This window comes from Arthrobacter sp. TMT4-20, from assembly GCF_054510775.1.
On record NZ_JBTNDW010000002.1, the window covers coordinates 115,344 to 172,322 of the forward strand.

The window sequence follows — 56,979 nt, forward strand, 5'->3', positions numbered from 1 at the left end:
GATGGCGCTGACGTAGTTGGTGGCCCGCGCCTCGGCATTGGCGGCAAGGCCGTCGCGGAGCACATCGAGGGTCATCCGCTCGGGGTTGTGCACCGACGCATCGAAGTAGGTGGCCGTGTAGCGCACATCAGGCCGCAGGTCCGGCAGCTGGGCGAGCGACGCCTTGCGACCGGCGAAGCGGTGACGCGGTACGGCGCCGCCATCCCTGGAGAACCAGTCATACATGGTCAGGCCCGCCTTGATCAGGAAGGCACCCCGCTCGCGGGGCTGGCCGTGCTGACGGTGGGTCAGGAACCGCAGCGGAGCCGCGAGAATTCCGGAGAAGGTACTGAAAATTGGGATAGTGGTCTGAAGGGGCTTGACGTAGTGCGGCGCTGTCTTCAGCAGGGCGTTGCGCTCGACCACTGACTCGCGGACCAACCGAAACTCGCCGTTCTCGAGGTACCGGATACCGCCGTGGATCATGTGCGAGGAAGCACCGGAGGCGCCCTGGCAGTAGTCACCGCGTTCCACCAGTGTCACGTCGACACCCTGCAGCGCCAGGTCCCTGAAGGTTCCTACGCCGTTAATGCCGCCACCAATAATCAGCACCGACGCGCGCGGCGTTTCCTTCAACCGTTGCACCCCCGGCCGTTCAGCGGGCGTGCTTGTGGCACCATTCGCACTGGCGGACTCAGCCAAAACATTCTCCTCAACAGTTTGCAAGCTGCATCGGATCCGCAGCCGTCCCACCTATTCTTGAAATGCTGGGAATAATAGTCAATGGTGTTGCACATACGTGCAGAAGTGACGGAGGATTTGGCTATGAACGTTCGACCAAAGGCTGAAAGATCGGACCCCGCTGCACAATCTTCCGCTGAGGACTTCAAGCGGTCCCGGAGCGGTGACGCCCTGCGGGCCGCACAGATGTACTACCTGCAGGACCTCACGATGAACGCCATCGCGCGGGAATTGCGGACCTCACGATCTACCGTGTCACGGCTCCTGTCGATGGCCCGGGACACCGGGCTCGTGCAGATCCAGGTCAACAATCCGTTGCAGCGGGCACCGTCGCTGGAACAGCAGATCCGGCGACAGTTCGGGGTGGAAGCCCATGTGGTACCGGTGACCGACATCGTGAGCGACTCCGATGTCCTCGACCGGGTAGCCATCCAGGCGGCCCGGACCATCGGTCCGCTGGTCGATTCGAACGCCATTATCGGCGTCGCCTGGGGTTCGACCCTCAGCGCTGTCAGCCATCATCTGACCCGCAAGGTCACCCACGACAGCACCATTGTGCAGTTGAACGGCGCCGGCAACACGCAGACCACCGGCATCACCTACGCCAGCGAAATCCTTCGCCGGTTCGGGCAGGCCTATGGCGCCCGGGTGGAGCAGTTCCCCGTGCCGGCCTTCTTCGACCACGCCGAAACCAAAACCGCAATGTGGGCCGAACGGAGCGTGATGAGAATCCTGGACCTCCAGAGACGCATGACGATGGCCATTTTCGGCGTCGGGTCCATCGACGCCAATATCCCCAGTCATGTCTACTCGGGCGGCTACCTCGACGACGACGACCTCCGGGCGTTGGACGAGCACCAGGTGGTTGGCGATGTCGCAACCATGTTTTTCCGCGCCGACGGCACCCACAGCGACCTGCTCCTCAACCAACGGAGCACCGGACCCGAACTGGATCTGCTCCGGCAGGTGCGCCGGCGGATCTGCGTCGTGTCGGGCGAGACAAAGATCAACGGGTTGCGCGGCGCGCTGGCGGCCGGGCTCGCCACCGACCTCATCCTCGATGAAGGGTCGGCGCGGCGGCTGGTGCACGGCGGGTCCCGCTGACCCAATCGCCCTTCGGTATTGTCAAGGTATGCACAAGGCACCGAAAATCGCGCTCAATAACGGGGTACAAATCGACCAGGTCGGGTACGGCGTCTACAAGGTGCCGCCCGAGACGACCCACGACCTCTGCGCCCAGGCCCTCGAAATTGGGTATCGCACCATCGATACCGCCGCCATGTACGGCAACGAGGCGGGGGTCGGCGGTGCCATCAACGACGCCGTCGGTGCTGGGTGGCTGGAGCGCAACGACGTCTTTGTCACCACCAAGCTGTGGAACGACGACCATGGCTACGACTCAACCCTCCGCGCCTTCGACGCCTCCCAGCAGGCACTCGGTCTGGACTCCATTGACCTGTACCTGATTCATTGGCCTTGCCCGGCCCGGGATCAATACGTCGATACCTTTCGCGCCCTGGAGCAGCTGTACCACGATGGCCGGGTGCGGGCGGTGGGTGTCTCCAACTTCCAGCTTCCCCATTTGGAGCGTCTGCTCGGCGAAACGTCGGTGGTCCCGGCCGTCAACCAGATTGAACTGCACCCCTACCTCCAGCAGGAGGAACTGCGGCAGTTCCATGACGCCCACGGCATCCGCACCCAGGCGTGGAGTCCGCTGGGCCGCGGTGCGATCCTGGCCGACCCGGTGATCGGGGCGATTGCCGCGGAGCTGGACCGGACCCCGGCGCAGGTTGTCCTCCGCTGGCATGTGCAGTCCGGCCACCTGGTCATCCCCAAGGCCAGCAGCCCCGACCGGATCGCCAGCAACCTCGATGTCTTCGGCTTCGATCTGAGCCCCGCACAGCTCGCGGCCATTGAGGGTCTTGAGCGGAACACCCGCTTTGGTTCGCACCCAGACCAGGTGAACTAGCATTGGTTCCCGCCACCATCACCGTGACGCGCCAGGCCACTGAGACAACCCATTCCTACCTAGGCGCAACGCAGCGGTACTGGGATTTCGCCCCGACGCCCGGTGCTCCCGCGAACGTGCCCACCCTCTTCATGGTGCACGGGTTCAGGGGCGATCACCACGGCCTGCTCCGCATCGTCGAAGCGCTGCCGTCTCACCGGATTGTGGTGCCCGACCTCCCCGGTTTTGGCCAGTCCGAGGCGCTCGACGGCGTGCACGACGTCGACGCCTACGCCGATTTCGTGGGCTTCAGCTTCACCGCATTGGCGTTGGGACCCGCCACGGTGCTGCTCGGTCATTCATTCGGATCCATCGTCGCGGCGCGGTGGGCGGCCGCCCATCCGTCGGCGATCGCGGCCCTGGTGCTGATCAATCCGATCTGCGAACCCGCGCTGGAAGGTGCCAACCGGCTCGCTTCCAAACTGGCGGCCATGTACTACCGGGTGGGGGCGGCCTTGCCCGAGAAGCTGGGGCTCGCGCTGCTCGGTAATCCGGGGATTGTCCTCGGCATGAGTTCGATGATGGCGAAGACCAAGGACCGGGCGCTGCGCAGGTACATCCACGGACAACATCTGAGCTACTTCAGCACCTACGCCAGCCGCCGGGTGCTGCTGGAGGCGTTTCAGGCCTCCATTACCGGGACGGTCAGGGATGTGGCAACGCGACTGGCCATGCCGGTCCTCCTGATTGCCGCAGAAAAGGATGACCTGGGCTCGGTGGCCGGTCAACGTGACCTCGCTGGCCTGATCGCGGATGCCCGGCTTGAGATCATTCCCGAGGTGGGTCATCTGGTGCATTACGAGACCCCGGACGAAGCGGCTCGGCTGATCGAGGACTTCCTGGCGGGACGACCCGAATGAGGATCCTGTTCGACGCCCGGTTTACCCGGCTGGACCATCACGACGGCATCAGCCGCTACGGGGCCAGCCTGATTGCGGCGGTTGCGGAACGGGCAGACGTGGCGATGCTCATTTCCGACCACCGGCAGCTCGGCCTCCTGCCCGACGTACCCCACGTGCTGATCACCTCTCCCCTGTCCCCCCGGGAACTATTCGTGGCAAGCCAGATCAACGGGCTGCGCCCCGACGTCGTCGTCTGCCCCATGCAGACCATGGGCAGCTGGGGCCGGAAGTACCCGCTCGTGCTCACCCTGCATGATCTGATCTACTACCAGAATCCCCAACCGCCCGGTTCCCTGCCCTTGCCGGTCCGGACCCTCTGGCGGCTGTACCACCTCGCCTACTGGCCGCAACGGGTGTTGCTGAACCGGGCCGACGTCGTCGCCACCATCTCCGAGACCACCCGGGGGCAAATGAGTGAGCACCGGCTGACCCGCCGTCCGGTCCGGATCGTCGGCAACGCACCCCAGCCGGACACCGTGGTGCGCCCCGAGGGAGTTGCACCCGGGCGGGACCTGCTCTACATGGGCTCCTTCATGCCGTACAAGAATGTCGAAACGATCCTGGCCGGAATGCGGGGACTTGATGGGTACACGCTGCATCTGCTCAGCCGTATCACCGATGCCCGGCGGAGGGAACTGGAACTGCTGATCCCGCCCGGCCAACAGGTGATCTTCCACAATGGGGTCAGTGACGAGCGGTACCAGGAGCTGCTGCGTTCGGGGGCGGCGCTCGTGACCCTGTCCCGAGCCGAGGGATACGGGCTGCCGGTCATTGAGGCAATGGCCGCCGGCACCCCGGTGATCGCCGCGGACACCGCGATCTTCAGGGAGGTGGGCGGGGCTGCGGCCCTCTATGTTGACCCCGATGATCCGACACAGTTCACGGCGGCAGTCAAGACCCTGGCCGAACCTGACCAGTGGCATGCCGCCTCCCGGGCCGGCAGGATGCAGGCCGGAACGTATTCCTGGGACCGGTCGGCCGAGCAGTTGCTTGAGGCTGCCGCTATTGCAACGGTCGAGCATGCCGGCAAGCCGCCCTGGCGCCGGTAGTCAGCACGCAGGTGGGCGCCGTCGGGTGGGCGCCGGTAGATGGGCACACGAATGAGCACACGGATGGGCGCCGGCAGATGAGGGTCCTCCGGTGCGCTAGATCAAATCGGCAGCGTCGCAGCGGACATGGACCGGCTCTGACGTTCCCCTGGCTGACAGGGCTGCCTTGCGGGCTTTCAGCCAGGCGGTCGCTGCGGGTGCGCTGCGGTAGCTGAAAAACAGCAGGAGCCGGTGCTGGTCCGCGCTGGAGGTCTGGGTGTCGGATTTGTCGGCTCGTGGGCCTGGTGCCGAAGGACGTCCTCCCGCGGTGCGACCGGGCTGCCCGCCGACAGGCATCGGGCCAACGGTGCGAAGGAAGAGCCGGGAATCGAGGTCTGCGGTGAAGACTGCCAGCGCTTCCCGCGATCCCGTCAGCGCCGCGAACCGGACGGCCGGCGGCAGTCCGAGTTCGCTGCGGGTGGCAAGTTCACGGCCAGCAGCGCCCTGCGGATCCCAGCGCACCAGATGACCCACCGCCGTCGAATCGTCGGCCGTGATGACCACCAGTCCGCCGTCGGCGGCGGGGCGGGCCAGCAGCGAAGCAGTGAACCAGCGCCGCAGGGTGTCCTCCCCCGCCCGGAGCGACTCGCGGGAGAGCATCGCCGAACCGTCAAGCAGAATCACCGCCGCGTAACCGGTGGGGGCCAGTGGCTCTGCGCCGGGGGTGGCGACCACCACCGAGGGCCGGTCGGGCACGGTGTCCAGAATGTGCTCGCCGGCGGAAGAGTAGACCGTCGCCCCGGGGAAGGCCCGCCCCAGTTCCTCTGCGGTCCGGGTTGCCCCGGCAACCGTGGCGCGCAACCGCTGGCCCCCGCAGTTGGCACAACTCCACCGCAGGTCCGGCCTGCCACACCAGCGGCATCCCGGTGCGCCGCCGCGCCCGGTCTGGGCGAGCGGACCGGTGCACGCGGTGCACCGCGCAGGCTCGCGGCACTCCTCACAGGCCAGCGCCGGCGAAAATCCAGTGCGTGCCACCTGCAGCAGCACCGGGCCGTGCGCCAGCCCCTCGGACGCAGCCTTCCACGCGGCATGCGGGATGCGGGCCCTGGCAGCGAGCGGATCGCGGGCAAGTTGAAACTCGTCCCCCGTATGGATGACCCGCGGGGTGCTTCGACGAACCTCGGAACGGTCGGCGACAATTGCCTGCGCCCAGCCGGTGGATACCAACCGGTGCGCCTCGGTGCTTTGGGCTCCGGAGGCGAGCAGCGCAGCGCAACCCTCCTGCTCGGCGCGAAGCAGTAGCACCTCCCGGACATGTTGGTAGGGAGCGCGCTGCTCCTGATGCAGGTCGTCGCCGTCGTCCCACAGGCACACCAGTCCCAGGTCCTGGACCGGCGCGTAGGCGGCAGACCGGGTGCCGACGGCCACCCGCACCTGCCCGCTCAGCAGCCTGAGAAAGTTCCGGTACCGGGGCGTTGGCCCGTCCTCGGCGGTCAGTCGCGCAATGTTTCCGGCGCCCAGTCGCTGGTCCAATGCCGCTTCGACCCGTGCCAGGTCCCGCTGGTCAGGGACGACGACGACGGCCCCGCGTCCCGTGTGCCACACAGCAGCTACCGCCTCGGCGATTTCCGCTGGCCAGTCGCTTGCCCCGTAGCCGCCCAGGCTGGTCAGCACGGCACGGGGACTGTGCCCGGCAGCGAGGTGCCGCAAAAAGGTGGCACCGTTGGCGTAGCGGGTGAGGAGCGCAGCCCCGGCGCCCGCACCTGTTTCGGGTTGACCCGCAGCTGTTTCGGGTTGACCTGCTGCGGGCTCGGAAGTGCCCACCACCCCGGCAGCAGCCTCCTCACCTGTCACCGCGAAGGCAGCGTCAACGCGCGCCATCCGGGGCGGGATGGCGACCTTCAGAACTTCGCTGACGGTTCCCGCGTACCGGGCGGCGACTGCCCTGCTGAGGGCCAGTACTTCGGGCGTGAGAACCGGCTGCTCGGAGATCACTTTCGCCAGCGGCAGCAACCGCTTGGCGCTTTCGGTGGTGGCAGTGCGTGCGACGATAAACCCGGTGAATTCCCGCCCGCTGAAGCGCACCTTGACCCGCACCCCGGGTTGGGCTGCGTCGGCGAGCTCCGCGGGAACGGCGTAGTCGAAGACCCGGTCGAGGTGGGTCAGGGGCGAATCAAGGATGACCTGGGCGACCGGCAGGGTTCCTGCGGGGACGGTGGCACCGACTGCCCGTGGGGCTGTCGGGAAGCCCTGGAGGAGCGACAGCTGGACAGCCCCGCCGGCCCCGCCGCTGGGGGACGCAGCGGGCACGGTCCGGTGCGGGGGCTGAGAAGTGACGCCGCCGTCGGAGCCGTCCCCGTGTCCGCTCCCGGCCGGATCCGTCCTAGGCGTTGAAATAGCTCCGCAGCTTGTCCACCCGGTCGGTGAGTTCCCAGTTGAAGCCGACGTCTTCGCGGCCGAAATGGCCGTGAGCGGCGGTCTTCTGATAGATCGGGCGCAGCAGGTCAAGGGCGTTGATAATGCCCAGCGGGCGAAGGTCGAACACCTCGCGGATGGCCTTGCCAATAGCGGCCGGGTCGACCGTTTCAGTGCCAAAGGTTTCAACGTAGATTCCCACTGGCTGGGCCATCCCGATCGCGTAGGCGATCTGGATTTCGGCGCGACGGGCCAGGCCTGCCGCCACCACGTTCTTCGCTACCCAGCGCATCGCGTAGGCCGCCGAACGGTCGACCTTTGAGGGGTCCTTGCCGCTGAACGCGCCGCCACCGTGCCGGGCCATGCCGCCATAGGTGTCAACGATGATTTTGCGTCCGGTCAGTCCGGCGTCGCCCACCGGGCCGCCGATCACGAAATCACCACCCGGGTTGAGGATGTGCCGCACGTTGCTGATATCCAGCTCGGACGCCGCCAACACCGGATCGATCACGTGGGTGGCGAGGTCGGCCCGCAGCTGGTCCAGGTTCACGCCCTGGGCATGCTGGGAAGAAACGACGACGGAGTCGACCGATACCGGGATGTCGCCGTCGTAGCCGATGGTGACCTGGGTCTTGCCGTCGGGACGAAGGTAATCGAGGGTGCCATCCTTCCGGACGGTCGTCAGACGTTCGGACAGCCGGTGCGCCAACCAGATGGGCGTCGGCATGAGCACTGCCGTCTCGTCGCTGGCGTAACCGAACATGATGCCCTGGTCGCCGGCGCCCTGCGCGTCGTACGGGTCGAGCCCGGTACCCTGGCGGGTCTCTAGGGAGTTGAACACTCCGTTCGCGATATCTGGTGACTGCTGCCCGATGGACACCGACACGCCGCACCGTGCCCCGTCGAAGCCATTGGCCGAGGAGTCGTACCCGATACCGAGGAGGGTCTGCCGGACCAGTTCCGGGATTTCCACGTAGGCCTCGGTGGTGACTTCGCCGGCCACATGCACCAGTCCGGTAGTGACGAGGGTTTCCACGGCAACCCGGGATTTGGGATCCTTCTCGAGCATGGCATCGAGGATGGCGTCACTGATCTGGTCACAGATCTTGTCCGGATGGCCCTCGGTGACTGATTCCGAGGTAAACAGGCGCAGGTCGCTGCGAACGGGATTGGCTGAATTCACTTGATCACTCTACTTGGTTCGACCGACAGGACGGCGGTTGGGTGACGGACTGTGTGCGGTGCCGGGTGGCGTGCGGGCGGCTAGCCCCGGCCCGCAAGGGCTGCTGCTAACCGGGCCACCACGGCAGTGGCTACCTCGGCTTTGGTTCCGATGACCTCAACAGGTTCGGTGCCACCAGCAGCAAGGATGGTTGCTGCTGTGTCATCCAGTCCGAACACCCTGCCGTCGCCCACCTGGTTGAGCACCAGATAGTCGCAGCCTTTGCGTGCGAGTTTCTCCCGAGCGTGGCTCAGGGGATCAGCGGTCGGGTCCCCGGTCTCGGCGGCGAACCCGACGATCACGGGTCCGGCGCCCGCCGCGGTTCGCTGCTCTACGGCTTCCCTGAGGATGTCGGGGTTGCGGACCAGGGTGATGACGGGGTCGACGCCGTCGGCACGTTTCTTGATTTTGGTGAGAATTTGTTCGGCGGGGCGGAAATCCGCCACGGCTGCTGCCATGATCAGCGCATCGGCCTGCTTGGCGGCGCGCAGGGTCGCGGTCCGAAGTTCCTCGGCGGTTTCGACCTGGACCAGTTCGACGCCGTCTGGCGCCGGGACTTCGACGTGGGCGAGGATCAGTTCAACAGTTGCCCCCGCGGCGAGAGCCGCCGCGGCCAGCGCCATCCCCTGTTTGCCTGAGGACCGGTTACCGAGGTAGCGCACCGGGTCGATGGGTTCGCGGGTGCCTCCGGCGGTGATCACCACACGGCGACCGGTGAGGGAACCGGGGGCGGACAGGGTTCCGGTCCCGGTTTTGGCGCCTGACCCGGTGTGCTGGGCGTCAGGTCGACCGTGGGCAGCGTCATAGGCGGCCATTGCTGCCGCGAAAATTTCGGCGGGCTCGGGGAGTCTGCCAGCACCCGAGTCGGTGCCGGTCAATCGTCCGGAGGCCGGGTCGAGGATGAGCGTACCCCGGCTCCGCAGGGTGGCCACGTTGGCGACGGTAGCGGGGTGCTGCCACATCTCGGTGTGCATGGCGGGTGCCATCAGGACGGGGCAGCTGGCCATCAGCAGAGTCCCGGTGAGAAGGTCGGGGGCCATCCCCGCTGCCGACTTCGCGAGCAGGTCGGCCGTGGCCGGGGCGATGACCACGAGGTCAGCGAGCTGCCCCAACCGGACGTGGTTGACCTTGTCGACGTCGTCGAACACGCTGTTGCTGACTGGATTGCCTGACAGCGCCTCCCACGTGGCGGTCCCCACGAACCGGGTGGCAGCATCGGTGGGGATCACCGTCACGTTGTGCCCCGCCTCAGTAAAAAGCCGGAGGAGGGAAGCCACCTTATAGGCGGCAATCCCTCCCCCGACTCCCAGAATTATGCGCACGTGGTTGGCAGCTGGATAAAGCTACTGCTCGGTGGATTCGACCGGCGTGGCGACGAGCATGCCCTCGTTGATTTCGCGCAGGGCGATTGAGAGTGGCTTCTCGTTCAGACGGGTGTCGACCAGTGGGCCGACGTACTCGAACAGGCCCTCGTGGAGCTGGGAGTAGTACGCGTTGATCTGGCGGGCGCGCTTGGCTCCGTAGATCACCAGGGCATACTTCGAGTCCGATGCCTCCAACAGGGAGTCAATCGGCGGGTTGATGATGCCTTCAGGCTGTGTTGACACAAATACTCCGTAAATGTTTCAGATTGTTGGTGGAACATCGGCTCGCGGACCGCGCGTTAGCGCTCCTGCGGGCTTAGTCCCATCAGTGATACAAGCTCGTCCGCTGCACGCTGAACACTGTCATTGACCACCGTGTGATCGAATTCAGGTTCCGCAGCAAGTTCTAGTTTAGCGGTTTCCAGCCGTTGCTGCTGCTCCTGCTCCGTTTCGGTGCCGCGGCCGACCAGCCGACGCACCATTTCATCCCAGCTGGGCGGGGTCAGAAACACAAAATTCGCTTCCGGCATTGACTCCTTGACCTGCCGCGCGCCCTGCAGATCGATCTCCAGGAGCACCGATTTGCCGTCGGCCATTGCCGCGTCAACGGTGCGTCGCAGGGTGCCGTACCGGTTCCGCCCATGGACCAGGGCCCATTCGAGCATTTGGCCCGACCCGACCAGGTCATCGAATTCCTCGTTGCTGACGAAGAAGTAGTGGACGCCGTCGAGCTCGCCGGGACGGGCTGGCCGGGTGGTGGCGGAGACCGACAGCCAGACCTGGGGGTAGTTATCGCGAATGTAGGTCGAGACGGTTCCCTTGCCGACGGCCGTCGGCCCGGCGAGTACTGTCAGCCGAGGCTGCGACACGTGGTTCCTCACTCACAGGCGTCCTTGGCTCGCCCCGGTCAGGGCGTTGGATCCTGCTTTGCTAGATGTTCGATCAATGCTTGTCGCTGGTGGACACCCAGCCCGCGCACGCGGCGCGTGGCGGCGATGCCGACGTCGTTCATGATGCCTGCTGCCCGCACCTCACCGACCCCGGGGAGAGCCTTCAGGAGGTCAAGGACTTTCAACCGGCTGACGGCTTCATCCTCGGACATCCCGTTGACCACTTCGCTGACAGTGGTCTCACCGGTCTTCAGTTTCACTTTCAGTTCAGCCCTGACCGCACGGGCGGCAGTGGCTTTCTCGCGCGCTTGCGTCCGTTCGGAGTCCGATAGCGGCTTCAAGCTCACAAGTGCTCCCCTGCAGTAGGCACCGTCCCGCGCTGATCGCTCGGGTAGATGCAAATTCTTGTGGAATGGGCTTGCACTGAACCTATCCGTAGTTGCGGCCCAAAATCAATTGCCGAGCTCAGCCAGCGCCAGTTCCGCTGCCGCCCGCAACTTGCCGTGCTCGGGACCCGCAGCGAGGATGCTGCGGCTGGCACTTCCGAGGACCAGGGCTGAGGCCCCGCCAAACGTGTCAGCGATTTCGGCTCGCCCCGCGCCCTGGGCGCCGATCCCCGGTGCCAGAATCGGACCGTTCAGCTTTCCCAGTTCCAGGCCCAGCGTGCGCACTGCTGCGCCCGCCGTGGCACCCACCACCAGGCCCACCGATCCAAGACCGACGGCGTCGCGGTTCTCCCACGCAGCAGCGTCGGCAATGATCCGGGCCACTGCACGGCCGATGCTGGCCCCACCCTGGTTCCCGGCGGCTGCCGGGTCCTGGACCTGGGCGTGCTGGATGTCAGCACCCTCCGGATTGGAGGTCAGCGCGAGCACGAAGACGCCTCGACCGGTTTCTGCGGCCAGGTTGAGGGCGGGGCGCAGCGATTCAAACCCCAGGTACGGGTTCAGTGTCACCGCATCGGCGGCCAGGGCTGACCCGTCCCGGAGCCACGCGTCGGCGTAGGCGGCCATGGTCGAGCCGATGTCCCCGCGCTTCGCATCGGCTATCGTCAGCACCTCTCGGTCCGCGGCGGCTGCCAGCAGGCGTTCCAGGGCGGCCAGCCCAGCCGACCCGTGCCGCTCAAACAATGCCACCTGCGGTTTCAGGATGCAGGCGGTCTCCCCCACCGCGTCCAGCACGGTCAGGGCGAAGCGTTCGCATCCGGCGGCGTCGTCGTTCAGCCCCCAGTCGCGCAGCAGCGCCGGGTGCGGGTCAATGCCCACACACAGGTTGCCCCTGCTGCGCATCCGCTCCGCAAGCCGGACCCCGAAAGTTCCGTTACCGTGCGGCATCGCGGGCTTCGGTGGCAACCCGAAGGTTAGCGGCGTGTTCCTGGAGGCTGGTGACCGACCACTCGTAGGACCGCATGGCCTCGATGGCCTGCACCGCAGCACCGAATTCAGGCACCGTGGTGATCACCGGAAGACCGTACGACGTCGCCGCGGCCCGGATCTCGTACCCGTCGCCGCGGGCCTGCCCGCCGGTGGGGGTGTTGATGATCATGTCGATGGTGCCATCGGTGATCAGGTCGACCACCGTTCCCTCACCGTGTTCCCCGGTGCCCTCGGCAATCTTGCGCACCGTGGTGGACTGGATACCGTTGCGGCGCAGCACATCGGCGGTGCCGCCGGTGGACAGGATTTCAAAGCCGAGATCCACGAGACGTTTGACCGGCATGATGATTGACCGTTTGTCCCGGTTGGCAACCGAAACGAACACCCGGCCCTCGGTCGGCAGTGCTGCGTTGGCAGCCGACTGGCTCTTGGCAAAGGCGGTATCGAAGTATTTGTCGATACCCATGACTTCACCGGTGGACCGCATCTCGGGGCCGAGCAGTGAATCCACTACCGTGCCGTCGGTGGTGCGGAACCTGCTGAACGGCAGCACTGCTTCCTTCACCGAGACCGGAGCGTCCAGGGGGAGGTCCCCGCCGTCGCCGGTCGCCGGAAGCAGACCATGCTCGGTCCGGAGGGCCGCGATGGAGACTCCCGTGCCGATCAGCGCCGCGGCTTTGGCGAGCTGCACACCGGTGGCCTTGGACACGAACGGCACGGTGCGCGAGGCACGCGGGTTCGCTTCCAGGACGTAGAGCACATCGGAGGCCAACGCGAACTGGATGTTGATCAGACCCCGGACCCCGACGCCTTCAGCGATGGCGAGGGTGGCTTCACGGACGCGCTGCAGGATATCGGCTCCGAGGGTGATCGGTGGCAGAACGCAGGCCGAGTCGCCGGAGTGGATTCCCGCTTCTTCGATATGCTCCATGATGCCGCCGAGGTACAGGTCGGTGCCGTCGTACAGGGCGTCGACGTCGATCTCGATGGCGTCTTCCAGGAACCTGTCGATCAGGACCGGATGCGCCTCGGTGATCTCGGTGGCGTTGGCGATATAGCGGGACAGGTTGGCCTCGTCGTAGACGATTTCCATGCCACGGCCGCCCAGCACATAGGACGGCCGGACCAGCACCGGGTACCCGATCTCGTCGGCGATCTTCTTGGAGTCCTCGAACGAAACGGCGGTGCCGTTCTTGGGCGAAATCAGCCCTGCCGCGTCGAGGACCCGGCTGAACGCGCCGCGGTGCTCGGCCAGGTCAATGGCTTCGGGGGACGTGCCCAGGATCGGGATGCCGGCGTCGGCCAGTTCCTGCGCGAGTTTCAGCGGAGTCTGCCCGCCAAGCTGCACGAACACGCCCATCACGCCGCCGGTGCGTTCCTCGGCCGCGATGACTTCGAGGACATCCTCGAGGGTCAGCGGCTCGAAGTACAGCCGGGTGGAGATGTCGTAGTCGGTGGACACGGTCTCCGGGTTGCAGTTGACCATCACCGTTTCGTAGCCGGCTTTGCGCAACGCCATCGACGCGTGGACGCAGGAGTAGTCGAACTCGATGCCCTGGCCGATCCGGTTGGGCCCGGATCCCAAAATGATGATGGACGGCTGGGCGTGGGGGCCCACCTCGTCCTCCTCGTCGTAGGACGAGTAGTGGTAGGGAGTGTAGGCAGCGAATTCGGCGGCACACGTGTCGACGGTCTTGTAGACCGGCCGCACCCCGAGCGCATGGCGTACCCCGCGCACCACCGCTTCGGGGGTGTGGGTCAGCGCCCCGATTTGTTCATCGGAGAAGCCGTGGCGTTTGGCGAGGCGCAGCATTTCCTCGGTCAGCGCGGGTGCCTCCCGGATAGTTTCCGCCACCTCGTTGAGCAGGACCAGCTGGTCCAGGTACCACGGGTCGATTCCTGTGGCCTGGTACAGCTCGTCAACGGTGCCACCACCGAGGAGCGCCTGCTGCACCTGGGAGAGCCGCTCGGTGGTGGGGCGCCTGGCGGCACTGATGAGGGCCGGCACGTCGATGTCGGCTGAGATGTCAAAGGACAGTTGGGAACCCTTCTGCTCCAGGGAGCGCAGGGCTTTCTGGAGCGCTTCGGTGAAGTTCCGGCCGATCGCCATGGCCTCACCCACCGACTTCATGGTGGTGGTCAGGGTGGGATCGGCCGCCGGGAACTTTTCAAACGCGAACCGGGGCACCTTGACCACCACGTAGTCGAGGGTCGGTTCAAAGGAGGCCGGCGTCTTCTTGGTGATGTCGTTCGGGATCTCGTCCAGGGTGTAGCCGAGGGAGAGCTTCGTGGCGATCTTCGCGATCGCGAAGCCGGTGGCCTTGGAAGCCAGGGCCGAGGACCGGGACACCCGCGGGTTCATTTCAATGACGACGATCCGGCCGGTATCCGGTTCGATGGCGAACTGGATGTTGCAGCCGCCGGTGTCGACGCCGACCTCTCGGATGATAGCGATCGAGATGTCACGCAGCCGCTGGTATTCGCGGTCCGTCAGGGTCATGGCCGGGGCCACGGTGATGGAATCCCCGGTGTGGACGCCGACCGGGTCGAAGTTCTCGATAGAACAGACCACCACCACGTTGTCGTTCTTGTCCCGCATCATCTCGAGCTCGTATTCCTTCCAGCCGAGGATGCTCTCCTCGAGGAGGACCTCGGTGGTGGGGCTGTACTGCAGTCCCTGGCCAACAATGCGGCGCAGGTCCTTCTCGTTGTAGGCAAGACCCGAGCCGAGACCGCCCATGGTGAAGGAGGGGCGCACCACCATCGGGTAGCCCAGGTCATCGGCTGCCTCGAGCGCACCGTCGATGGAATGGATGATCATCGACCTGGCGGATTCGGCGCCGCAGCGGGCGACGACGCCCTTGAATTTCTCGCGGTTCTCCCCCAGTTCGATTGCTGCGATGTTGGCGCCGATCAGTTCAACACCGTACTTGTCCAGTACGCCGTTCTTGTCGAGTGCGATCGCAGCGTTGAGGGCGGTCTGGCCGCCGAGGGTGGGCAGGAGGGCGTCGGGGCGCTCCTTCTCGATGATCTTGGCGACCACCTCGGGGGTGATGGGTTCCACATAGGTGGCGTCGGCGAACTCCGGGTCGGTCATGATCGTGGCCGGGTTGGAATTGACCAGGATGACCCGCAGGCCCTCCTCCTTCAATACCCGCAGGGCCTGCGTTCCCGAATAGTCGAACTCGGCGGCCTGCCCGATGACGATGGGTCCTGAGCCGATGACCAGGACGCTTTTGAGGTCAGTTCTGCGTGGCATCTAGTTTGCTTCCTTATCGTTTGCGGCGCTGTCGTTCGTGTCGCTGTCGTTCGCGTCGCTGCTCGGCTGGTCGGAGGACCGCGTGTCACCCATCAGCTGGATGAACCGGTCAAAGAGGTACGCCGAATCGTGGGGTCCCGCTGCTGCCTCCGGGTGGTACTGGACGGAGAAGGCCGGCAGGTCGAGGCAGGCGAGGCCCTCGACGACGTCGTCGTTGAGGCTGACGTGGCTGACTTCGACCCTGCCGAAGCGCCCCTCGGGCGCCTGGGTCGGACCATCGAGGGGAGCATCGACGGCGAAGCCGTGGTTCTGGGAGGTGATCTCCACCTTTCCGGTGCGCCGGTCCAGCACCGGCTGGTTGATGCCGCGGTGGCCGTACCGGAGTTTGTAGGTGCCAAACCCCAGGGCGCGCCCCAGGATCTGGTTGCCGAAGCAGATCCCGAAGAAGGGGATCCGCGCGTCGAGCACTTCCCGCAGCAGGGCGACCTGGGGGTCGGCGGTCGCAGGGTCGCCGGGCCCGTTGGACATGAACACGCCATCCGGTGACTCCCGGGCGACGTCGTCGAAGGTTGAGCTGGCGGGCAGCACGACCGTGCGCACGCCGCGCTGGGCGAAGTGCTTGGGGGTCATGGACTTGATGCCCAAATCCAGCGCGGCGACGGTGAACAGGGGCTCACCCTCCCAGCCGTTGTCGGACGGTTCGACCACATACCGGCTGGTGGCGCTGACTTCCTCGGCCAGCCGGGCACCCTGCATTGACTCCTGACCGGCGACGAGCGCCAGCAATTCGGCATCGGATCCAGCTGCGGCCGGCCCGGAGAAGATTCCCGCCTTCATTGCGCCGCGTTCGCGCAGGTGGCGGGTGACCGCCCGGGTGTCGACTCCCTGGATGCCGACGATGCCCTGGTCGCGGAGCTGACCGTCGAGGCTCTGCTCAGACCGCCAGTTGGAGGGTTTCCGGGCGGCGTCGCGCACAATGTAGCCGGCCACCCAGATCCGGCGGGACTCGGCGTCGGCGGCGTTGACCCCGGTATTGCCGATGTGGGGTGCCGTCTGGACCACCAGTTGGCGGGCATAGGACGGGTCGGTGATGGTCTCCTGGTATCCGGTCATGCCGGTGGCGAAGACCGCCTCGCCGAGGGCGGTGCCCTCGGCCCCGTAACTGCGGCCGCGGAAGATCCGGCCGTCCTCGAGCATCAGAACGGCAGCGCTTTCGGTTGCTGGCTGGCTGGAATCTGTCACTTTGTGTCCTTCGTGGGGTTGTGAACCTGAGCCTGTGAGGTGCTGGGTGCTGCGGGGGCGAGGGCTGCGGCGGCATCGAGGAGGCGGGTGCGGGCGGCTGCCTCGCGGGTCCGGAATCCGGTGTCAACGGCTGTCCCGTTCAGGGTCCAGGTGAACACCACCAGCCCGTCCTTCTCGACGAACTTGCCGGCCATCCCCCGGTCGAGGCGGACGGCGCGCAGGTCCGGCCGGCTGATGAAGAGGTCCCGGGCGCCGCTGCGCACAATCAGGATTCCTTCGTCGTGGACGCTCGCCGTGGCGTTGGATTTCACGCCCAGGCCATGGACGGCGATCCGGTCGAGCCAGTCCCCCGCCGTCGTCGTGACCACATACTGGCCGTTGGCCAGGTAACGCGGTTCGCTGAGTGTTTCGGGGGCGGGGGACGGCGCCGGGATGTCGCGTTGCCGGGCCAGGCGGGCACGCCAGCCCAGGGCTCCGAGCGCGACGACGACGGCGATGGTGCCCAGTGAGATGGCGACGGGCATTAGCCAGTCCATGTGGATTCCTCAGCTGCAGTTGGGTGCGGTGTGTTCAGTCGGCCAGCCAGGACGGTTGGGTGGCCCCTGAAGAACGTGGCATGCACGGCTCCGGGTAGTTCGGTGCCGGCGAATGGGCTGTTACGGCCCATCGTGGCCATTTTATCCGGATCGACCACCCAGCGTGCCTCCGGATCGACGAGTGTGACGTTAGCTGCCTCACCCTCGGCCAGCGGCCGTCCCTGCTGCTCAAGGCCTCCGATCGTTGCCGGGGTGCTCGAGGTGACCCTGGCGAAGCCTTCCCAATCCATCAGGCCGGTGTTGATCATGGTGTGCTGCACCACCGAGAGCGCGGTTTCCAGCCCGGTCATGCCCATGGCGGCCTGCGCCCATTCACAGTCCTTGTGCTCGGAAGGATGCGGGGCGTGGTCGGTGCCGACGACGTCGATGGTCCCATCGGCCAGGGCCTCCCGCAGTGCTTGCACGTCCTCGCTGGTGCGGAGCGGCGGGTTCACCTTGTAGACCGGGTTGTAGCTACGGACCAGCTCGTCGGTGAGTAGCAGGTGGTGCGGGGTGACCTCGGCGGTCACCCTGATGCCGCGTGCCTTGGCCCAGCGGATAATTTCCACCGACCCGGCCGTCGACACGTGGCACACGTGGAGCCGTGACTGCACATGGTGGGCCAGCAGGACGTCCCTGGCAATGATGCTTTCCTCGGCGACGGCGGGCCAGCCGGTCAGTCCGAGGACCGCGGAGACGGCGCCCTCGTTCATCTGGGCCCCCTCGGTCAGCCGGGGTTCCTGCGCGTGCTGGGCGATGACGCCGTCGAACGCCTTCACGTACTCCAGCGCCCGGCGCATCAGGACGGGGTCGCTGACGCACACGCCGTCGTCGGAGAAGACGCGGACTCGCGCGCGGGAGTCGGCCATGGCGCCGAGCTCAGCCAGCTGGGTGCCCCCGAGTCCTACGGTGACGGCACCGACAGGTCGGACTTCCACCCAGCCGGCGCGCCGGCCCAGGCTGTACACCTGCTCCACCACTCCGGCGGTGTCCGCGACGGGCGTGCTGTTGGCCATCGCGTGCACGGCCGTGAACCCGCCCCTGGCTGCCGCCCGGGTACCGGTCTCGACGGTTTCGGCGTCCTCCCGGCCCGGTTCGCGGAGGTGGGTGTGAAGGTCCACCAGGCCGGGGAGGGCGATCAGGCCGTCAGCGTCAATCACCTCGGCACCGGCGGCTGAAAGTCCCTGGCCGACGCCGGCGATGATCCCGTCGGCAATCAGGAGGTCTGCCCGTTCCCGGCCGAGCAGCGCTGCGCCGCGGATGAGATAGCGGGCCGGGGCTGGTGCGTTCATCGTGGGTTCTCCTGGGTGGGTTCGGTGGCCGGCGACTGGTGTTCGTCGCCGGAGAGCAGCAGATACAGGGCGGCCATTCTGACGGAGACCCCGTTGCGGACCTGGGCCAGGACTGTTGAGCGGGGAGAGTCGGCTGCCGCCGCCGATATTTCCAGGCCCCGGTTCATCGGACCCGGGTGCATGATGACCGTGTGGTCCAGGCCGTGGGTATCGAGGGCCGCCAGCCGGGCGTCGTCGAACCCCCACCGCCGGGAGTATTCGCGGGTCGAGGGGAAGAAGGCCGCGTTCATCCGTTCGGCCTGCAGCCGCAGCATCATCACCGCGTCGGGTCCGGCGGCCAGCGCCTCGTCCAGGTTGTAGGTGATCCGGCAGGGCCACCGTTCGGCACCGACCGGGACGAGGGTGGGCGGCGCAACCAGGGTGACCGAGGCGCCGAGGGTTTCCAGCAGCCACAGGTTTGAGCGGGCGACCCGGGAGTGCAGGACGTCGCCGACGATGGTGACGGCCATGCCCGACAGGTCGGATCCGACCGATGGTACGCCCGAGATTTTCGCCCAGTGGCGCCGGAGGGTGAACGCGTCGAGCAGCGCCTGGGTGGGATGTTCATGCATCCCGTCCCCGGCGTTGATCACTGCTGCGTCGATCCAGTCCGACGTCGCGAGCCGGGCGGGCGCACCGGAAGCCCAGTGCCGGATCACTACGGCGTCGGCGGACATCGCTTCGAGGGTCTGGGCCGTGTCTTTGAGCGATTCGCCCTTGGACACCGAGGAGCCCTTGACGGCGAACGTGATGACATCCGCCGAGAGTCGTTTGGCTGCGGCTTCGAAGGAAATCCGGGTGCGGGTGGAGTCTTCGAAGAAGAGGTTCACCACGGTGCGGCCGCGCAGCGCCGGAAGCTTCTTGATCTCCCGTTCACCGACCGCCGACATTTCCTCGGCCACGTCCAGGATGCGGATGGCGTCCTGCCTGGACAGGTCGCGGGTGGAGAGCAGGTGCCTCATGCGGGGCCCTCGATGACAACCTCGTTGATGGGTTCCCCGTCGACGGCATCGATTTCCGCGAGGTGGACCCTCACCTTCTCCGCCGAGGAGGTGGGGAGGTTCTTGCCCACGTGGTCGGCGCGGATCGGCAATTCGCGGTGGCCCCGGTCCACCAGGACCGCCAACCGTACCGCCCGCGGCCGGCCGAGGTCCACGAGAGCGTCGAGGGCAGCCCGGATGGTCCGCCCGGAATACAGGACGTCGTCGACGAGGACCACTACCTTGTTGTCAATGCCCGACGGCGGCAGCTGGGTTGGCAGTGGCGGCCGGGTGGGGTGGTGGCGCAGATCATCCCGGAACATGGTCACATCGAGCTGGCCGACGATCGCGGTGGGGTCCAGTGGCGAACCGGTGGTCTGGTTTTCGGCGGCAGCGATTTTCCGGGCCAGGCGCTGGGCTAGCGGATAGCCACGACGGGGGATGCCCAGCAGCACCAGATCGGTGGTGCCCTTGTTGGCTTCCAGGATCTCGTGGGCGATGCGGGTTAGCGCTCGGTCAATATCGGCTTCGGCGAGAACGACACGCGAAAGAACACTCTCAGACTGAGGTGCGGGCATAGTCATTGGACGCTTCCTCCTTCCCCGCCTCACAGGACGGAATTTAAAGGTTGGTTGCGATGTCAAAACTATCACAGCGCGCCCCGGCTGCCCTGTGATACTTCCTCCTGTGACACTTCCTTCTGTGACGCTTCCTTCTGTGACGCCCCCTCCCCGCGACGGCACACCCCTGCGACGATCTACCCTGCGACGTTCTACCCCGTGACGATCTACCCTGTGAGAATGACTATGTCGGCGCCACCGCCCTGGGAATCACAGCAACCTGTTCAGCCGGTCTGGGACCGGGCTGTGCGCCGGGGACCCGGCGTCGCCAATGTGCTGCTGGTGATTATCGCGGCGCTGGTCCTCGTAGTGCTCGCCTGGTTCCTCAGCAGCAGCCTTGGTGGCGGGGCCCTGATTTTATGCGGGATCCTCGCCCTGATCCCGCTGTCCATCTGTATCGCCGGGCTGATGTGGATTGACCGTTGGGATCCTGAACCCCGCGGCGCCCTCTGGTTCGCGTTCCTGTGGGGTGCCGGAATCTCGGTGGTCGCAGCCCTGCTGCTGGGTAGCTATGTCACTGAGCTGCTGTCCCTGGCGTTGGCCTCCACCTCCTCCGACGTGATTGGGCCGGTGCTGCAGGCGCCACTCGTGGAGGAAATCGCCAAGGGGCTCGGCGTCCTGGTGCTGGTCTTCTCCCGGCGCAGCCATTTCGACGGACCGGTGGACGGCATCGTGTACGCGGGGATGGTCGGCGCAGGCTTCGCATTCACCGAGAACATTCTCTACTTCGGTGCCGCGGCACTGGATGGCGGCGGGCTGGGCGGGCTGGTCGCCGTGTTCGTGATCAGGGGCCTGTTCTCGCCCTTCGCGCACGTCATGTTCACCGCCGCCCTGGGCGTGGTGCTCGGGCTGGCGGTAGCCCGCAGCGGCACGCGCTTCATTTTCCCGGCCTTCATTGTGGGCCTGGTTCCGGCGATCGCCGGGCACATGCTGTGGAACGGCGGCCTGCTGGTACTCTTCACCGACTTTTTCGAGTTCTATTTCCTGATTCAGCTGCCCCTGTTTCTTGCTGCGCTGGCCAGCATCATGGCACTGCGACGGGCCGAGCGGCGGGTCACCGAAGACCGGCTCGGCGGTTACGCGGCAGCAGGCTGGTTCACTGCCCAGGAGGTCCACATGCTGGCCACCCGTGGCGGCCGGTCACAGGCGCTTGGCTGGGCCAGGCGTATCGGCCGGCAGCGCACCATGAAGGCATTCATCAGGTCCGCCACCCGGCTGGCCTTCACCCGGCAACGCATCATCGCCGGGCATGACCTGCAGCTCAACGTCGGCCGGGAACAGCTGCTGCTGGCCGACGTGACCCGGCTCCGCCATGAGTTACTGACGACGGCGGCGGCCAACACCCGCGGCTGAATCTCCGGGCGTCTGCCCCTGGGCCTGCCAGGGAGCGCGGCGTCCGGGATGGCGCGGAATTGCTGTCTAGGCGAGCAGCGTCGGTTTCAGCTGCTGGAGACGCCCCAGCAGACCGTTGACAAACGCTGGAGATTCGTCGGTGGAGAGCATTTTCGCCAGCTCCACCGCCTCGCTGACGGCGACGCCGTCGGGCACGTCCGCGTTGTACAGCAACTCCCAGGCGCCCACCCTGAGGATCATGCGATCCACGGCTGGCATCCGGTCCAGGGTCCAGCCCTGTGAGTAGGTGCCAAGGAACTCGTCGATTTGCTCGCCCTGGGTCATGACACCCTCGATGATGTCCACTGAGTAGGGGGCAACCACCGTGTCGGTCTTTTCCCGACGGGCCTTAAGCGCTTCGAGTGGTGAAACGGCGCGCTGCTCCGCTTCGAAAAGGATGTCCAGTGCCCGGCGTCGGGCTTTACTGCGGGCACTCACTCGTTGACGCGTCCCAGGTAATCGCCGGTGCGGGTGTCAACCTTGACCTTGGTCCCGGTTTCCAGGAACAGCGGAACCTGGATGTCGTAACCGGTTTCGACAGTGGCCGGCTTGGTGCCACCGGTGGAGCGGTCGCCCTGCAGCCCCGGCTCGGTGTAGGTCACTTCGAGAACGACCGACGGCGGAAGCTCAACGTAGAGGGCTGACCCTTCGTGCATGGCAATGGTGACCATGAGGCTCTCCAGCATGAAGTTCTCGGCCTGACCGACGGTCTTGCCCGGAACGGTGAGCTGATCGTAATCAGACGTGTCCATGAACACGAAGTCTTCGCCGTCCTTGTACAGGTACTGGTAGTCACGACGGTCCACTGTGGCTGTTTCGATCTTCAGACCGGCGTTGAAGGTCTTGTCGACTACCTTGCCCGACAGGATGTTCCGCAGCTTGGTGCGCACAAAGGCGCCGCCCTTGCCTGGCTTGACGTGCTGGAACTCGAGAACGTTCCACAGGTTGCCTTCGAGCTTCAGCACCGTGCCGTTTTTGATGTCGTTTGTGGTAGCCACAGGTCTCTTTCGGGTAAAACAGCGACGTCCGGGCAGTAAGCATCCGGAGGCCACATGCGATGAGGTGGGAAAAGTCCAGAGCCCATTCTACCCTGTGGTGCAGGAGGCGGCTGCGGCGGGTGTCGCGGGTGACCTGCCGGGTGCTCCTACGAAGCGATTTCCTGGTACGCGGCGAACAGCAGCGAAGTGTCGGGGACTTCCAGCATGCCGGGACGGGCGAGGCCATCGAGCACGACGAAGCGCAGCAGGTCACCCCTGGACTTTTTGTCCCGGCGCATGCCGTCCAGCAGGGCGGCCCAGCGGTCCCGGCGATACGTCACCGGCAGCTCAAGGAGTTCGAGGATACTGCGGTGCCGGTCGGCTGTCTCGTCGCTGAGCCGCCCGACCATCCGGGAGAGTTCCGCGGCGAACACCAGCCCCACTGAAACGGCTGCACCATGTCGCCAGGAGTACCGCTCGGCCAGTTCGATGGAGTGGCCGAGGGTGTGGCCGTAGTTGAGGAACTCTCGTCGTCCGCTTTCCTTGAGATCGGCTGACACGATCTCGGCCTTCACCGCGACCGCCCGTTCAATGAGTTCGCGGACCGTCGCCGAACCGCCGTCGGACACCGCTGCGGGGTCTGCCTCGATCAGGTCGAGGATGCGCGGATCGGCGATAAAGCCACATTTGACCACTTCAGCCATCCCGGTGAGCAGTTCGTTGCGGGGTAGCGTCGCGAGGGTGTCAAGATCGGCCAGGACAGCGGCGGGCGGGTGGAACGCGCCAACCAGGTTCTTGCCTTCGGCTGTGTTGATGCCGGTCTTGCCGCCCACTGCGGCGTCAACCATTCCCAGCAGGCTGGTGGGCAGGTGGACCACCTTGACGCCCCGCAACCAGGTGGCCGCAACGAAGCCAGCGAGGTCAGTCACGGCGCCACCGCCCACCGCCACGACTGCGTCGGAGCGGGTGAAGTCGTTCTGGCCCAGGACCTGCCAGCAGAACGCGGCGACCTGGATGTGTTTGCCTTCCTCGGCGTCGGGGATTTCGGCCGTGACAGCGGTGAATCCCGCATCGGCCAGTTCGGCCCGCACCGTGTCGCCGGTGCTCCTGAGTGCCCGCGGGTGGATCACCAGGACGCGGCGAACCCGCTCCCCCAACACAGCCGGGAGCCGTTCCAGCAGCCCATGCCCGATGACTACCTCGTAGTTCTCTGCCGCCTGGGTTCCGGTGACGTTGATAACGGTCGGCTCTTTGCTGACTGTCGGCTCGTTGGCCATGACTGTCCCTTCGTTGGTCTGATCAGCTACGACTGTGTCAGCTGAAACTGTTGGATGAGCTCGGCGACGAGCTGGTCAATGGAGCGGCCCCGCGTATCAAGGACGCAGTCGGCCAGGCCTTCGTAGACTGGCCGCCGCTCCCGATCCATCCGGGTCCAGGCCTCCACCGGATCGCCGGCGAGGAGCGGGCGGCTCCGGTCCCGGGTGATCCGGCGACGCACCGTGGCTATGTCAGCGTCCAGGAAGACCACCCGTGCCCCGGCGAGCAGCCCGCGGGTCCCCTCGTCGAGGACGGCTCCCCCACCGAGCGATACCACCTGGTGCGCCGGTGCCTCGGTGAGCACCTCGGCAACCACCTGGGCCTCCAGCGTCCGGAAAGCCGGTTCACCCTGCTTCTTGAAGATGGTGCTGATCCGCCCGTGCCGCGCAACGATGATCTGGTCAGTGTCGACGAACGGCCAGCCCAGCCGTGCGGCGAGGCCCGCGCCGACCGCTGACTTACCGGTAGCCATCAGTCCGATGAAGACCACCGGTCCGACGCCGGGTGAAGCCACTAGTTCCCAGCCGAGTTGAGCGAGGTGGGAATGGCCGCCAGATAGGCTGCCAGATTGCGTGCTGTCTCCTGGACAGAGTCCCCACCGAACTTCTCGGTGACCGCTTCGGCGATGACCAGGGCCACCATGGCTTCGGCGACCACCCCGGCGGCGGGGACGGCGCAGACGTCGGACCGCTGGTGATGCGCCCGGGCGGCGTCACCGGTGCTGACATCAATGGTGCGCAGGGCTCGTGGCACGGTGGCGATGGGTTTCATGGCGGCACGGACCCGCAGTGTGTCGCCGATGCTCATCCCACCCTCAATCCCGCCGGCGCGGTTGCTGGTCCGCTCGATCATGCCGGAGTCACCGCGCACAATCTCGTCGTGGGCTTTTGACCCGCGTCGCGCGGCAGTGAGGAACCCGTCGCCCACCTCGACGCCCTTGATGGCCTGAATGCCCATCAGTGCTGCCGCGAGGCGGGAGTCCAGGCGCCGGTCCCAGTGAACGTAGCTCCCCAACCCTGGTGGCAGCCCGTAGACCACCACCTCCACCACCCCGCCGAGCGTTTCACCCTCTTTGTGGGCGGCGTCCACCTCGGACACCATCGCGAGGGAGGTTTCGCGGTCGAAGCAGCGCAGCGGATCCTGATCCAGCGCGATCACATCGGATGGCCCGGGCAGGGGTGAACCTTCGGGGACTGCTACCGACGCGATGGCGACCGTGTGGCTGACCAGGGAGATGCCGAGCGCTGACAGGAAGCGGGCGGCTACTTCTCCCAGCGCAACCCGGGCGGCTGTCTCCCGCGCGCTGGCCCGTTCCAGCACGGGACGCGCCTCGTCGAAGCCGTACTTCTGCATTCCGGTGAAGTCCGCGTGTCCCGGACGGGGGCGGGTCAGTGGCGCGTTCCGGGCGAGTTCGGATAACTCGGAGGGGTCCACCGGGTCGGCTGACATGATCTGGTCCCACTTGGGCCATTCGGTGTTGCCCACCTGAATCGCCACGGGTCCGCCCTGGGTCAGCCCGTGCCGGACACCGCCGATGATGCTGACCTGATCCTGCTCGAACTTCATTCGGGCGCCACGCCCATAGCCGAGCCGCCTACGGGCCAGCGCAGCCTGAATGTCACTGCTCGTGATCTCCACGCCTGCAGGCATTCCTTCAATAATTCCCACCAGTGCCGGTCCGTGGGATTCTCCGGCAGTTAACCAACGCAACATGCCTCCAATCCTGCCACGGTGTCGCTGCTGTTTCAGCGCGAGGGCGCTCCGACTGCGTCACACATGACTTTTAGGACCGGCAGATCGTCGGTGAAAGCACCGCCGGAGAACAGCCTGACCTGCTCCACCGCCTGATAGATCAGCATCTCCAGTCCCGGCACGATGGCCCCGCCTCGGGCCTGCCAGACGTCAGCGAGGGGACTCGGCCAGGGGTCATAGGCAACGTCCAGGAGCACCGGCTGGACCCCCGCCAATGCTTCCGGAGCGTAGGACACTTCCTGGGCGAGCGAATCAGCCCCGTGCGGAGGGAGGGTGGAGATGGCGACGTCGGCGTGTCGCAGACCCTCCACGGCGTCGTTCCACCCGCGGACAGCGACGTCGAGCCCGAGGGAGCGTCCGAGGACCTCCAGGGGTGCAGCACGCTCAGGGGATCGGACAAAGACGGTGACCCGGGTGGCACCCAGTTCCTGCAGGGCGGCCAGGGAGGCGGCAGCGGTCCCGCCGCCACCGAGGATCACCGCAGTCTCCGGCGGTACACGGACTCCGCCGCGCCTGAGCGCACCCACAATGCCTGCGACGTCCGTGTTGTGGCCGGTCAGGACGCGGTCTCCCCCCGCGCCGTCGACAGTCACAGTGTTGAGCACGCCCAACACAGCTGCGTGCCCACTCACCTGGTCGACCAGGTCAACCATCGCTGCCTTGTGCGGCATGGTCACCGACAGTCCACGCCAGCCGTCAGCCGTCCGGACCTGGCTGACAAACGACTGGAGGTCTTCGGGCAACACCTCGATGGCCTCATAGCTGCAATCAAACCCCAGGAGCCGATAGGCGGCCCGGTGAAGCGCAGGCGATTTTGAGTGTCCGATCGGTGACCCAATCACTGCTGCCCGCAGTGGCTGCCGGGCGCGGGCTGTGCTGGCGGCGGCGTGCGCCGACCGATTCACCTAGCTGCACCGGCCGGGGTTGTCAGCGCACCAGGCCTGGTATTCCGCGACATAGACGGCGTGCTCGGCGAGTGTTTCCGAGAACTTTGTTTCGCCTGTGTCGAGGTTAACGGTGACCCAGTAGTAGAAGGGCACGTCCGCGGGATTCACCGCGGCATCGATTGCTTCGGCACCGGGTGACCCGATTGGCCCCACCGGCAGACCCGGGTTGGCGAAGGTGTTGTACGGGTTGGACTCGTCGGCGCGTTCCTCTTCGGTGAAGTCGAAGCTGCGCCGGTCCAGCCCATAGGTGACCGTCGCATCCGACTGGATTAGCCCGTTCGTCTCGGTGTTGTCTTCTCCGAGCCGATTCTCGATAGCCCCGGAGACCGCGGCGTAGTCGGCTTCGCCGGCCTCGGCTTCGATGATGCTGCCGATCGTCAGAATTCTGAACTGCTCCTCCGGGTCGGTGACACCCGCGTCCTCGAGGAGGGCGAATGTCCCATCGACCATCGTCTGGATCATCTCGGTTGCGGTGGCGTCGACGTCGAACCGGTACTCTCCCGGAGCGAGATAGCCTTCAAGGCTCCGAGCGTCGTCGGGAAGCCCGAACTGGGTGGGATCGGCGGCCAATTCTTCGAACTCGTCCCGCGCGATGCCGGTCGACTCGGCGAGAATGTCAAGCGTTTCCCCCTGCCGGAGTCCCTGCGCGACAGCCGCGTAGAGGACCTTGTTCGCTTCGACGTCCAGCAGTGCCAGCGCCGCACCCTCGGAGGACATCTGGTAGCTGAGTTCGTACTCGCCGGGCTGCACTTCGCGTCCGTCTGCCACTTGTTGCAGCGCGGAAACGAATTCGGAGCCGTCAGCGACAATATCGACAGATTCCAGGCCGTTGCCGATGGCGAGTGGGCCCGCACCCTCGGGCACCGTGAAGACAACGCTGCCTTCGCCGGGTCCGGGATAGTCGGTGATGTCGTCCAGTCCAAGCAGATCGCGAAGCATCAGGGACACCGCAACGACTACCCCGATGAATCCGAGGATGACCACCAGCATGACGATGGTGCGACGACGGCGGCGACGCTGCCTGGCTTTCGACGGACGGCGGTTGCGCCGGTGGCCCGACCGGGGTTCGAAGAACTGTTCGACGGGTTCGACTGTTTCGTCGTGGGAACCCTGGTACCCGTCGTCGTGCTGGGCGTCGTCGGTGTGACGCTCCGGTTCGCTGTCGGCGGCCGGGAACTGGGGGTGGTGGTGGCTCACAGTTCCAGGTTCCTTTCGCGGCTGTTCTCCGTAATGTCCTGCTCCTTGTTAAGGGTCAGCGGGTCCCCTTGTGGGCGGGCCCGCTGTCGCGCTGCAACCGGATCCCCCACATCCCGCATTTGTGACCTTTGCATATCCATGGCGTGCTGCAGAATTTCGACAGCCGCCGCCTGATCTACCACCTTACGGTGATCGCGGGTATTCAAGCCAGCTTGCCTCAGGGAACGATGTGCCGAAACGGTGCTCAACCGTTCGTCGATCAGCCGGACGCTGGCGGTGAGACCGGCCCTCTGGATCGCGTTCGCCAGCTCCAGCGCATAGCCGCGGGCCATCTCGGCGGACGCCGATTCGGTGCCGCTCAGGTTCCGCGGCAGACCCACGAACACCTGGACGGCTTCCCGTTCGGCAATTTCCCGGACCAGAATGTTGAGGTCCGATTTTTTCTTCAGATCCCGTTTCATCGTCCGGACGGGGGTGGCGAGCAGCGACCCGCTGTCGCTGCTGGCTACCCCCACCCGTACCATTCCGACGTCGACGCCAATTTTGACGCCCCGCGGGTAGTCCCCGGTGCCGGGTGAAGTTTCAGTCATCGCTCTTCAGGCGGGTGATCAGCGGGACGCGACAGCGGACCGGATGGCGGTCAGGGCAGCCTCGATCTGCGCTGGATCGGACCCTCCGCCCTGAGCCACGTCGTCCTTACCGCCGCCGCCGCCGCCGAGGATTCCAGCGGCGACGCGGACCAGCGCGCCAGCCTTCACGCCAGCGGCGCGGGCGTCCTCGTTGGTCGCGACCAGGACAAGCGGACGGTCGTTGCTGATTCCGGCGGTAGCCACCACTGCAGGGCCTGATCCTAGCCGGCTTCTGAGGTCGAGAGCGAGAATCCGCAGGTCGTCGGCTCCGCTCACCGTTCCAGCGTCGTGCGCAAGGAGGCGGACGCCGTCGACGTCGACCGCGGAGCCCACCAGGGCCGCAGCCGACGCGCTGAGCGCTTCCTTCCGCAGCCGTTCAAGTTCCTTTTCGGCGGTCTTGAGCTTCGCCAGGGTGGCTGCGAGCCGTTCCGGCAGCTGGACTGACGGCACCTTGAGCATGTCCGACAACTCGGTCACCAGGGCACGCTCAGCCGCGAGGTGGCGGAACGCGTCCATTCCGACGAATGCCTCAACGCGGCGGTTACCTGAACCGACCGACTGTTCGCCCAGCAGGGTCAACGATCCAATGAGCGACGTCGATCCGACGTGGGTGCCTCCACAGAGTTCCCTTGACCAGTCACCGTCAATTTCGACCACCCGGACGGTGTCGCCGTAGGCTTCGCCGAACAGGGCGGTCGCGCCGAGTGCTTTCGCCTCGTCGAGCTTCATCAGCTTGGTTTCTACCGTGTGGTTGTTGCGGATGGCGATATTGGAGACTTCTTCGATCTCCGACTTGGCGCTGGCGCTGATGCCTTCGCCCCAGGAGAAGTCGAACCGCAGGTACCCGGCCTTGTTGAAGGAGCCGCGCTGCAGCGCTTCGGGGCCGAGGATCTGGTGGAGGGCGGCGTGCACGATGTGGGTACCCGAGTGGGCCTGCTCCCCGGCGTGACGGCGCTGCCGGTCCACGGCCGCCACCACGGGTGCGGTGACCGAAATGTCGCCTTCCCGGACAACCGCGCGGTGGACGCTGAGGCCTTTGATGGGGCGTTGCACGTCGAGGACTTCGACCACGAAGCCGTTGCCGGTGATGAGCCCGGCGTCGGCGGCCTGGCCGCCTGCCTCAGCGTAGAACGGCGTCTGGTCCAGGATCAGGTCGATCTCTTCGCCCTGCGATGCCGCGGGCACGGCAACGCCGTCGCGGACAATTCCGGTGACGATGGCTTCGGTGGTCAGCTCGTCGTACCCGGTGAACACGGTCTGGCCGCTGGCCAGCAACTCGGTGAAGACGGACAGATCGGCCTGGCCAGCCTTCTTTCCGCGGGCGTCAGCCTGGGCGCGTTGGCGTTGCTCGAGCATCAGCGATCGGAACCCGTCGGCGTCGACCGCGAGGCCGGCTTCGGCAGCCATTTCGAGGGTCAGGTCGATGGGGAAGCCGAAGGTGTCATGCAGCGCGAAGGCGTCCTCACCGGACAGCGGTCGTCCTGCGGCCTTCGATTCCAGGACCGCGCCCTCAAGGCGGGCGGTACCGGAGGCGATGGTGCGCAGGAAAGCACGTTCCTCGGCGTAGGCGATCCGGCTGATCCGTTCGAAGTCCTTCTCCACCTCGGGGTAGGTGCCCTTCATCGCGTCCCGGGACGCCGGCAGCAGTTCGGGGAGGCAGGCGCGTTCGACGCCGAGCAGACGCATGGCACGGACGGCCCGCCGGATCAGGCGGCGCAGCACGTACCCGCGGCCCTCGTTGGAGGGGGTCACACCGTCGGCTATGAGCATCAGGGCTGAACGGATGTGGTCGGCCACGACGCGCATCCGCACGTCATCGGTGTGGTGCGGGTCCGTGTCTGATTCGGCACTGGTGTAGGTCTTGCCCGAGAGTTCCGCGGCGCGGTCCAGCACCGGACGCACCTGGTCGGTCTCATACATGTTCTCGACACCCTGCAGCACCATGGCGAGGCGCTCGAGGCCGAGCCCGGTGTCGATGTTCTTGGCCGGCAGTTCGCCGGCGATGTCGAAATCTTCCTTGCTACGGACTGCTGACAGCTGGTATTGCATGAACACCAGGTTCCAGATTTCGATGTACCGCGGGGAGTCGGTGGCCGGTCCGCCGGCAATGCCGTACTCGGGGCCCCGGTCGTAGAAGATTTCCGAGCAGGGTCCGCCTGGCCCGGGCTGCCCGGTGCTCCAGTAGTTTTCCGCTTCGCCGAGCTTCTGGATGCGTTCAACGGGGATACCGACCTGGTCGCGCCAGATGGCGAGGGCCTCGTCGTCGTCCTGGTAGACGGTGACCCAGAGGCGATCGGGGTCCAGCCCGAAGCCTCCGGCGTCGAGTGGGGAGGTCAGGAGCTCCCACGCCATCGGGATGGCGCCTTCCTTGAAATAGTCTCCGAAGGAGAAGTTGCCGCACATCTGGAAGAACGTTCCGTGGCGGGCCGTTTTGCCTACTTCTTCAATGTCGCCGGTCCGGATGCACTTCTGGATGCTGGTGGCCCGGTCGAAGGGTGCCTTCTCACGAGCTGTCAGGTACGGGATGAACGGGACCATCCCGGCGATGTTGAAGAGCAGTGACGGGTCGGTCGATACCAGCGACGCCGACGGCACAACCGTGTGCCCCTTGCCCTCGAAAAACGCGAGCCAGCGCCGTGCAATCTCATGGGATTTCATTGAAGCTTTCAGTCCTTATGGTTTTTTCAGGGCCAGGATCCTGTGGGTCGCACCCCAGCTCGGGGCGCGGGACGGGCTGCCAGGCAGCCCCGGTCCGGTTACTGGCCGGGACGTTCCGGGCGAACTTCGGCGGGGTCGATGCCGAGGGCGGCACGAAGGTCGGATTCGCGCTCCTGCATCCCTGTCCGCAGCGCATCAGCGAAGTTGGCGACACCATCAGTCACTTCGCCCATCGCACGGTTCAACCCGGCAGGCCCGTAGCTGTCGGCGACGGAGGCGAGTTTCCGTACGGCGATGACGCCGATAGCAACTCCGGCGCCCATCCAGATGACGCGCATGATCATTGTGTTTTTCATCGTTTCCTTAGCGGCTGCGGCGGCGGGGAGCGGGCTTGCCTCGACCGGCCAGGGCGGTGCGCACCCCGTAGGAGAACGCGGCAACCTTGATCAACGGGGCACCGACGGTAGCGGCGATCAGGGATGACAGGGCCGAGAGGTTGGCGGTCGCGTCGGAGACGTTGGACGTGATTCCGTCGACATTCTTCAGCTGCTGATGCGTGGTGGTGACGGTGCTTGTCACTTCCTCGATCAGGGGTGTGGTTTCGTTGCTGACACTCCTGATGGTGGTCCGCAGTTCGTCAAACACTTTGCCGAGCTTCCACACCGGTATAGCCAGCAGTGCGACCAGCACCGCGAACACACCGGCTGCGATGAGACCGGCGATATCTCCACCAGACATGGATCGTGTCTCCTTTTGAATCAGGTAGGCCGCCTGGGCTTCGATAGCTCAGCGGCGATAACTTACCTATGTACCTTACCTACTCAAAGGCCCGCGGCGTGTGCCGCGGGCCTTTGAGCGCCGGTCCTTGCTGTAAAAGCTAAGGAACTAGCGTGCGTAGTACTCCACCACGAGCTGCTCTTCGCAGGTCACTGGGACCTCGGAGCGCTTCGGGCGGCGCACCAGGCGCGCCTGGAGCTTGTCCAGCTGGACCTCCAGGTAGCCGGGTACTGCGGGCAGCACATCGCGGTGCGCGCCTGCGGCGGCAACCTGCAGTGGGTCGAGGACCTCACTGCGTGGGTGTACGTGAATGAGCTGTCCTTCGGCGACGCGGTAGGACGGGCGGTCAACGCGTGAACCGTCGACCATGATGTGACGGTGAACGACGAGCTGGCGAGCCTGCGCGCTGGTGCGGGCGAAGCCGGCGCGGAGCACCAGGGCATCGAGACGCATTTCGAGCAGTTCAATCAGGTTCTCACCGGTCAGGCCCTTGGTGCGGCGAGCTTCCTCGAAGACCCGGGTCATCTGGGCTTCGCGGATGCCGTACTGGGCGCGCAGACGCTGCTTTTCGCGCAACCGTACAGCGTAGTCGCTGTCCTGCTTGCGGCGGGCGCGTCCGTGCTGGCCGGGCGCGTACGGCCGACGTTCCAGATACTTTTCGGCCTTAGGGGTCAAAGCAATGCCGAGGGCACGCGAAATGCGAACCTTACGGCGGGCACGTGTGTTGTTAGCCACGAATACCTTCCATTATTTTTGCGGCAAAGTTGCGCTACTGCCCAGTTGGTTTCCCAGTTGAACGGCAGGCACTTTCAGTGTCGCTGGCCTCCACTTGCGGAGAGCCGGGAGTGGCCGCTTCCCGGTACTACAGTTCGCAGTACGCGCAGCCCTGCCCCGAAGTGAACCGCCGGAGCGGGTCATGCCTGAATGAATCAAACCTTCGATGGTGGGTTGCGCAGAACGCGACTTGCCAGTCAACCGTCAATCCTAGCAGTGCTGCGGGCACCGAGCTGAATCACTTGCCGCGGATGATCCGCCGCAGTCGGGCGAGCCTGGAGCCGATGTCCCGTTCGGCCCCACGATCGGTGGGCTGGTAGTAGTCGTGGCCGGTCAGATCATCAGGTGCGTATTGCTGCGCGGCGATGCCGTGCGGCTCGTCGTGGGAGTAGAGGTAGCCGCTGCCGTGCCCCAGTTGTTTGGCCCCCGGGTAGTGGGCGTCCCGCAGGTGCTGCGGAATGCCCTGCCCCCGCCCGGCGCGCACATCGGCGACGGCTGCGTTGATTCCGTTGTACGAGGCATTGGATTTGGGCGCCGTCGCGATATGCACCACCGCCTCGGCCAGGATGATCCGCCCCTCGGGCATGCCGATCAACGCGACGGCCTGTGCTGCAGCGACGGCCGTTTGCAGGGCGGTCGGATCGGCCATCCCGACGTCCTCGGCGGCCGAGATCATCAGCCTCCTAGCCACGAAGCGAGGGTCCTCCCCCGCCTCCAGCATCTTCGCTAGATAATGCAGCGCCGCGTCGACGTCGGACCCCCTCAACGATTTGATGAAGGCACTGGCGACGTCGTAGTGCTGGTCGCCGGCACGGTCGTAGCGCAGGGCGGCCACGTCGACTGCTTTCTCGGCATGTTCGAGCTGCACCAGAACCTGTTCCCCGGGCTCGTCGGTGGCCGAGTGGGCCACCCCGGCTGCGGCTTCGAGGGCGGTCAGTCCCCGGCGTGCGTCCCCTGCGGCCAGCCGGACCAGGTGTTCGAGAGCGTCGTCGCTGACCCGAACCGACCCGTCGAGTCCCCGCGGATCATTCACCGCGCGGGTCAGGAGATCGGCGATGTCCGCCTCGGTGAGAGGTTTCAGGGTTTGCAGCAGGGACCGTGACAGCAGGGGTGATACCACCGAGAAGGAGGGGTTTTCGGTGGTGGCGGCGATAAGCACCACCCAGCGGTTCTCGACCCCGGGCAGCAGCGCGTCCTGTTGTGCCTTATTGAAGCGGTGGATTTCATCGAGGAAGAGGACCGTGGTGGTGCGGTGCAGGTCGCGGGCGGTGAGGGCCTCGTCCATCACCCGGCGGACGTCCTTCACCCCGGCGGTAATGGCCGACAGCTCAACAAAGGTCCGGCCGCGGCCCCGCGCAATCACATGTGCGAGGGTGGTCTTACCGGTGCCTGGCGGCCCCCAGAGGATCACCGAGGACGGTCCTGCCGGGCCGGTACGGTCGGCGTCGCCCGCCAGGGTCCGCAGCGGCGACCCTGGGCCGAGGAGGTGTTGCTGACCCACTACTTCGTCAATTGAACGCGGCCGCATCCTCACGGCCAGGGGGCTGCGGTGGCGTTCGGCACTGGTGACGCTGTGGCTGGTGACGTCGTCGTCGTCGTCGGACCCGTACGCCGCGCTGAATAGATCATTCACACAGCCAAGGCTACTGTGAAGCACTGACGGTCGGGCTATCGGCAGCCGGCCCAGCTGAGGGACAACCAGTCGCAGAGGAAACGGAGACGCTAGTGGGATCACCGCGCCAGGTGCTGGTGTCACCCGAGCGGCTGCCCGGCTGGGTGGAGCGGTTCAGTGCGGGGAACGGCGGTTTGGCTCCGACCGACGGGCTCGACGACGACGCCCGGTCGCGCGGGGCGCTCATGCTCCGCGGCGCCAACGGCTGCGTGGCCGTGCTCCACCCGCCCGGGGAGTCCGGCGGGGAGTCCGCCGGGGACAGCCCGGGGGGCCCAACGGTCGATGACCTGGTCGCGGCGGCCACCAGCCAGCGTCTCATTGGGCTGCTGCTGGTACGCCGGGGCGGCTATGCGGTGGGTGTGGCCGAGCACGGCAAGCTGGTGGCGTCGAAGACCGGCACCAAATATGTCCAGTCCCGGACTGCGGCCGGCGGCTGGTCACAGCAGCGCTTCGCGCGGCGGCGGGCCAATCAGGCGGCCGGGTTGGCCGATGCAGCAGCGGTTCATGCGGCGCGGCTGTTCGCCGAGCACAGCCCCGGCAGCCTGCAGCTGGGCGGAGACCGGCCGCTGGCCAGCGAAACCCTGGCGAACCCGGTCCTGCGCAGCTATCGGGCGCTGCCGCAGCTGGCATTCCTGGTGGTACCCGATCCGCGGCTGGACATCCTCAAGCAGGCAGCAATCGACGCCCGCTCGATCAGGATTGCCATCACCGACCCGTGACTCGGGTGCGGGTTGAGGCGTCGCTGAGCCGGTTGCGGTGCCGGTTACCGGTTGATGCGTCGGTTGACCTGCCGGTTGCCGGACTTACCGGCGTTCGTCCGAGGCGCGTTGAGCGGCGTCGCGGAGACGTACGACAGCCTGATCGGGATCGTCCGCTCCGTACACCGCGGAGCCTGCGACAAAGACTGTTGCCCCGGCGTCGGCGGCCCGGAGGATGGTGTCCTCGGTGATGCCACCGTCCACCTGAAGTGCCACGGGTAGACCGCTCCCCCTGATCGCTTCGGCCGCGCGCCGGATTTTGGGCAGCATGACGTCGAGGAACGGCTGGCCGCCGAAACCGGGTTCGACCGTCATGATTAGCAGAAGATCCAGTTCGCCCAGGAGGTCGAGGTAGGGTTCGACGGGTGTCGCCGGGCGTAGCGCCATGCCTGCCTTGGAGCCGATGCTGCGCAGTTCGCGGGCCAACCGGATCGGCGCCGCCGCTGCTTCGGCATGGAACGTCACTGAGGCTGCACCGAGTTCGGCGTAACCGGGTGCCCACCGGTCGGCGTCGTCAATCATGAGGTGCACGTCCAGCGGAAGGTTACTGACTTCGTGGATCCGTTTGACCACCGGAAGACCAAGGGTCAGGTTGGGGACGAAACTGTTGTCCATGACGTCCACGTGCACCGCATCAGCCGACGCAATACGTGCGAGCTCTGCCTGCAGGTTGGCGAAGTCGGCGGACAGGATGCTCGGGTTGATGCAACAGGCGGTCATGGCGCTCCTTGGGCGGAAGAGGATGGTTCTATGCAGTGCGGCGGATCAGGGCCAGATACATCGCATCCGTGCCATGGACGTGTGGCCAGAGCTGGGCTGTCGACTCGTGCCCGGCGGCCAGCGACCCGGTGAGGCTGACGCCGTCGAGGACAGCGCCCGCGTCGATGAGTTCGACGTCGTCACGGCGGCGCAGGCAATCCTGGACCACCGCCGAGGTCTCGGCCGGGTGCGGGGAACAGGTCACGTAGGCCACAACTCCCCCGGGTCGGACGGCCGTCAGCGCCGCGGCCAGGAGTTCACGCTGCAGCGTTCCGAGTCCGGCAATGTCGGAAGGCTTGCGCCGCCAGCGGGCTTCCGGGCGGCGGCGCAGCGCGCCGAGTCCGGTGCAGGGGGCGTCCACCAGGACGCGGTCAAAGGTGTCGGGGAAATCCTCGGCGACCGTTCGACCGTCGCCGACCCGGACGGACCAGACCGCAGGGTCAAGCGGCCGGAGTGCCTGCCGCACCAGCTGGGCCCGGTGCTCCAACGGCTCATTGGCCACCAGCGTGTTGCCCCGCTGCTGTGCCAGGGCACCCAGCAGTGCCGACTTGCCGCCGGGGCCAGCGCACAGGTCCAGCCACTGCTCGGAGTGGCCGGCAGCGCCGGTTTTCACCGACCCCGCTCCGTCTTCCGCCGCCTCCGGTTTCATGGCTTCCGACTCAACTGGCTCCAGCTTCACTGCCGCGAGGGCACGGGCAACCAACTGGGATCCGGCATCCTGGACCCGGGTGGTGCCGGTCCTGATGCTTTCCAGGCGGCCGACGTCGCCCGCTGAGAACAGTGCCGATCCTTCGGCCAGCTCCCCGGGAACAGCCCCGGCTTCGAACGCCTCATCGAGGGACCCCAGTCCGGGGAGTGCCAGTAAATTGACCACCGGTGCCGCGTTGTTCGCCGCGAGCAGCGTTTCTATCTCGGACACGTCCCGGCCGTGGTCGACGAGGGCCTGCCGGAGCGCCCGGACAATCCACTCCGGGTGGCTGTGGGTAAGCGAACTGATCTTGGTGGCATCGGTCAGGCCAGCGGTGAGTTCTGCTGTCCACTCCTCAAGGGATTTCGATGAAACCCGCCGCAGGACTGCATTGATCAGAGCCGACGGTCCGGCACCGATGACGGCGCGGGCGAGGCCGACGGTCTGGTCCAGTGCAGCATGAGCGGGAACCCGCATGGCGAGCAGCTGGTGCGTGCCGATCCGCAGGGCATCGAGGATGGCAGGATCGAGCTTCTCCAGGGGGCGGTCGACGCACTTCGCCAACACCGCGTCATACGTGCCCTGGCCGCGCAACGCTCCGTAGGCCAGTTCGGTGGCAAAGCCTGCGTCGCGCTTGTCGAGCTTGTGTTTGCGGATGCTGACCGGCAGCACCAGGTTGGCGTAGGCGTCGTCGGCGGCGACGGCGCGGAGCACCTCGAAGGCGACCAGTCGTGCCGGGTCGGCGCGTCGGGTCCGCTCCGATGGTGCGGCGGTGGAGAACCCGCGCGGCTCTGACCTGTTACGTTCCCGTCCGGCCGCATTGCGACGGCGGTCGGAACCGCCCGCTTTGCCCTGCCCTGGATTGCTCACGAAAATAACCTCGTCACGAAAAAACCAGCTCTCCTTGTTGAAGGGCGCCGCGCGCCCAGTCCTGTGCACGCATCATCTTTTTCCCAGCAGGCTGAATATCGCCCAGCACCACGGGAGTGGAGCCTGTTCCGACCAGCACGGCAGCGCCGGCCATCGTCACTTCGCCCGGGGCGAGAGCCGCAACCGCGTCCGCACCCACATCGGGATTCGCGACCCACGGCGACACCGGGCCCACCTTTACCCGCTGATCACCCAGCTGGGTCCAGGCGCCCGGCTCGGGTGTCACACCATTGATCCGTCGGCGGACAGCAAGAGCCGGCTGGCCCCAATCCACCCGGGCATCGTCGATGGTGAGTTTGGGTGCCAGGCTGATATCTCCCTGTTGGGGAACCGCCACGGCCTGGCCGGCAGCGATGGCTGACAGGGTCTGGACCAGCAGGACGGCGCCACTGTGGGCTAGCCGTTCCAGCAACTCGCCACTGGTGTCGCTGGGTTGCACCGTTTCGGTCATGGTGCCGAAGACCGGCCCCGTGTCGAGGCCCGCTTCCAGGCGGAAGGTGGAGGCTCCGGTGATTTCGTCGCCGGCGATGACTGAGTGCTGCACCGGGGCGGCACCGCGCCAGGATGGCAGCAGCGAGAAATGGAGGTTGATCCAGCCATGCTGCGGCAGCTCCAGCGCTGGCTGCGGAACCAGCCCGCCGTAGGCAACGATGGCTGCCACTGCGATATTGAGGTCGGCAATCTGCGCGGTGACTGCGCCGTCAATCCGGTTGGCGCGAATGACCGGGAGATTCAGTTCCGCCGCTCGGGCGGCTACCGGACTGGGCGTCATGATCCGTTTACGGCCCAGTGGCGCGTCTTCACGTGTCAGCACCGCGACGACGTCGAACCCGGCAGCCACCAGCGCGTCGAGGGAGGGCACCGCCACGGCCGGAGTGCCTGCAAAGAGCACCCTCATGATCGTCTGGCCCCACTCCGGCTCGTCCCAGTGGTTGGTCGGGCGGTTGACGCTCCGAGCCCGAAACTGGAACCGAGTGACTGTGACCGGTCACGGGTGGTCTGGTCGGCAACCGAGGAGTAGGCCGAGCTCCGGATGGCACGCATGGCGGCTTTGCGGTGCTCCCCGTCGAGGCGTTCGATGTACAGGGAGCCGTTGAGGTGGTCGGTCTCGTGCTGGAAGCAGCGGGCGAGCATACCGGTGCCCTCATAGGCGACAGCGTCACCATGGATATCCACGCCAGTCACTCGCGCCCAGTCCGCGCGCTTCAACGGGTAGCCGAGTCCGGGGATCGACAGGCAACCTTCCAGTTCCTCGTCCCCGGTCCCGGTTTTTACCTCCAGGACAGGGTTGATGACGTACCCGGAAACGTCGTCGATCCTGAAGGTGAAGACCCTCAGGCTCACCCCCACCTGGGGCGCTGCGAGTCCGGCGCCATGCACGTCGTCCATGGTTTCCATCATGTCGGAAACCAGTCTGGCGAGCTCGGGTCCAAAATTGGTGACCTCGGCAGAGGGGGTTCTCAGTACCGGGTCGCCGATGATCCGAATGCTCAAGACGGCCATGCTCTCCGTGGTCCTAACGTTGGGAATACTTCACTTTGGGTCGATGCCATTCTAGGCGCGAACCTCGTCGACCTCGGTCGAAGGAAGGCTAGCCGACCATCCCGCTTGCCGTGACGCCCGCGGCGGGTACCGGCGGTGGGCCGATGGGCAGCAGCGCGCGGCCGGCGGCGGCGGCGTCGAGCCCGGCCTCCCAGGACCGGCGCAGGGCGCAGAACCGGAACCAGTGCTCTTTCAGGACCTCGGGGTTGGCGCGCATGGCGCGTACCTCGGTCTTACCGATTGCGACTCCCAGCAGGATCAGCTCGTGGTCATACTTCCACGGCTCCCAGACCCCCTTCTCGCCGTCAACCAGGCTTTCCTGAGCTTTCATGCCGGCCACCAGCTGCATCACCACTTTGTCGTCCAGCGGCTTGACCTGTCCGTCACGGTCGGTGTTCTTGGTCTTGAAGTCGATCAGGCACAGCCGTCCCCCAATCTCGGCCAGTAGGTCAAGTGTCCCGGCGTAACCGACCTCGTCGTTCCAGACGGTCAATTCAGCAGCGATCGGGCGGACCTGGTAGAGCGTCCACCATTCGTCAAACCGGTCGGCGAAGGCTTCCTCGCCGTTCTCCACCAGGGCTAGCCGGGCGGCGTCGACGTCGTGCGCCTGTTCCAGATCACGAAGCGCCACCTGTTCGCAGTAGTAGTGCACCCGGGTGCCTCTGCCCGCTGCCTCATCGCGGTACCGCTCCGCAGCGACTGATGCGTCCTTCACGACGGTCCGGAGCTGCGCCGGATTGCCCAGTGCCGCGGGGACACGGGGATCATTGGCGACGGCGTTGGCAGCCATGTAGCCGATCCACCCGTCCAGCGACGCAGCAGCCTGCGAGATCACTGTGGTGATCGAGGGGACTATCGGGCGGTCCCTGGTGGAGCGGGAATACATGCGTCCGTGCTCTGTTGAGTGAGCCAGCAGCGGTTGTGTCATGCTTCCAGTCTGACATCGGATACTGACAATCTACATTTGGCCCGAATCTGACGCTGGTGGACGCGGATTGGACGAACCCCATTTCCTCCTATAGAGTTTTTACTCGTTGGAAAACGACGAATAACCCTGCAAATCCAAGGATTTTCACTGGGTTATGGATCATCACTCAACATGCGGACGTAGCTCAGCTGGCTAGAGCACCACCTTGCCAAGGTGGATGTCGCGGGTTCGAATCCCGTCGTCCGCTCGCAAGTCACTGTAGCTGTCGAAGTACGTTTCGGCAGTCCTGGTTTACTAGGCACGGTGGGGTGGCCGAGAGGCGAGGCAGCGGCCTGCAAAGCCGTATACGCGGGTTCGAATCCCGTCCCCACCTCCAGTACAAAAGCTTGCACCCATCTCGATGGGCGATTGGCGCAGCGGTAGCGCGCTTCCCTGACACGGAAGAGGTCACTGGTTCGATCCCAGTATCGCCCACTCAAAGCGGTTCCCGTGGTTTCTTCGGAATTCACCGGGTACCGCTTTTTCGCGGACGTAGCTCAGCTGGCTAGAGCACCACCTTGCCAAGGTGGATGTCGCGGGTTCGAATCCCGTCGTCCGCTCCACACCACGCAGCACCCAGGACACCCCCAGCTTCGTTTGGGGGTGTTTTTTCTTGCTGGTTCGGCTCCATGCGACCCCGATGCCCGCGCGGCGGACGGTTTCACTGGGCCTGAGCACCGCCGCCGAGGGACAGCCCGCCGGTAGCGGGCCTCCGTGCAGGGCTTGGCCCAGGGTCAGTGCAGCAGTTTCAGGCCCACCACGCAGGCCACAATCCCGAGGACCAGCAGCACTTTGATGACGGACGCGGATTCGCCGTCGAAAATCATCGCGTAGGCCACGGTCAGCGAGGCGCCGATTCCCACCCACACCGCATAGGCGGTCCCGACGGGCAGTGTGCGCATGGCCCAGGCCAACCCGACCATGCTCAGCGTCACCGCGACACCGAAAACGATTGAGGGAACCAGCCGGGTGAACCCCTCGGACTTCCCCAGGGCCGTAGCCCAGACGGCTTCAAGTACGCCGGATACCGCTAGAACAATCCATGCCATGACAGTCTCACTCCTGAAACGCCGTCTTGTCGCTGACCGGGTACGGCGCACCTCGTCCGGGTGCCATCTGGCTCGTCAAGGGTGTCACACCCCCGGTGCCGGGGCAATCTGGGTGGGAACTGGGTGGAAATACGCCGAGGGCGGACACCCAGGTGTTGCACAGGTTACGTCCTTGGAACTGCCATTCCATCGGCCTAAGATATTTGGCAGAGGGAACAACAGGTTCCCGGATCGAAAGGAGGTGCCTGTGTCTGTATTTGACGGGCTCAAAGGCAAGGCCGGGATGCTGAAGGAAAAGGCGACCGAGCTGGTGGGCGAAAACTCTGGCAAGATCAAGGACGGCATCGGTCACGCTGGCAACTTTGTTGACAGCAAGACCGGAGGCAAGTACGCCGACAAGATCGACAAGGTTCAGTCCAAAGCCTCCGAAATGGTCGATAAGACCGACCGCGGGGACACCAACCGGCCAGCTGGCCCCGGGACTCCCCCGGCCGTATAAGACCTACTGCTCGACAAGAAAGTGCCGGTCCTGCCGCGAGGCAGCACCGGCACTTTTTGCGTGCCAGGGATCTGGCTAGGCCTTACTGCGCTAGGCTTCACTGCCCTGGCGTGCCAGGGCTGTCAGGCGTGACACCGCACGGTGATACTTCTTCATGTAGCCGCCGGTCATCATTTCCTCGGTGAAGAGCTGGTCGAAGGCTACGCCGCTAGCCAGCACCGGAATGTCCTTGTCATAAATCCTGTCCGCGAGGACCACGAAGCGGAGCGCTACCGCCTGCTCCGAAATAGTGGCCACATTGTGCCAGGCAATGAAATCGACGCCGTCGATCAGCTGGCGGTACCGGCTTGGGTGCACTCCGGACAGGTGCTTCACCAGATCGCTGAACGTATCCTCGGCGAGGATGCCGTCCGGGCCGGTCCTGAGCTCACGTACCCGGTCGTGAAGGCCGGATTCGGTGAAGGGGACGGGTGCCTCGGGAAGGCCCCGGTGACGGTAATCCTCGCCATCAATCCGGAGCACGTCGAACTGGTCGGCGAGGACCTGGATCTCCCGTTGGAAATCCACTGCCGCAAAACGCCCATCCCCCAACGAACCGGGAAGGGTGTTGGACGTGGCCGCGAGCTTGACCCCGGCATCCGCCAATTCACGCATCAGGCGGGACATCAGGACCGTGTCGCCTGGATCGTCGAGCTCAAACTCGTCAATGCAGACCAGCGCGTAACCGCTCAGCGCGTCGACGGCCCGACGGAAGGACAGCGCACCCACCAGATTGGTGTACTCGACGAAGGTGCCGAAGGCCTTTTTACCGGCTGTTGCATGCCACAGGGAAGCGAGGAGGTGGGTCTTTCCGACACCAAAACCGCCGTCGAGGTAGATTCCGGCCCGCGCCGCTGGCTTCTTGGCGCCGAAGAGCTTCCGCAACCCTGTCGGCTCCGGCTGATTCACCATGTCGGCGAACTCGGACAACGCCTTGACGGCCGCGGCCTGCGACGGCTGCCCGGGGTCCGGACGGTAACTGTCGAAGGACACCTCACCGAATCGAGGGGACGGATAGAACCCGGTCAGGAGTTCGTCGACCGAAACTTTGGGGGTCCGCTGGGAGAGCTGCTCGATTGTTGCCACGGTAGGCAAGAATACGGCACTTTCGCTAGCCGCCGCGCCCTGCGCCGACCCCACGGCCCGCCATTTATGGCATGCGGTGAACGCATCGGAAATAAATGGGGGAACGCGTGGTTAGGCTAGTAGAGACCACAAGAACGTCACGAGAAAGGCCAACGGATGTCAGTCGCAGCAGACCCCCATGAGAAGTTCGCTCACTATGCCCACCCGGAACGGCTCGTCTCCGCGGACTGGCTCGCCCAGAATCTCGACAACCCGTCGGTCGTGGTGGTGGAGTCTGATGAAGATGTTCTGCTGTATTCCACGGGCCATATCCCCGGTGCGGTCAAGGTCGACTGGCACACGGATCTGAACGATGAGGTGACCCGCGACTATGTCGACGGCGCCGCTTTCGCCCGGCTGATGTCGGCCAAGGGAATCACCAGGGATTCGACAGTCGTCATCTACGGCGACAAGAGCAACTGGTGGGCAGCCTACGCGCTCTGGGTTTTCAGCCTGTTCGGGCACGAGGATGTCCGGCTGCTGGATGGCGGCCGCGACAAGTGGCTCGACGAGGGCCGGCCCACCACCACCGAGGTGCCGGCGGCCCAGACCGCCGACTATCCGGTGGTGGAACGCAACGACGCGCCGATCCGCGCCTATCTGAGCGACGTCCTCGGTCACCTGGGCAAACCGCTGATCGATGTCCGCTCAGTGGACGAGTACACCGGCGCACGGACCCACATGCCTGCGTACCCGGAGGAGGGCGCGCTTCGCGGCGGTCATATCCCAACCGCGGCTTCCGTCCCGTGGGCTCGCGCCGCCGCCGAGGATGGCACCTTCAGAAGCCGGGCCGAACTCGATGCAATCTACCGGGATGAGGTGGGCCTGAAGGACGACGACGACGTCGTCGCCTACTGCCGTATCGGTGAACGGTCGAGCCACACCTGGTTTGTCCTGTTCCACCTGCTGGGCTTCACCAAGGTCCGCAACTACGACGGTTCGTGGACCGAGTGGGGCAACGCTGTGCGCGTCCCGATCGTCAAGGGTGAAGAGCGCGGCGAGGTTCCGGCGTCATGACCACTGAACTTCCCACCAAATTGAGTGAGATTGTCGAGGACTTTCAGGCCCTCGACGAACCTGACCGGTTGCAGCTGCTGCTCGAATTCTCCCAGGGACTCCCCGAGCTCCCCCAGCACCTTCAGGAGCATCCGGAACTGCTGGAACAGGTGGTCGAATGCCAGACTCCCCTGTTCCTCAGCGTCGACATCGACGACAGCCCGGAGCAGATCGTGCGCCTGTACTTCTCGGCCCCGCCTGAGGCTCCGACAACCCGCGGGTTCGCCGGGGTGTTGCTGGAAGGTCTCGATGGGCTCTCCTCGGCCGACATCCTCGCCGTGCCGGACGACGTTCCGGACCGGCTGGGACTCACCCGGGCCATCACGCCGCTGCGGATGCGCGGGATGACGGCCATGCTGGGGCGGATCAAACGCACCGTCAGGGCCGGGCAAACCAGCTAACCGGCTTGCCCGTTCCGGACGCCCGGGCGGGCGCGGCCGTGGAGTACGGGGGCAAGCCAATTGGCCACCGTCTGCTCCCATTTCATCGGGTCCACATTCCATTCCTTGGTATGGCGGGCCCGGTGGAACCGCTCGAAGGTGACAAACGCAGGGTTGCGTTCCGCAAGTTCAGCCGAAGCACCCACCGGCACGAACTCATCGTCCTCGCTGTGGATGATGAGTGTGGGAATGGTCAGCTGCTCGGCCCGTGACACCCAGTCGAGGCTCTTCAGGTCGAGCGGTGCCGCGAGGCCTGTGGCTTTCCGGCCGGCCCGGTTGGTCAGCAGCCACTGGCCAAGCCGGCCAATCGGTGCGGGGATGCGGTTGAGCTGGGCGTGATACGCCAGCACCTCAATCCAGTTGACCACGGGACCGTCAAGTACCAGCGCCTTGATCCGCTGACGATGACCCGAGAGGTCGGCGGTCTGCAGGCAGATGGCGCCACCCATCGACCACCCAAAAAGCACCACGCCCTCGGCACCGTGTGCCACCGCGTAGTCGATTGCCGCCTCAACGTCACGCCACTCGGTCATCCCGAGTCCGTACCTGCCATCGGCTGCGTGCGGGGCTTCGCCGTCGTTCCGGTAGGAGGTCAACAAACTGGTCATGCCCAATGACCTGGCCAGACGCACCGCCCGCAGTCCTTCGGTCCGCTGCACTCCCCTGCCGTGGACCATGACCGCCCAATCCTTCGAGGCTTCCTCGGCGCGGATCAGCCAGGCCGGAGCTACTCCCCCGTCAACCGGGATGTCCACCTCTTCATCAGCGAAGCCAACCGCCGACGGCGACGGGAAGACCGCGCCGCTCCACCAGCCCCGCGTCGCGCTGGCCAGATGCCCGGAGTACACCGCCTCCACCTCGCGTTGCACAGTCCCTTCACGGGGAACGTAGGACAGGATCGCCCCAATCCGGGCATGTCCTGCTCCACCGTCGAAGTAGAGACTGTAGGTCCCTTCGACGGTGGTGTCATCATTCGCGGGGAGAATGACCTGCTGGCTACCCCCGGTGCCGATCACCGCCAGGATGTCGAGGTTTTCGTCCCTGACCCGGGCTGGGGTCACTACCTGACGCGCGAAATGCGCAGCGAGACCGGAGGTGCCGGCCGCAATTGTTGAGCCGACGGCACCACCAATCCCCACCCCGAGCATGGTCCATTTGACCCAGGGGGCGGTGGTGGACTGCTCCGGCCCCGTGGCGGAAAGTTTACGCATACCCCCATTCTTGCCTGTGGACCGGAGGATCGGCGGCACACGGGAGCGGGGTGTCGTGAGAGCTGCTGTCTCCATGCACTAGGGCGCCACGCGTTGGAGCACTAGTCTTGGCTCATGTCCGAGACGATAGTGGTACTAACCGAAGAAAGCCTCAACGACGGCGACGCGAAGAACCTGTTGACCCTGGTGGGTGAGGAACAGGCCACACTGCTGGTGTTGATCCCCGATGACCGGCATAAGAATGTGATGGCCGAGTTCTTCCATCACCTGAGCTTGCTAGAGTTCGCCGACGCGTTCCGCGAATTGTCCCAGGGGCAGCCATCGGCCCAGAAATCACGTGGGAGCGCAGAGGCGGCTCTCGAAGCGTCGCTGCGGGTGGCCGAGGCCCACGGCCTTACCGCCCACGGGTTTATTGCCACCGGCAACGCTGTCGAGGCAATGGTCGACGCCGTCAGCCAGCATGGCGCACAGCAAGCGGTTGTCATCACCCGACCGCACGCCGTCGCCGATACCCTCCACACCGACTGGGCGAATCAGGCCCAGGACCGACTGGGAGTGCCTGTGCTGCACCTCTATTCCGGTTCGGGATTTATCGGCGGTTCTTAGGCGTTGAAGGAATTATGAGCACAACAGAACCCAGCGATGTCCCTGTCCAGAAGACCGACGACGAATGGCGCTCCGAGCTAACCAGTGAGGAGTACCGCGTCCTGCGTCAGGCTGGTACTGAGCGGCCTTATACCGGCGAGTACTACGACACCAACACCAAGGGTGTTTACCAGTGCCGCGCCTGCGGGCACGAACTCTTTACCAGCAACGAAAAATTTGATTCACATTGCGGTTGGCCATCCTTCTGGGCGCCCCTCGCCGAGAACACGGTCCGCTACCTGCACGATAATTCCATGGGGATGCAGCGCACCGAGGTCCGGTGTGCCAACTGCGACTCGCACCTCGGCCACCTGTTTGAGGGTGAGGGTTATGGCACCCCCACCGACCAGCGCTTCTGCATCAACTCGGTGTCCATGAAGCTGCTCGAACAGTCCTAGCAGAACCGCGGGGAGGTCCAGCATGTCTGGGCCTCCCCACCAGTGCAACCCAGTCAAAAATAAGAGTTGCTTATGCTCAAGGGTTTTTTGAGTAAGTAAACCTTTTCAGTTGCTACGCTCGCTTCCATGACTTCGACGACCATTGACACCAGCCTCGCCTCACCTGCCGGAGCCCCTGAGCGTTCACCCGCCTGGCATCAGCTCAAAGCCGCCGCTTCGGCCCTTCAACCGCTCCAGGTCAAGGACGGATCCGTCCCGGAAACCTCGAACCATGCGTTGGCGTCCGAACTGGTCGACGCTATTGTCGAGGCGATCAGGACCCTGGCTCCGTCTTTCCCCCACGACGCCGGCTACCTCACGGCCCTCGTGGAGGACTTCCAGACCTGGCAGTCCTCGGACTTCGGAGTGCCCGATTTCCTGAGCTCGTTGCTGCAGTTCCAACCGCAGGAGCATCGGGTCGACGGCCTCAGGCACCTGGTGGTGTTCCCCATGTACACGCAGAACGGCAGCACCAACCGGCTGGTCGAAGCAGTGCTCATTGAAGTGCTCTGGCCCGAGTTCATCGCCGAGCTCGAAGCCGGTGACTACTCCAACAAGCTCTTCGTCCCCATCCGCTTCCTCGACTTCACCGCCGGATACGACACCAACTCGGCAGTCCTCTTCCCGGAGACCGTCGCCGTCAGCACCACACCGCAGTTCACCTGGGGCGCCATTTTCGCCGACCGCGAGGCGGCACGCTTCCGCCGGGTGGTCACCGCCGCGGCGGAGATCACCAAGCTGGAACTGCCTGCCGAAGCCAGCGAGCTCGTGGGAGACCAACAGCTGGCCGAGCAGACCTTCGTCATGTGGGACCTCATCCATGACCGCACCCACATGCGCGGTGACCTCCCGTTTGACCCGTTCATGATCAAACAACGCATGCCTTACTTCCTGTACTCCCTGGAGGAACTCCGGTGCGACCTGACGGCGTTCCGCGAATCAGTGAAGATCGCCCTCGACGAATCTGCTCCCGACGAGACCCGCCGTCATGCACGACTGGTGCAGTACGCAGTCATCTTTGACCGGATCTTCCGCTTTTCCATCACCGGCAGCAGGGTTCGCAACTACGACGGTCTGGGCGGTCAACTCCTGTTCGCGTGGATGCACCAGCACCACGTGCTCCACTGGACCGACAGCCGCCTGAGCATCGACTGGGCGGAGGTTCCCGACGTCGTCATCGCCCTCGGCGAGAAAATTGAGCAGCTCTACTGGCGGTCCATTGACCGGCCGAAGACCGCCCACTGGCTTGCCGCCTACCAGCTGGTCACCGAAACCGTGACACCCCACCCGGCGTCGGTCTGGGCCAAGGGCCCGGACGCCCTCGAACTGACCGGACCACCTCGTGGATTGACCGATGCCGTCCTCGACGACGAATTCCCGCTGTCGATGTTCTTTGAGGCATTGGACCGCAAAATGAAACCGGTCATCGAGTCCACCGCCGGTATCACCGGGGCCGCTGAATGAGCAACGCGTTGCCAGCACTCGACGGACTGACGGTGGTGGTGGCCGGCGCCGCCGGCGCTTCGGGGATCGCGTGCGCCACCCTGCTCCGCCAGCAGGGTGCCGCGGTGGTAGCTGTCGGATCCCACGCCGGCCGGCTTGAGAAGGCGCTGGGCCAGCTCGACGACGTCGACCGCCGGGTCTGCGACCTGGCCGATGCCCAGGCTGTCACTGAGTTATGCCATGCGCTCACTGCCGACTATGAGTCACTGGACGGCCTGATTCATCTGGTGGGCGGCTGGCGCGGCGGCAACGGAATCACCGGGCAGACGGATGATGACTACGAGCTGCTCCACACCAGCGTGCTCACCACCTTGCGGAACACCACTCGTGCCTTCTACCCCCCACTCCTCGCATCGGCCAGGGGGCGGGTGGCCATCGTGTCCTCCACGGCCGTGGACAGCCCGACGGCGGCAGCCGCCTCCTATGCGGCTCTCAAGTCAGCCGCGGAAGCCTGGACCCGAGCGGTGGCCGACGGATTCCGGCGGGATCAGGACGCCGCCGGCGACAGCACCACCCCGGGCGCCGGTCAGACATCAGCTGCCACCATCCTCGTGGTGAAAGCCCTCGTCGACGACGCACTGCGGGCCGCGCATCCGGAACGCAGATTCCCCGGGTACACCCATGTCGATGATCTGGCCGCAGCAGTGGTTGGTCTATACGCCGCCGAGGCGCAATCGGTGAACGGCCAACGCATCATCCTGCCCAGTTAGGGCAAACGCTACTGCGCGGCGGCGTCCTCGCCGCCCCAGGCCTTCGCGTAAAACCGCGGGGAAAGTGAGCTCACCAGGTCCGCGTAATGACTGGGCTGCAGCGCCTGCGCTGAACCGGCCGGGACACGCGAGGCGAACGCTGAAACACCCAACCCTGCCGCCTGACCCGCCAGCGTCAGGCCGGCAGCTTCCAGGATCGTCGGGTACATGCTCAGCTGGTCCACGCGGGGGCGCGGGTCACTGTTACCGTCCTCGCCCGGCACCCAGATCCGGTTGAAGATGGTGCGGTTATTGTGGTCCGTCAATTCCGCCTGGAACGCATGGCCGCCACCTATTTGCTTCAGGTGGTCACCCATAATCACTACGGCAGTGTCCTCGAGATAACCCTGCTGCCTCATGTGGTCCACGAATCCGGCCACCTGCGTCATGGAACAGGAAAACGCGGCGGTTACCTCGCTCTGCGTATCCACGGTGCAGTAGTCATAAATGTGCACCGGCTCATGCGAATCCAGGGTCAGCATCGAGAGGTTAAATGGCTGACCAGTCCTCTCCGCCTCGGCGTGCAGTTCGTCGACCTCGTCTTTCGCATGGGCCAACAGGCGTTCATCGCTCAGACCCCAGTCACTGCGGAAGGCCTTCTCCGGCTCACCCGCGGCACGCCAGTCCGGCAGGTCCTTCACCTCGGAGTAGCCGTGCCCGCCCAGGAAGACGTCTTTCGCCGCGAACGAGGCATTGGCGCCGCCAAGAAACACGTTCGTATAGCCGTGCTCAGCAAGCACATCGCCCAGGCAAGTCACCCCTTCGAGGTACGTCTGGACGTTACCGCCGAGCGCGTTGTAGGCGCCGCCGCCCGAGGTGGAGCCGATACCCTTGAGCGGGATCCCGCACTGCGTCGCGGTGATCCCGGACATGGTCCAGCCGCCCCCCTCGTACTGCTTCAGATTCTCGACGCTTTGCCAGCCATCCGACGCCTTCGTGGCCGCCTTGAGCGGAGCGAAGACATCCTTCCCGAAGACCTGGTCGTCCGCGAGTGTGGCCTCCCCGGACTCGAGATAGATCAGTACCAGGTTGCGTTTGTCCGTGTCGTCGGTGATGGTCGGTTCCACATAGAAGTCGCCGACGTCGTACCCGGAGTTGGCCGCCTCAAGGTAGTCCCGAACGCCTACCGTGGCGGCAAAAGCGGTGGTCCCGCCGATGACGACTGCGGCCACCAAGGCGGCAGAAACGGCGCGCATGATCCACTGCACGCGAGGCGGCCGCCGAAGGTCGCCATCACGGCGGCGCTTACGGCGCCGGAAAAACAGCCAGAGCGCGATCCCCACCGTAACCAGCAGGGGCACCACAGCAATGCCTAGGATGCTGATCCAGACGATGGACCCGCCACCACCATCGGCTTCCACGGCGACAATGTTCAGGAACATCTGGTTGACCGAAATCTCGCCCCAGAAGAGGCGGATGATGACGGCAGCCATGAGGAGGGCGAGCCCCACTCCGATCAGAAGGTGGACCACAAGGTGTCCGACCACGACGCCGGCCCGGCGGGTCACCTGAACAATACGACCAAACATGGCACCCCCTGCCTTTCGGATGCCTGGATGTCCGATGACCATCCGTGTCACCAACCCATTCCCGGGCCCATAAAAGCGTAATACCGTTTCATGCCCCGTTCAACAGGCGTTCAGCTGGCGGTGGTGAATCGTTCACCCCAGCGCAACCTCGGGCCCGTTCCGGCGTCGGGAGAGGCGTCAGGGGAAAAGTCAGGGAAGAGTCAGGCTGAAACGCTGAGGATGACCCACCGCCTAGGTGATAATTGATAGGTGACTGAAACAATTGCGCCCCCTGCCTCCCTGCACAACCCCGATGTTCGCGGCTTCGCGTCCGACAATTACTCGGGAGTACATCCGGAAATCCTCGCGGCCTTGGCTGCCGCAAACGGCGGCCATCAAACGGCCTACGGCGAGGACGTCTACACGCACCGCCTGCAGGAACTGATGCAGGAGCACTTCGGCGCCGGCACCGAAGCGTTCCCGGTCTTCAACGGGACCGGAGCAAACGTCCTGAGCCTGCAGTCCCTGCTGCCACGGTGGGGCGCCGTGATCTGCGCTGAAACGGCCCACATCAACAAGGACGAGAACGGGGCGCCCGAACGCATTGCCGGAATCAAACTCCTCACCGTTCCCACCCCGGACGGCAAACTCACCCCGGAACTCATCGATCTGGAAGCCTGGGGCTGGGGCGACGAGCACCGGGCCCAGCCGCTGGCCGTCTCCATCACGCAAACCACCGAGTTGGGGACGCTCTACACGGTTGAAGAGATCAGGGCGATCGCGGACCACGTGCACGCCCGCGGCATGCATCTGCACCTGGACGGCGCACGGATCGCCAACGCCGCAGCGGCCCTCAACCTGCCGCTGCGCGCCTTCACGAGGGACGCGGGAGTCGACATCCTCTCCTTCGGCGGGACCAAGAACGGCCTGATCTTTGGTGAGTGCGTCGTGGTGCTGAACCCTGACGCGGCCACCGGCCTCACCTACCTGCGCAAAATGAACATGCAGCTCGCGTCCAAGATGCGCTTCATCTCGGCGCAGCTCATCGCCCTCCTTGAGGATGGGCTGTGGCTTCGTTCGGCAGCCCATTCCAACGCCATGGCGGCACGCCTGACCGCGCTGGTCCAGGAGATTCCCGGGGTGCAGCTCACCCAGCAGACCACCGCGAACGCAGTCTTCGCCGTCCTCCCCCGGGACGCCGCGGACCGGGTCCGTGAGCAGGTCAAGTTCTATGACTGGGACACCGCCACCGGGGAAGTGCGCTGGATGTGCTCCTTCGACACCACAGCCGACGACGTCGACGCCTTCGCCGAAGCGATCCGCCGGGAAACGGCCGCCAGCCCACACCAGATCGGGGCTCCCCGGACCTAGAACAATCTCGCCGGCCGCACCGGCGAGCCTGCCCGGCACGGGGGTCGGTGTGCCATAGCCTTCCTGAGTGAGCGCAATTGGCGATCTGACCCCCCTGCCCCGCGAGTTCCAGTCAGCCCTGACCGAACTCCGCCAGGCGAAGTGCCGCGGCGAGATTCGACTGGACGAAATTCCGGCGCCCTCACGGCTGGCACCCTTTGCTGTGGCCCTCGGCGCTGAAGTATTCCAGGCTGGCCCGCACCGGATGCCGGTGCACGGCCCGGCAATGGCCGCTTCCGCTGGCAGTGAGCCGGAAGAATTAGCCACCGGACGCTTCATCCTCCTGCATGACCCCAATGGGTCCGACCTGTGGGATGGCACTTTCCGGATTGTCACCTACATCAGGGCGCAACTCGAACCCGAGATGGGCAACGACTCCCTGCTGGGATCAGTCGCCTGGACGTGGCTGGTGGAAGCCCTCCAAAACCACGGCGCCGACTACGGCTCCGCTGGGGGAACAGCCACCCGGATCCTCTCCGAAAGCTACGGCACGCTGACCGACCGACCCGACAGTATCGATATTGAACTACGTGCGTCCTGGACCCCTGACTCGTCGATGGTGCGGAACCATCTGGAGGCCTGGGCGGATATGGTGTGCACCTTCGCCGGTCTACCACCGCTGCCCGACGGCGTCACCTCCCTGCCGAACCGTCGCCGAAACTAGCCCGCCGTGACCCAGCCGCACCCCGCCGTCGTGCTGGCTCACCACTCCGAACCGCGCGGCTAGACTGGATCATCATGACCTCGCAGATTTCGCAGCACCCTGACGATCGCACTCCAGGTGATGACGCACCGGTTGAGGACGTCATCGAACCGCTCCCCCTCCTCAACGAACCCAAAGACGGCGTCCCCCTGGTCATCAACACCCAGGCGGGTCTGGAACGTGCAGCCCGGACGCTGGCTCAGGGCACCGGCCCGGCCGGCGTCGACGCGGAGCGCGCATCCGGATTCCGGTACGGGCAACGCGCTTTCCTCGTGCAGATCCGGCGCGAAGGAGCCGGCACCTGGCTGATCGACCCCGAGCCATTCACCGACCTCCGCATCATTGATGAGGCACTTGAGGGAGTCGAATGGATCCTGCACGCGGCATCCCAGGATCTGCCCTGCCTGTCGGAACTTGGGATGTGGCCCGACCGGCTCTTCGACACCGAACTCGCTGCCCGCCTCGCGGGGATGCCCCGCGTGGGGCTGGCGGCGGTCATCGAGAGTCTCCTCGGATACACCCTTGCCAAGGAGCACTCAGCCGCTGACTGGTCGCGCCGCCCGCTGCCCGAACCGTGGCTTCGCTACGCCGCCCTCGACGTTGAGGTGCTGACCGAGCTACGCGGCGAACTTATTGCCCTGTTGACCCGCGACGGCAAACTCGACCTTGCCGAGCAGGAATTCGAGCACATCCGCAACACCCCACCCGCCGAGCCGCGCGTCGATCCGTGGCGCAGGACGTCGGGCCTGCACCAGATCCGCGACCGGCGCCAACTGGCAGTGGTTCGCCAGCTCTGGCTGGAACGCGAGGACCTCGCCAGGAACCGGGACATTGCCCCGGGCCGTCTGATCCCTGATTCGGCAATCCTGGCCGCGGCCAAGGCCATGCCGACAACAGTCCCGCAGCTTCTGGGCACCAGCGGCTTCCATGGCCGAGCGGCGTCACGGGAGGCGCCCAGGTGGTTGCGTTGCATCAGCGACGGACGGTCATCGGATGATCTCCCGGATCTCCAGGTGCCCACCAACGCGCCCCCACCGCCGCGGGTCTGGGCGGACAAGGATCCCGAGGCCGCTGCGCGCCTGGCGACTGCGCGCCCCCGGCTGGCAGCAATAGCGGAATCCTCAAATCTACCCATCGAGAACCTGCTGACTCCCGACTACCTGCGCCGGGTGGCCTGGCGTCCGCCGGCCGAGATCACGCTCGAGTCGATCAGCGCCGCCCTGGCCGAGCTTGGCGCGCGTCCGTGGCAGATCGAAAAAATAGCTGCGGTGCTCACGGTCGCGTTTCTGGACCCCGATCCGCTGCCCGAGAAAGCACCGAGGACCGCAGACTCAACCCGGTAGCCCCTCACTGTTCGACACTTCCGCCGGGCAATCCTTGCAGGCTAAGTTACTCACAAGTAACATAGGGTCGAATCACTATCTCGGATCGAATAAAGACTCAATGAGGAGCAATAGGTGAGCACCACTACAGTGCCAGCGCAGTCCGGCTCAGGCCGCCGGATCAAGGATGTCGTATTCGTCGACGGTGTCAGGACACCATTCGGCAAAGCCGGTGAGAAGGGCATCTATGCGGGCGTCCGTGCCGATGATCTGGTGGTGAAGTGCATTCGCGACCTGATGCGCCGCAACCCAACCCTGCCCCCTGAGCGAATCGACGACGTCGCCATCGCCGCCACCACCCAAACCGGTGACCAGGGCCTGACCATCGGTCGCACCGCTGCCCTGCTGGCGGGACTCCCCCGGTCCGTTCCCGGCTTCGCGATTGACCGGATGTGCGCCGGTGCGATGACAGCCGTGACGACGACCGCCTCGGGCATCGCTTTCGGTGCGTACGACGTGGTGATCGCCGGGGGCGTGGAGCACATGGGCAACCACCCAATGGGCGCGGACACCGACCCCAACCCGCGGTTCATGTCCGAACGGCTGGTTGACCCCGCGGCGCTGAACATGGGAAACACGGCAGAAAACCTGCATGATCGCTTCCCCGCCATCACCAAGGAACGAACCGACGCGTACGCAGTAGGCAGCCAGAAGAAGCTGGCCGCCGCCTATGCCAGCGGCCAGATCCAGCCCGATCTGGTGTCCGTCGCTTCCCGAAAGGAAGGGGCAGGCTGGACGCTCAATTCTGTCGACGAGCCACCCCGCCCCGAAACCACCACCGAGGACCTGGCTGCGCTTCGCACCCCGTTCCGTGCGCACGGTCGGGTCACTGCAGGAAACGCCGCCGGGTTGAACGACGGCGCCACCGCCGCGTTGCTCGCATCCTCGGATGCCGCCGCCGAGCTGGGCCTGCCCGCGAAGATGCGCCTGGTGGCGTACGCCTTCGCCGGCGTTGAGCCTGAGGTGATGGGCATTGGACCGGTTCCGGCGACCGAGAAGGCACTGCGGCAGGCGGGCCTGTCCATTGACGACATCGGCCTGTTTGAAATCAACGAGGCATTTGCCGTGCAGGTGCTTTCGTTCCTCGATCACTTCGGCATTGCCGACGACGACCCCCGCGTGAACCGCTATGGCGGCGCCATCGCCGTCGGGCACCCCCTGGCGTCCTCCGGAGTGCGGCTGATGCTGCAACTTGCCCGGCAGTTCGAGGAAGACCCAGCGGTGCGGTACGGCATGACCACCATGTGCATTGGCCTCGGCATGGGCGCCACAGTGATCTGGGAGAACCCCCACCACCCTGACTACTCGTCGAACACAGCAGAGGACGCAGCATGAGCTTTGACCGTTATGAAGAACTCGCAGCCCTGGTTCCGGACGAGGTAATCACCCACTCCTACGTGCAGGACATTGCCCTCCCCCAGGGCGCGGGAACCCTCGCGTTGATCACCCTGGACAACGGGTTGGACCACACCAAGCCGACCACCCTCGGCCCGAACACCCTGATCGAACTGGGTCGGGTACTTGAGGGCCTGAAACTCCGGGCCGCCGCCGGTGAGCTGGCCGCCGTCGGGATCACCGGCAAGCCCTATTTCCTGGTGGCGGGCGCTGACCTGTCGACGGTCAAGTCACTCAAGGCCGCACAGTACGGCGCCCTGATGGCCGAGCTCGGACACGAAGCCTACAACCTGCTGGGCAGTCTCGGCGTGCCCAGCTTCGCCTTCATCAACGGCGTGGCGCTCGGCGGCGGCCTGGAGGTTGCCCTTGCGGCCGATTACCGCACCATCTCCACCGGAGCCAACGGCATTGGCCTGCCGGAGGCATTTATTGGCCTGGTTCCGGGGTGGGGCGGGGTCTACCGGCTGCCACGCCTGATTGGTCCTGCTGCGGCGATAAAGGTCATGATCGAGAACCCCCTCAGCAACAACCGGATGCTCGACGGGCGTGCGGCCTATGGGCTAGGCATTGCCGATGTCCTGCTTGAGCCTGCCGATTTCCTTGAGCAGTCCCTCGCCTGGGCTGCGGGCGTCCTGAAGGACCCCTCGGCAGTTGCAGCAAGCCGGGCCAAACACGCCGCCTACACCGATGCCGACTGGGACGCGGCGGCCGCCGCCGGGCGGGCCTTCGTGGCCGCCAGGACCTCGAACGCCGCACCGGCGCCGGGGAAGGTGCTGGACCTCTTTGAGGCTGGGAAGACCCTGACCCGCGAAGAGTCGGCCGCCGCCGAGTGCGAGGCCCTGACCTACCTCATGCAGACTCCCGAGTTCCATGCGACCGTCTACGCGTTCCTGGATCTGGTGCAGAAGCGCGCCAAACGTCCGGCAGGCGCGCCCGACCGCAAGCTGGCTCGGAAGGTGACCAAGGTCGGCGTCGTCGGTGCTGGTCTGATGGCCGGGCAACTCGCCCTGCTGTTCGCCCGGCAGCTGAAGGTGCCGGTAGTCCTCACCGACATCGACCAGCAGCGCGTCGACAAGGGTGTGGCCTATGTCCACGCAGAAGTGGACAAGCTGCTGTCGAAGAAGCGGCTGTCCCCCGATGCGGCGAACCGGACCAAGGCCCTGGTCTCGGGTTCGGTCTCGAAGGAGGCGTTCGCTGACGCCGATTTTGTGATCGAAGCGGTCTTCGAAGAGATGGCGGTCAAGAAGACAGTGTTCGCCGAGGTTGAAGCGGTGGTCTCTGCCGAGTGTATTCTCGCGACCAATACCTCGTCACTGTCGGTCACAGAGATGGCAGCTGACCTCGCCCACCCGGAACGTGTGGTGGGTTTCCACTTCTTCAACCCGGTCGCTGCCATGCCATTGCTGGAAATCGTCAAAGCACCGCACACGGATGACGCCGTGCTGGCGACAGCTTTTGCGCTGGCCAAGGAGCTGAAAAAGTCGGCGGTGCTGGTGCAGGATGCTCCGGCGTTTGTGGTCAACCGCATCCTCGGCCGGATGTTTGGCGAGATCACTGCGGTCTTTGATGAGGGCACAGACGCGGCGACAGCTGACAATGCGCTGCGCCCTATGGGCCACCCGATGACGCCGTTCCGGCTGCTCGCGCTCGTGGGCCTGCCGGTCGGCCAGCACGTGCAGGAGTCGCTGAACACCGCGTTTGGTGACCGTTTCCATGTTTCTGCCAACCAGCAGAAACTCATTGACGCCGGAATCAAGGGTCTGTGGGTGAAGGGCGACGACGGCGCCGAGACCGTGCCCGAGTCGACCCTGGCCCTGATGACCCGGGGCGATTCGCCGTCGGACAGCGCGGAGGTGCTCCGCCGAACCCAGGATGCCCTCGCCGACGAGATTGGCCGGATGCTCGATGAGGGAGTTGTTGCCGCACCTGAGGACATTGACCTGTGCGTCATCCTGGGCGCTGGCTGGCCGTTCCACCAGGGCGGCATCACACCGTACCTGGATCGGGTGGGCGCGTCCGAGCGGGTCAATGGGAAGACCTTCCACTAGGCACTTCCCCGCCGCTCGTCGTCACCCAACGACACTGACGGCGCCCGCACCGGCCTTGGTGCGGGCGCCGTTCTGTGTCTGGCTCAAGTGGCCTAACTGGCACAACTGGCTC

Annotated in this window: 54 protein-coding genes, 4 tRNA genes and 1 riboswitch (1 of these 59 cut by a window edge); of the genes, 22 read left to right on the plus strand and 36 right to left on the minus strand. The window is 65.6% G+C overall.

The window, feature by feature from the left end:
- Positions 1 to 681: the 5' end (the start) of a glycerol-3-phosphate dehydrogenase/oxidase gene (locus ACX80Z_RS03590; RefSeq protein ID WP_459314932.1), read on the minus strand. The gene continues 1,068 nt to the left of window position 1, outside the view; the window shows 681 of its 1,749 coding nt (coding positions 1-681); its start codon is at positions 679 to 681; its stop codon lies off the left edge, out of view.
- 225 nt (positions 682 to 906) lie between these two features.
- Here ACX80Z_RS03590 and ACX80Z_RS03595 point away from each other — a divergent pair, with 225 nt between their 5' ends.
- The 4 genes from ACX80Z_RS03595 to ACX80Z_RS03610 are packed head-to-tail and all read left to right on the plus strand — an operon-like array spanning position 907 to position 4,679.
- A complete protein-coding gene (locus ACX80Z_RS03595) occupies positions 907 to 1,824 on the plus strand; it encodes a sugar-binding transcriptional regulator (protein ID WP_116777938.1) in 918 nt (305 codons plus the stop codon).
- Between the two features lie 28 nt (positions 1,825 to 1,852).
- Positions 1,853 to 2,689, plus strand: coding sequence for an aldo/keto reductase (locus tag ACX80Z_RS03600; protein WP_459314933.1), 837 nt, complete (start codon positions 1,853 to 1,855; stop codon positions 2,687 to 2,689).
- Between the two features lie 23 nt (positions 2,690 to 2,712).
- Positions 2,713 to 3,588 (plus strand): alpha/beta fold hydrolase, encoded by an 876-nt coding sequence (locus ACX80Z_RS03605; protein ID WP_459314934.1) that lies wholly within the window; start codon positions 2,713 to 2,715, stop codon positions 3,586 to 3,588.
- Positions 3,585 to 4,679, plus strand: coding sequence for a glycosyltransferase family 4 protein (locus tag ACX80Z_RS03610; protein WP_459314935.1), 1,095 nt, complete (start codon positions 3,585 to 3,587; stop codon positions 4,677 to 4,679). The genes ACX80Z_RS03605 and ACX80Z_RS03610 overlap by 4 nt, the downstream gene beginning before the upstream one ends.
- Positions 4,680 to 4,775: 96 nt before the next feature.
- Here ACX80Z_RS03610 and ACX80Z_RS03615 read toward each other — a convergent pair whose 3' ends face one another.
- From ACX80Z_RS03615 to pyrR, 13 genes are all read right to left on the minus strand, one after another.
- Positions 4,776 to 6,968 carry a primosomal protein N' gene (locus tag ACX80Z_RS03615; protein ID WP_459314936.1) on the minus strand — a complete coding sequence of 731 codons (2,193 nt, stop codon included), beginning with the start codon at positions 6,966 to 6,968 and terminating at the stop codon, positions 4,776 to 4,778.
- Positions 6,969 to 7,041: 73 nt separating this feature from the next.
- The gene (gene metK / locus ACX80Z_RS03620) at positions 7,042 to 8,256 is read right to left on the minus strand and encodes a methionine adenosyltransferase (protein ID WP_459314937.1); all 1,215 of its coding nucleotides are present in this window, start codon (positions 8,254 to 8,256) and stop codon (positions 7,042 to 7,044) included.
- Between the two features lie 80 nt (positions 8,257 to 8,336).
- Complete coding sequence (locus tag ACX80Z_RS03625; RefSeq protein ID WP_459314938.1) at positions 8,337 to 9,617, minus strand: bifunctional phosphopantothenoylcysteine decarboxylase/phosphopantothenate synthase; 1,281 nt, start codon at positions 9,615 to 9,617, stop codon at positions 8,337 to 8,339.
- Positions 9,618 to 9,638: 21 nt separating this feature from the next.
- On the minus strand, positions 9,639 to 9,902 hold the full coding sequence (rpoZ, locus tag ACX80Z_RS03630; RefSeq protein WP_019482806.1) for a DNA-directed RNA polymerase subunit omega: 264 nt from the start codon (positions 9,900 to 9,902) through the stop codon (positions 9,639 to 9,641).
- A gap of 56 nt (positions 9,903 to 9,958) precedes the next feature.
- Positions 9,959 to 10,528, minus strand: a complete 570-nt coding sequence (gene gmk / locus ACX80Z_RS03635; protein WP_019482807.1) for a guanylate kinase — start codon at positions 10,526 to 10,528, stop codon at positions 9,959 to 9,961.
- A 38-nt stretch (positions 10,529 to 10,566) separates the two neighbouring features.
- Positions 10,567 to 10,896 carry an integration host factor, actinobacterial type gene (mihF, locus tag ACX80Z_RS03640; RefSeq protein ID WP_019482808.1) on the minus strand — a complete coding sequence of 110 codons (330 nt, stop codon included), beginning with the start codon at positions 10,894 to 10,896 and terminating at the stop codon, positions 10,567 to 10,569.
- Between the two features lie 105 nt (positions 10,897 to 11,001).
- Positions 11,002 to 11,883: an orotidine-5'-phosphate decarboxylase gene (gene pyrF / locus ACX80Z_RS03645; RefSeq protein WP_459314939.1), complete on the minus strand. Its 882-nt coding sequence runs from the start codon at positions 11,881 to 11,883 to the stop codon at positions 11,002 to 11,004.
- Positions 11,870 to 15,184, minus strand: a complete 3,315-nt coding sequence (gene carB / locus ACX80Z_RS03650) for a carbamoyl-phosphate synthase large subunit (RefSeq protein WP_459314940.1) — start codon at positions 15,182 to 15,184, stop codon at positions 11,870 to 11,872. The genes pyrF and carB overlap by 14 nt, the downstream gene beginning before the upstream one ends.
- On the minus strand, positions 15,185 to 16,381 hold the full coding sequence (gene carA, locus ACX80Z_RS03655; protein WP_083850897.1) for a glutamine-hydrolyzing carbamoyl-phosphate synthase small subunit: 1,197 nt from the start codon (positions 16,379 to 16,381) through the stop codon (positions 15,185 to 15,187).
- Positions 16,382 to 16,422: 41 nt separating this feature from the next.
- Positions 16,423 to 16,962, minus strand: coding sequence for a PH-like domain-containing protein (locus ACX80Z_RS03660; RefSeq protein WP_459314941.1), 540 nt, complete (start codon positions 16,960 to 16,962; stop codon positions 16,423 to 16,425).
- A complete protein-coding gene (locus ACX80Z_RS03665; protein ID WP_019482813.1) occupies positions 16,950 to 18,293 on the minus strand; it encodes a dihydroorotase in 1,344 nt (447 codons plus the stop codon). Before ACX80Z_RS03665 ends, ACX80Z_RS03660 begins: the two co-directional genes overlap by 13 nt.
- A complete protein-coding gene (locus ACX80Z_RS03670; RefSeq protein WP_019482814.1) occupies positions 18,290 to 19,294 on the minus strand; it encodes an aspartate carbamoyltransferase catalytic subunit in 1,005 nt (334 codons plus the stop codon). The genes ACX80Z_RS03665 and ACX80Z_RS03670 overlap by 4 nt, the downstream gene beginning before the upstream one ends.
- Complete coding sequence (gene pyrR / locus ACX80Z_RS03675) at positions 19,291 to 19,896, minus strand: bifunctional pyr operon transcriptional regulator/uracil phosphoribosyltransferase PyrR (RefSeq protein WP_192813077.1); 606 nt, start codon at positions 19,894 to 19,896, stop codon at positions 19,291 to 19,293. Before pyrR ends, ACX80Z_RS03670 begins: the two co-directional genes overlap by 4 nt.
- 216 nt (positions 19,897 to 20,112) lie before the next feature.
- Here pyrR and ACX80Z_RS03680 point away from each other — a divergent pair, with 216 nt between their 5' ends.
- Entirely contained in the window at positions 20,113 to 21,285 is a 1,173-nt protein-coding gene (locus ACX80Z_RS03680; RefSeq protein WP_459314942.1) for a PrsW family intramembrane metalloprotease, read from the plus strand.
- A 66-nt stretch (positions 21,286 to 21,351) separates the two neighbouring features.
- Here the strand turns inward: ACX80Z_RS03680 and nusB are convergent, their stop codons facing one another.
- The 13 genes from nusB to ACX80Z_RS03745 all read right to left on the minus strand — a co-directional run bounded on the left by nusB (position 21,352) and on the right by ACX80Z_RS03745 (position 33,985).
- A complete protein-coding gene (gene nusB / locus ACX80Z_RS03685) occupies positions 21,352 to 21,762 on the minus strand; it encodes a transcription antitermination factor NusB (RefSeq protein ID WP_019482817.1) in 411 nt (136 codons plus the stop codon).
- Entirely contained in the window at positions 21,759 to 22,322 is a 564-nt protein-coding gene (gene efp, locus ACX80Z_RS03690) for an elongation factor P (RefSeq protein ID WP_019482818.1), read from the minus strand. The genes nusB and efp overlap by 4 nt, the downstream gene beginning before the upstream one ends.
- Positions 22,323 to 22,468: 146 nt before the next feature.
- The gene (gene aroB, locus ACX80Z_RS03695; RefSeq protein WP_024476965.1) at positions 22,469 to 23,578 is read right to left on the minus strand and encodes a 3-dehydroquinate synthase; all 1,110 of its coding nucleotides are present in this window, start codon (positions 23,576 to 23,578) and stop codon (positions 22,469 to 22,471) included.
- Positions 23,579 to 23,604: 26 nt separating this feature from the next.
- Positions 23,605 to 24,132: a shikimate kinase gene (locus tag ACX80Z_RS03700; RefSeq protein WP_459314943.1), complete on the minus strand. Its 528-nt coding sequence runs from the start codon at positions 24,130 to 24,132 to the stop codon at positions 23,605 to 23,607.
- Complete coding sequence (gene aroC / locus ACX80Z_RS03705) at positions 24,132 to 25,331, minus strand: chorismate synthase (protein ID WP_024476966.1); 1,200 nt, start codon at positions 25,329 to 25,331, stop codon at positions 24,132 to 24,134. The genes ACX80Z_RS03700 and aroC overlap by 1 nt, the downstream gene beginning before the upstream one ends.
- A gap of 32 nt (positions 25,332 to 25,363) precedes the next feature.
- Positions 25,364 to 26,275, minus strand: coding sequence for a shikimate dehydrogenase (locus ACX80Z_RS03710; protein ID WP_459314944.1), 912 nt, complete (start codon positions 26,273 to 26,275; stop codon positions 25,364 to 25,366).
- A complete protein-coding gene (mltG, locus tag ACX80Z_RS03715; RefSeq protein ID WP_459314945.1) occupies positions 26,276 to 27,514 on the minus strand; it encodes an endolytic transglycosylase MltG in 1,239 nt (412 codons plus the stop codon). It lies immediately after the preceding gene.
- Positions 27,511 to 28,104 (minus strand): Holliday junction resolvase RuvX, encoded by a 594-nt coding sequence (ruvX, locus tag ACX80Z_RS03720; protein WP_459314946.1) that lies wholly within the window; start codon positions 28,102 to 28,104, stop codon positions 27,511 to 27,513. The genes mltG and ruvX overlap by 4 nt, the downstream gene beginning before the upstream one ends.
- An 18-nt stretch (positions 28,105 to 28,122) precedes the next feature.
- Positions 28,123 to 30,801 (minus strand): alanine--tRNA ligase, encoded by a 2,679-nt coding sequence (gene alaS, locus ACX80Z_RS03725; protein WP_459314947.1) that lies wholly within the window; start codon positions 30,799 to 30,801, stop codon positions 28,123 to 28,125.
- A gap of 98 nt (positions 30,802 to 30,899) precedes the next feature.
- Positions 30,900 to 31,157: a DUF6167 family protein gene (locus tag ACX80Z_RS03730; RefSeq protein WP_237715275.1), complete on the minus strand. Its 258-nt coding sequence runs from the start codon at positions 31,155 to 31,157 to the stop codon at positions 30,900 to 30,902.
- A gap of 7 nt (positions 31,158 to 31,164) precedes the next feature.
- Positions 31,165 to 31,539, minus strand: coding sequence for a DUF948 domain-containing protein (locus ACX80Z_RS03735; RefSeq protein WP_019482827.1), 375 nt, complete (start codon positions 31,537 to 31,539; stop codon positions 31,165 to 31,167).
- 147 nt (positions 31,540 to 31,686) lie between these two features.
- Positions 31,687 to 32,313, minus strand: coding sequence for a 30S ribosomal protein S4 (rpsD, locus tag ACX80Z_RS03740; protein ID WP_019482828.1), 627 nt, complete (start codon positions 32,311 to 32,313; stop codon positions 31,687 to 31,689).
- Positions 32,314 to 32,590: 277 nt separating this feature from the next.
- Entirely contained in the window at positions 32,591 to 33,985 is a 1,395-nt protein-coding gene (locus ACX80Z_RS03745; protein WP_019482829.1) for a replication-associated recombination protein A, read from the minus strand.
- Positions 33,986 to 34,077: 92 nt separating this feature from the next.
- Here ACX80Z_RS03745 and ACX80Z_RS03750 point away from each other — a divergent pair, with 92 nt between their 5' ends.
- Positions 34,078 to 34,743 carry an acVLRF1 family peptidyl-tRNA hydrolase gene (locus ACX80Z_RS03750; RefSeq protein WP_459314948.1) on the plus strand — a complete coding sequence of 222 codons (666 nt, stop codon included), beginning with the start codon at positions 34,078 to 34,080 and terminating at the stop codon, positions 34,741 to 34,743.
- Between the two features lie 84 nt (positions 34,744 to 34,827).
- Here the strand turns inward: ACX80Z_RS03750 and rpe are convergent, their stop codons facing one another.
- The 5 genes from rpe to ACX80Z_RS03775 form a co-directional block, all read right to left on the minus strand.
- Complete coding sequence (rpe, locus tag ACX80Z_RS03755; protein ID WP_459314949.1) at positions 34,828 to 35,502, minus strand: ribulose-phosphate 3-epimerase; 675 nt, start codon at positions 35,500 to 35,502, stop codon at positions 34,828 to 34,830.
- 28 nt (positions 35,503 to 35,530) lie between these two features.
- Positions 35,531 to 37,099, minus strand: a complete 1,569-nt coding sequence (locus tag ACX80Z_RS03760) for an RsmB/NOP family class I SAM-dependent RNA methyltransferase (RefSeq protein WP_459314950.1) — start codon at positions 37,097 to 37,099, stop codon at positions 35,531 to 35,533.
- Between the two features lie 13 nt (positions 37,100 to 37,112).
- Complete coding sequence (gene fmt / locus ACX80Z_RS03765; RefSeq protein ID WP_019482833.1) at positions 37,113 to 38,057, minus strand: methionyl-tRNA formyltransferase; 945 nt, start codon at positions 38,055 to 38,057, stop codon at positions 37,113 to 37,115.
- Positions 38,054 to 38,662, minus strand: a complete 609-nt coding sequence (gene def / locus ACX80Z_RS03770; protein ID WP_459314951.1) for a peptide deformylase — start codon at positions 38,660 to 38,662, stop codon at positions 38,054 to 38,056. The genes fmt and def overlap by 4 nt, the downstream gene beginning before the upstream one ends.
- 88 nt (positions 38,663 to 38,750) lie before the next feature.
- Entirely contained in the window at positions 38,751 to 39,629 is an 879-nt protein-coding gene (locus ACX80Z_RS03775) for a hypothetical protein (protein ID WP_019482835.1), read from the minus strand.
- Between the two features lie 173 nt (positions 39,630 to 39,802).
- Between ACX80Z_RS03775 and ACX80Z_RS03780 the strand changes: the two genes are divergently transcribed.
- The 4 genes from ACX80Z_RS03780 to ACX80Z_RS03795 all read left to right on the plus strand — a co-directional run bounded on the left by ACX80Z_RS03780 (position 39,803) and on the right by ACX80Z_RS03795 (position 40,231).
- Positions 39,803 to 39,876, plus strand: a tRNA-Gly gene (locus ACX80Z_RS03780).
- 55 nt (positions 39,877 to 39,931) lie between these two features.
- Positions 39,932 to 40,005 (plus strand) — tRNA-Cys (locus tag ACX80Z_RS03785).
- Positions 40,006 to 40,031: 26 nt separating this feature from the next.
- A tRNA-Val gene (locus ACX80Z_RS03790) sits at positions 40,032 to 40,103 on the plus strand.
- Between the two features lie 51 nt (positions 40,104 to 40,154).
- Positions 40,155 to 40,231: transfer RNA gene (locus ACX80Z_RS03795), tRNA-Gly, on the plus strand.
- Between the two features lie 171 nt (positions 40,232 to 40,402).
- Here the strand turns inward: ACX80Z_RS03795 and ACX80Z_RS03800 are convergent.
- The gene (locus tag ACX80Z_RS03800; protein ID WP_459314952.1) at positions 40,403 to 40,717 is read right to left on the minus strand and encodes a DMT family transporter; all 315 of its coding nucleotides are present in this window, start codon (positions 40,715 to 40,717) and stop codon (positions 40,403 to 40,405) included.
- A 15-nt stretch (positions 40,718 to 40,732) separates the two neighbouring features.
- Positions 40,733 to 40,794, minus strand: a riboswitch (guanidine-III (ykkC-III) riboswitch).
- A gap of 170 nt (positions 40,795 to 40,964) precedes the next feature.
- Here ACX80Z_RS03800 and ACX80Z_RS03805 point away from each other — a divergent pair.
- A complete protein-coding gene (locus ACX80Z_RS03805; RefSeq protein WP_019482837.1) occupies positions 40,965 to 41,216 on the plus strand; it encodes an antitoxin in 252 nt (83 codons plus the stop codon).
- A 90-nt stretch (positions 41,217 to 41,306) separates the two neighbouring features.
- Here ACX80Z_RS03805 and zapE read toward each other — a convergent pair whose 3' ends face one another.
- Entirely contained in the window at positions 41,307 to 42,341 is a 1,035-nt protein-coding gene (zapE, locus tag ACX80Z_RS03810; RefSeq protein ID WP_459314953.1) for a cell division protein ZapE, read from the minus strand.
- Positions 42,342 to 42,497: 156 nt separating this feature from the next.
- On the opposite strand from zapE, the gene ACX80Z_RS03815 reads away from it, so the two are divergent.
- Together ACX80Z_RS03815 and ACX80Z_RS03820 are read left to right on the plus strand one after the other, a co-directional pair.
- On the plus strand, positions 42,498 to 43,397 hold the full coding sequence (locus ACX80Z_RS03815; protein WP_459314954.1) for a sulfurtransferase: 900 nt from the start codon (positions 42,498 to 42,500) through the stop codon (positions 43,395 to 43,397).
- Positions 43,394 to 43,837, plus strand: coding sequence for a SufE family protein (locus ACX80Z_RS03820; protein WP_024477086.1), 444 nt, complete (start codon positions 43,394 to 43,396; stop codon positions 43,835 to 43,837). Before ACX80Z_RS03815 ends, ACX80Z_RS03820 begins: the two co-directional genes overlap by 4 nt.
- Here the strand turns inward: ACX80Z_RS03820 and ACX80Z_RS03825 are convergent.
- Positions 43,834 to 45,087, minus strand: a complete 1,254-nt coding sequence (locus ACX80Z_RS03825) for an alpha/beta hydrolase family protein (protein ID WP_459314955.1) — start codon at positions 45,085 to 45,087, stop codon at positions 43,834 to 43,836. The genes ACX80Z_RS03820 and ACX80Z_RS03825 overlap by 4 nt on opposite strands.
- 114 nt (positions 45,088 to 45,201) lie before the next feature.
- On the opposite strand from ACX80Z_RS03825, the gene ACX80Z_RS03830 reads away from it, so the two are divergent.
- The 4 genes from ACX80Z_RS03830 (at position 45,202) to ACX80Z_RS03845 (ending at position 48,382) form a co-directional block, all read left to right on the plus strand.
- Positions 45,202 to 45,693: a hypothetical protein gene (locus ACX80Z_RS03830; protein ID WP_019482842.1), complete on the plus strand. Its 492-nt coding sequence runs from the start codon at positions 45,202 to 45,204 to the stop codon at positions 45,691 to 45,693.
- Between the two features lie 14 nt (positions 45,694 to 45,707).
- Positions 45,708 to 46,130, plus strand: a complete 423-nt coding sequence (gene msrB / locus ACX80Z_RS03835; protein ID WP_019482843.1) for a peptide-methionine (R)-S-oxide reductase MsrB — start codon at positions 45,708 to 45,710, stop codon at positions 46,128 to 46,130.
- A gap of 126 nt (positions 46,131 to 46,256) precedes the next feature.
- A complete protein-coding gene (locus ACX80Z_RS03840; RefSeq protein ID WP_019482844.1) occupies positions 46,257 to 47,633 on the plus strand; it encodes a DUF6421 family protein in 1,377 nt (458 codons plus the stop codon).
- Positions 47,630 to 48,382 carry an SDR family NAD(P)-dependent oxidoreductase gene (locus tag ACX80Z_RS03845; protein WP_459314956.1) on the plus strand — a complete coding sequence of 251 codons (753 nt, stop codon included), beginning with the start codon at positions 47,630 to 47,632 and terminating at the stop codon, positions 48,380 to 48,382. The genes ACX80Z_RS03840 and ACX80Z_RS03845 overlap by 4 nt, the downstream gene beginning before the upstream one ends.
- An 8-nt stretch (positions 48,383 to 48,390) precedes the next feature.
- Here the strand turns inward: ACX80Z_RS03845 and ACX80Z_RS03850 are convergent, their stop codons facing one another.
- The gene (locus tag ACX80Z_RS03850) at positions 48,391 to 49,950 is read right to left on the minus strand and encodes an LTA synthase family protein (RefSeq protein ID WP_459314957.1); all 1,560 of its coding nucleotides are present in this window, start codon (positions 49,948 to 49,950) and stop codon (positions 48,391 to 48,393) included.
- Positions 49,951 to 50,199: 249 nt separating this feature from the next.
- Here ACX80Z_RS03850 and ACX80Z_RS03855 point away from each other — a divergent pair, with 249 nt between their 5' ends.
- From ACX80Z_RS03855 to ACX80Z_RS03875, 5 genes are all read left to right on the plus strand, one after another.
- Positions 50,200 to 51,300, plus strand: coding sequence for a threonine aldolase family protein (locus ACX80Z_RS03855; protein ID WP_459314959.1), 1,101 nt, complete (start codon positions 50,200 to 50,202; stop codon positions 51,298 to 51,300).
- Positions 51,301 to 51,367: 67 nt separating this feature from the next.
- A complete protein-coding gene (locus ACX80Z_RS03860; protein ID WP_084442900.1) occupies positions 51,368 to 52,003 on the plus strand; it encodes a DUF3000 domain-containing protein in 636 nt (211 codons plus the stop codon).
- 74 nt (positions 52,004 to 52,077) lie between these two features.
- Positions 52,078 to 53,385: an HRDC domain-containing protein gene (locus ACX80Z_RS03865; RefSeq protein ID WP_019482849.1), complete on the plus strand. Its 1,308-nt coding sequence runs from the start codon at positions 52,078 to 52,080 to the stop codon at positions 53,383 to 53,385.
- Positions 53,386 to 53,499: 114 nt separating this feature from the next.
- On the plus strand, positions 53,500 to 54,759 hold the full coding sequence (locus ACX80Z_RS03870; RefSeq protein ID WP_019482850.1) for a thiolase family protein: 1,260 nt from the start codon (positions 53,500 to 53,502) through the stop codon (positions 54,757 to 54,759).
- Positions 54,756 to 56,867, plus strand: coding sequence for a 3-hydroxyacyl-CoA dehydrogenase NAD-binding domain-containing protein (locus ACX80Z_RS03875; protein ID WP_459314960.1), 2,112 nt, complete (start codon positions 54,756 to 54,758; stop codon positions 56,865 to 56,867). The genes ACX80Z_RS03870 and ACX80Z_RS03875 overlap by 4 nt, the downstream gene beginning before the upstream one ends.
- The last annotated feature ends 112 nt before the right edge of the window (positions 56,868 to 56,979 follow it).

Excerpts from the sequence above, each read along its gene's own strand:
- ACX80Z_RS03595 (WP_116777938.1), top strand. The coding sequence starts at position 907 with ATGTACTACCTGCAGGACCTCACGATGAACGCCATCGCGCGGGAATTG.
- ACX80Z_RS03600 (WP_459314933.1), top strand. The coding sequence starts at position 1,853 with ATGCACAAGGCACCGAAAATCGCGCTCAATAACGGGGTACAAATCGAC.
- ACX80Z_RS03610 (WP_459314935.1), top strand. The coding sequence starts at position 3,585 with ATGAGGATCCTGTTCGACGCCCGGTTTACCCGGCTGGACCATCACGAC.
- pyrF (WP_459314939.1), bottom strand. The coding sequence starts at position 11,883 with ATGCCGCACGGTAACGGAACTTTCGGGGTCCGGCTTGCGGAGCGGATG.
- carB (WP_459314940.1), bottom strand. The coding sequence starts at position 15,184 with ATGCCACGCAGAACTGACCTCAAAAGCGTCCTGGTCATCGGCTCAGGA.
- carA (WP_083850897.1), bottom strand. The coding sequence starts at position 16,381 with ATGCTCGAGGACGGCCGGATCTTCCGCGGCCGCAGTTACGGGGCCGAG.
- ACX80Z_RS03660 (WP_459314941.1), bottom strand. The coding sequence starts at position 16,962 with ATGGACTGGCTAATGCCCGTCGCCATCTCACTGGGCACCATCGCCGTC.
- ACX80Z_RS03665 (WP_019482813.1), bottom strand. The coding sequence starts at position 18,293 with ATGAACGCACCAGCCCCGGCCCGCTATCTCATCCGCGGCGCAGCGCTG.
- ACX80Z_RS03670 (WP_019482814.1), bottom strand. The coding sequence starts at position 19,294 with ATGAGGCACCTGCTCTCCACCCGCGACCTGTCCAGGCAGGACGCCATC.
- pyrR (WP_192813077.1), bottom strand. The coding sequence starts at position 19,896 with ATGACTATGCCCGCACCTCAGTCTGAGAGTGTTCTTTCGCGTGTCGTT.
- ACX80Z_RS03680 (WP_459314942.1), top strand. The coding sequence starts at position 20,113 with ATGACTATGTCGGCGCCACCGCCCTGGGAATCACAGCAACCTGTTCAG.
- aroB (WP_024476965.1), bottom strand. The coding sequence starts at position 23,578 with ATGGCCAACGAGCCGACAGTCAGCAAAGAGCCGACCGTTATCAACGTC.
- aroC (WP_024476966.1), bottom strand. The coding sequence starts at position 25,331 with ATGTTGCGTTGGTTAACTGCCGGAGAATCCCACGGACCGGCACTGGTG.
- ruvX (WP_459314946.1), bottom strand. The coding sequence starts at position 28,104 with ATGACTGAAACTTCACCCGGCACCGGGGACTACCCGCGGGGCGTCAAA.
- alaS (WP_459314947.1), bottom strand. The coding sequence starts at position 30,801 with ATGAAATCCCATGAGATTGCACGGCGCTGGCTCGCGTTTTTCGAGGGC.
- ACX80Z_RS03730 (WP_237715275.1), bottom strand. The coding sequence starts at position 31,157 with ATGAAAAACACAATGATCATGCGCGTCATCTGGATGGGCGCCGGAGTT.
- ACX80Z_RS03735 (WP_019482827.1), bottom strand. The coding sequence starts at position 31,539 with ATGTCTGGTGGAGATATCGCCGGTCTCATCGCAGCCGGTGTGTTCGCG.
- rpe (WP_459314949.1), bottom strand. The coding sequence starts at position 35,502 with ATGACCGCCTGTTGCATCAACCCGAGCATCCTGTCCGCCGACTTCGCC.
- fmt (WP_019482833.1), bottom strand. The coding sequence starts at position 38,057 with ATGAGGGTGCTCTTTGCAGGCACTCCGGCCGTGGCGGTGCCCTCCCTC.
- def (WP_459314951.1), bottom strand. The coding sequence starts at position 38,662 with ATGGCCGTCTTGAGCATTCGGATCATCGGCGACCCGGTACTGAGAACC.
- ACX80Z_RS03775 (WP_019482835.1), bottom strand. The coding sequence starts at position 39,629 with ATGACACAACCGCTGCTGGCTCACTCAACAGAGCACGGACGCATGTAT.
- ACX80Z_RS03800 (WP_459314952.1), bottom strand. The coding sequence starts at position 40,717 with ATGGCATGGATTGTTCTAGCGGTATCCGGCGTACTTGAAGCCGTCTGG.
- ACX80Z_RS03815 (WP_459314954.1), top strand. The coding sequence starts at position 42,498 with ATGTCAGTCGCAGCAGACCCCCATGAGAAGTTCGCTCACTATGCCCAC.
- ACX80Z_RS03820 (WP_024477086.1), top strand. The coding sequence starts at position 43,394 with ATGACCACTGAACTTCCCACCAAATTGAGTGAGATTGTCGAGGACTTT.
- ACX80Z_RS03825 (WP_459314955.1), bottom strand. The coding sequence starts at position 45,087 with ATGCGTAAACTTTCCGCCACGGGGCCGGAGCAGTCCACCACCGCCCCC.
- ACX80Z_RS03830 (WP_019482842.1), top strand. The coding sequence starts at position 45,202 with ATGTCCGAGACGATAGTGGTACTAACCGAAGAAAGCCTCAACGACGGC.
- msrB (WP_019482843.1), top strand. The coding sequence starts at position 45,708 with ATGAGCACAACAGAACCCAGCGATGTCCCTGTCCAGAAGACCGACGAC.
- ACX80Z_RS03840 (WP_019482844.1), top strand. The coding sequence starts at position 46,257 with ATGACTTCGACGACCATTGACACCAGCCTCGCCTCACCTGCCGGAGCC.
- ACX80Z_RS03845 (WP_459314956.1), top strand. The coding sequence starts at position 47,630 with ATGAGCAACGCGTTGCCAGCACTCGACGGACTGACGGTGGTGGTGGCC.
- ACX80Z_RS03850 (WP_459314957.1), bottom strand. The coding sequence starts at position 49,950 with ATGTTTGGTCGTATTGTTCAGGTGACCCGCCGGGCCGGCGTCGTGGTC.
- ACX80Z_RS03865 (WP_019482849.1), top strand. The coding sequence starts at position 52,078 with ATGACCTCGCAGATTTCGCAGCACCCTGACGATCGCACTCCAGGTGAT.
- ACX80Z_RS03875 (WP_459314960.1), top strand. The coding sequence starts at position 54,756 with ATGAGCTTTGACCGTTATGAAGAACTCGCAGCCCTGGTTCCGGACGAG.